A 46821-nucleotide genomic window follows, 5' to 3' on the forward strand; every position below is an offset into this window, starting at 1 on the left:
GCAGCTCACCCAAACCCAAGACACACAACAAGAAACGGGCCGCCGCTGACACGACGGCCCGCTAAGGAAACTCACCTGACGTTAAAACACCAGGTCCACCTGAGGTGAACAAATGAGCCGTTCATCGACCTCGGACGCGCACCGAGCGGGGCGACTGTCCGAGCTCGCGGCGGCAGACCTTGTTGAACGCCTGCAGGTCCGGGATCCCGACCGCGGCCGCGACCGCCGAGACCGACAACGTCGACGCGGTGAGCAGGTGGCGTGCGCGTTCCATCCGGCGGCGCCGCAGGTACGCCACCACCGTGGTGCCCAACCGGGCCTGGAACAACCGCGTCAGGTGGTTGTGCGACACCCCCGCCACCCGAGCGATCTCCGCGACCGACAACGGCGTGCCCAGGTGCGCCTCGACGTGCGCCGCGGCCACCGCGACCGGATCCGGGGTGTCGCGACCGGCGGCGGGAGCGTCGGCAAGCTGCCACAGCACGGTCCACAGGTGCGCCGAGGCCCGCGCAGGCGCCGCCGCGAGGGCGCCGCGCAGGAGGCGGGCGATGGCCGTCCTGTTCGGACCGGCGTCCTGCATCACCGGGGCCACGCGGCGTTCCGCGGTGCCGGGCAGGCGCAGGTGCGCGTAGAGGTGCTCGGACCTGCCGCGGTAGCGGAAGAGCACCTCGGTGCCGGGCGGGACCAGGCTGGCGTGGCCGGGAGCGATGCGGTGCGCCGTGCCACCCACCTCCAGCACGCCCTCGTAGCCGTAGAGGTGCAGCTGCCACAGGCCGGGCAACCGGAACACGTCCTGCAGCCCCGTGACGCCGTGCACGGCGACCCCGACGTCCGCCACCTCCGGTGGTTCGCCGAGAGGCAGCACGACCTGATGCACGGGTGAAAAATTACCAGTAGTGGGTGAATACAACCCACGCCCTGCAACGGTGTGTCCTTCTACGTTCGTCGCATGGGAACCAGCACTCTGCTCACTTCGGTGCAGCTGGCGCGTTTCGTGGCGCACGGCTACCTGCGCCTCGACGCGGTCGTGCCCGAGGAGATGAACCGGGAAGCACTCGACCTGCTCCCGCGCGGAATCCCGGACGTGCCCCACGGCACGCCGGTCGCCGACGCCTACCCCGGCGGTTCGTTCCCCCGGCGGCTCGTCGAGCTCCCCGCCGTGGCCGGAGCCCTGCGCAGCCTCGTCGGCCCTGACCCCGCGGTGGACCACCACGCGGTGCACGTGCGCGAACCCCACGAGGGCCACGCCCAGCCGTTGCACGGCGACGCGATCATCGACGTGCGGCCCGACGCGTTCGACGTGCAGCTGATGTACTACCCGCAGCGGGTCACCCCGGACATGGGCGGCACGCTCGTCGTGCCGGGCAGCCATCTGCGCCGCACCAACGAAAGCGACACCGGCCGCTACCAGAACCTGCGCGGCCAGACCCGCCTGGTCTGCCCGGCCGGCACCGTTCTCCTGCTGCACCACGGGATCTGGCACGGCGGGCGCCGCAACGACAGCGACGTCCGCCGGTACATGTTCAAGATCCGCTTCAACCCGGCGGTGCCGCAGGTGCGCCTGTGGGACACCGCCGACATGGCCGACCCCGCGGTCGCCGAGGAGCTGAGCCGGTACTTCCCGTGGTACGAGCACGCCACCGGCCGGCTGGAGATCTACAACCGGGTGCTGCTGTGGCGCGCGCTGACCGGCGACCCGTCGTTCGACGTCGAGCACTGGGTCACGCGTGTCACCAACCGTCCCGCACACAGGAGCCACGCATGAGCCTCCGGCAGCAGGTCCTCGTCCTCTACCTGGCCACCTCCGCGCTCGACTCCCCCGTCGTCGGCTGGTCCCGCTACGACGGCACCGGCGCCACCCGGCCCACCACGGGTGACTCCGACGAACCGCCCTACGCCGACGGCGTCGCGGCGCTGCGGGACGGCTGGCGGCTCATCCAGGCCTCCCCGCTGCTGCCGCCCCAGGCCGGGGCCGAGTACGGCACGTCGTTCCTCAAGCACGAGTTCTTCTTCGAGAAGCTCAGCTGAGCACCTGGTCGGAATTTCTGCCCGTGAGTCGCGCCCGAACGCGCCGTGCCGGTGCTCGATGAAGGGCGCCTTACTTCACCTGAGGTGGATGAAGGCGCCCTTCATCCACGGCGAACACGCTCAGCTGGACCCCCGCAGGACGGCCTCGACGTTCTTGCGTTCGGTGCCCAGCTTGGCGAGCACGCGGGCCACGTGCTTCTCGACCGTGCGGGGCGAGAGGAAGAGGGTCTGGGCGATGTCGGCGTTGGTGGCGCCGCGGCCGAGGAGCTCGGCGACCTCCAGCTCCCGGGGTGACAGCTCGTCGCCGTACCCGCGGCGGCCGGGCCGGTGCGGTTCCTCGATCCCCAGCGAGCGCAGCGCGTGCTGGCAGCGGGCGGCACCGGCGGTCGCGCCGAGTCCGGCGTAGACGGTCGCGGCCTCGGTCAGGTGGGCGGCGGCCTGCTCGGGGTCGGCGGGCGCGAGGGCGTTGCCGAGGTGCTCGGTGGCCTTCGCCGCGAAGTACGGCCTGCCGATGTCCAGCCACCGGCGGCGGGCCGCGGCGAAGTGCTCGGTGGCCGCGTCCGTTCCGCGCAGGAGCAGCCCCCTGGCGAGGTCGAGCTCGGCTGCTGCCGCCGGGGCGTCCCGGTCGCCCTCGCTGACTTCGGCGTCGGCCACGAGCCGTTCGGCAACGTCGCGGTGCCCGGCGGCCAGCGCGGCCTCGACCGCGATCGGGAGCAGATCCGTGGGTCTTGCCCAGATGGCGCGCCCGCGCAGGAACGGCATCAAAGGTTCAGCGACCGCCCAGGCCGCCTGCGGGTCGTTCTGGGCCAGCCTGACCGCGATGAGCTCGGTGGAGACCTCCATGTTCAGGTCCCCGGCGGTCAGGTCGCTCGTGTGCTGCGCGGTGCTGGTGAAGTGCTCGAGAGCAGCGGAGTAGCGCCCCTGGGCGAGGGCGAGGCGTCCCCGGCACAGCGCGAGGCCGAGGTCGACCATCCCGAAGTCGGGATAGGCACGCGCCAGGTCGGCGAACCCCGCCTCCAGACCGTCCCAGCGACCGGTCAGCCAGCCGAGGTACAGCAGCCTGATGCGGTGAAGGCATTCGTAGCGCCGGCCACCGAGGCGCCGGGCGACGTCCAGGTTCTCGAGCAACAGGGCATGGGCCCGCCGGTAGTGACCGAGATGGGTGGTCGCCATGATCACGTTGTGCAGCGCACGCCAGGTCTGCGCCAGCACCGCCATGTCCGGGCTTTGCCGCGGCAGCTGTTCCACCAGAGGCCAGACCGCTGGATCACCTTCCTTCGCCATCAGGGTGAGCCGGGTCGCCTGCACCGCGGCCCTGATCGCTTCGTCGGTGCTGTGCCGGACGGCCGACTCCGCCCGGTCGAGCCATCTCCACGCACGCTCGGCGTCACTGTTGTGGGCGACGTTGGCCAGGGCGATCATCGCCCGCGCCGCCTTGTCCGGGAGGGTGGCCAGCTCGTCGACCGCGCGTTCGAGCTCGGGGTAGCCGGCGTCCCAGTCGGCCGCGACGTTGACCGTGATCAGGCCGAGCCCCAGCCGGACCTCCCCGCGGACCGCCTCCGGCAGCAGCGGATCGGCGAGCACGGCCCGCAGCAGGCGGGCGTTCGTGGCGAAGTCGGCGCCGTAGTCGGCGATCCGCGCGAGCGCGAGCGCGACCCGGGACCGCTGCTCGACACGCACGTCCGTCTCGTTCAGGAGCTGCTGCAGGAGCGTCACGGCGGTGCCGGTGTCGCCGAGCGCCACGGCCTGGTCGGCCGCCTCCTCGGCCCGGACGAGCCAGCCCTCCCGGTCACCCGTCGCGAGCGTGTGGTGCGCGATCTGCACCAACGGCACCGGGTCGTGCGTCTCGAACACCTCGATCGCCCTCCGGTGCAGGCGGGTGCGGCGCGGCCCGGGGACGTGCCGGTACGCGACCTGCTGCGCCAGGACGTGCCGGAACCAGTACCGGCCCGTGCCGATCTCCTGCAGCACCGCCGCGCCCAGGGCGTCGAGCAGGCCCTGCGCGGCCTGCTCGGGTTCGAGCCCGGCGACCTCGGCGAGCAGCGCCTCGGTGGCGGGCACGGAGAGCACGGCCGCCGCGTCGACCACGGCCGCACCGTGCGGGGACAGGGCCACCAGCCGCTCGGTGACCGCCGCGCGCAGCCCCTCCGGCACGTCGGCGTGCTCCAGTTCGCCGGGGTCCTGGCGGTCCCTGGCGCGGAACGTCAGCAGGTCCTCCTCCGCGACCAGCGGCAGCCCCTCGCTGCGGCGGTGCAGCACCGCGCACAGCTCACGGGTCGCGCCGCCACCGAGCGCGGCGGTGGCCAGCTCCGCGACCTCGCACTCGCTCAGCGGCGCCAGCCTGATCACGGTGGGGCGGTGGGCGCCGCCGAGGACCGAGGTCCCGTTCTCGGCACGGCAGGTGAGCACCAGGGCGAGCTGTTCCGGCAGGTCACGGGCGAGCAGCAGGAGCAGCTCACGGGTGGCGTCGTCCACCCAGTGCAGGTCCTCGACGACCACGACCGTCCGGCCGGTCGCGGCGAGCACCGCCCGCACGGCCCGGATCAGCTGGTGCCGGGCGGCGCCCGGATCGTCCGGTTTGGACGGTACCGGCGGCAGCAGTGCGGCCAGATCGGGCAGCAACGGCGCCAGCGCGCCCGCCGTGGGCGGCAGATCCGCACCCTGCAGCCACGGGCCGACCTTGCCGAGCGCGTCGATCACCGGCCCGTACGGCAGGGGTTCGCGCAACGGGTGGCAGAACCCGGTCACGACACGCCACCCGTCCGACCGCAGTACCGCGGTGGCCTCGCGGACCAGCCGGGACTTGCCCATGCCGGCGTCGCCCTCGACCACGACCACGGCGGGTGGCTGCCGGATGGCGTCCAGCAACAGCTCCAGCTCGTGCCGGCGGCCGACGAAGGGCAAGGACCTGCCGAACCCCGCCACCCGCGTCACCGTCCTCCGGACACCGTTTGGCGAGCAGCCTACCGCTGAATGCATTCACTGCTGTTGCGCCACGTGAGCGAACGGCGATGATCCCGCACCGGCGCACCGGTGCGGGACCAGCCGCACGTCAGGGCGTGGAGAGCTCGAAGCGCGACACTGCGACCGAGCCACCCAGCGCCTGCGTGGCGTGGTTGAAGATGCCGAACCGGTAGCCCATGAAGAACTGCCAGTCGCTCTTCAACGTGAAGGCGGTCCCCAGCGAGGTGAAGTTCACCCCGTCCGTGCTGTAGGAGAACCGGGCCTGCCTGCCGCTGCCGGGACGGATGTCGGCGTTGGCGCGCAACCAGATCCGGTTGCCGGTGAGGTTCGCGCTCGCGACCTCGGTGCCGGTGCCGGTGGTGTTCCAGTTGCCGTCCATGGTCAGCCCGTTGACCATCACCACGCGGTTGCGGCCGTTGTCGCGTTTGACCCCGATCCACGCCGAGGAGTCGCGCAGCATCGCGAGCCCGGTGCGGTCACCGTCGCGCATCGATGTCACGTCCAGGGCGACGGTGGCGGTGGAGCTCGGACCCTGGATCCGGTGGGTGAGGGTGTTGCGGGCGTTGTACAGGTCGTTGGTCACGGTCGCGGTCGAGAGCCGCAAACCGTTGTTGACGCTGTACTTCGTGGTGTCGGGGTTGTGGTTCCACTCCCACTGCGGCCCGAGCGCGGTGCCCTCGAAGGTGTCCGCGCCGGTCATGGGTTTGACCTGGCGCGGTGGCGGCGGCAGGTTCGGTTTCGGGTAGCTCGCGCCCCAGCCGCCGTTGACCGTGGTGATGCGCGGCCAGCCGTCGGCGGTCCAGGTGACCGGCGCGAGCACCGGCATGCGGCCGCCGGGATAGGCGTCGATGAACGCCATGTAGTACCAGTCGCCGTTCTGCGTCTGCACGAGACCGCCCTGGTGCGGCACACCCGCGCCCTGGACCGGCGTCGGCATGTTCAGCAGCACCTGCTGGACGGTGTAGGGCCCGAACGGGCTCGTCGCCCTCAGCACGTACTGGCCGTTCGCGGGCCGGGTGACCCAGATGTAGTAGTAGCCGCCGCGCTTGTAGAACCGCGAGCCCTCCAGCGTGCCGATGTTCGACGGCGTCTGGAACACCTGCTGCGAGCGCACCTCGGACTTCCCGTCCGGCGAGAGTTGCGCGACGCTGATCTGGGTGTTGCCGTAGGCGACGTACATCGTGTCGTTGTCGTCGACCAGCATGCCGGCGTCGTAGTAGCACTTGTTGATGGTCGACAGCTTCGACCACTGCCCGTCCACGGCGGCGGCGGTGTAGATGTGCGTCTGCGCGAAGTCGACGCAACCGCCCCAGTAGTAGGTCTTGTTGCTCTTGCGGTAGTTCAGGAACGACGCCCAGATGCCGCGGACGTAGCCCCGGCCGCCGTTGAGGTCGTACTTGGCGCCGAAGTCCAGCCGTGGCACGGAATGCCCGGCGTGCTCCCAGTTCACCAGGTCGTACGAGCGCAGCACCGGTGCGCCCGGCGAGTAGTGCATGGTGGACGCGGAGTAGTAGTACGTGTCGTCCACGCGGATGATGTCGCCGTCCGCGAAGTCCTGCCACATCACGGGGTTGTTGAACGACGTCGGCTGCGGCCCGGCGCTCGTGGTCGTCGTGGTCGTGGTCGTAGTGGTCGTGGTGGTGGTCGTGGGTGTGCCGGGGTCGTTGCAGGTGACGCCGTTGAGGCGGAACGACACAGGGTCGGGGTTGGCCGAGGTGTAGGTGGCGTTGAACCCGAAGTCGACCTTGCCGCCGGCCGGCACGGAACCGTTGTAGCCCGCGTTGCGCGCGCTGACCTGGTCGCCGTTCTGCGTGATCACGGCGTTCCAGTGCTGGCCGACCTGCTGACCGGCCGCGTAGGTCCACTCCAGGTTCCAGCCGTCGAGCGCGTCACCGGTGTTGGTGATCGACACCGAGGCGCCGAACCCGCCCTGCCACTCGGAGGTCTTGCTGTAGGTGACCGAACAGCCGGGGGCCGCGTGCGCGGCCGTGCTCGCGGCGAGTCCCGCGGCCACCAGGGTGAGTGCGGCGACGGTCGCCGCGACGGGTGCGCGCCTCATGATCGTGTCCACTTCTGGCTCGACTGGCCGTTGCAGGTCCACAGCACCAACCGGGTGCCGTTGCCGGTGCCGGACCGGTCGGCGTCGAGGCACAGTCCGGCGGTGCGGATCGTGCCGTCGGCCTCGACCGTCCAGCGCTGGTTGGCCTGGCCGTTGCACGACCAGGTGATGACGCGCGTGCCGGCGGTGGTGCCCTGGTTGTAGGCGTCGAGGCACTTGTCGCCGAAGACGCGGATCTCACCGCCCGGCCACGAGGTCCACTGCTGGCTCGCCGCGGTGTGGCAGTCCTGCAGCACCGTGTTGGCACCGGCGGCGGTGGAACCGTTCTCCACGTCCGCACACCGGTTCGACGCGGTGCCGCGCAACCGGGCGGTGGTGCCGGTCACCTGGCTGCCACCGCTCACCCGGTACGCGGCCACGCCGTGCGCCGGGACGGAGGCGGAGATCGCGCCGGAACTGGTGGAGGTGCCGCCGGTCCACAGGTCGGTCAGCGTGAAGCTGCTGCCGGACAGGCCGATCTGGGCGGCCGTCGTCGACACGGTCGCGGTGCCGCTGCCCCGGTTGAACAACCCGACGGCGACCGAACCGTCCGAGAGCGGCTTGGCGAAGATCTCGGTGTTGCCGTCGTCGCGCACGCGCCTGCCACCCGCGCCGAGGCGGTCCTGGTTGACCGCGATCAGCCGCGGGTTGCGCAGGATCGCGCTCACGTCAGCCGACATCGTGCGGATGTCGTTGCCCGCCATCAGCGGTGCGGCCATCAACGACCACAGCGCGAAGTGCGCGCGGGACTCGGTGAGGGACAGACCGGGGCGGCCGACGACCAGCATGTCCGGGTCGTTCCAGTGGCCGGGACCGGACTGCGCGGCGAGCGGGGCGGTGATGTCGACGACGTTGCCCACGCCCATCGGGTAGCTGTTGACGTTGTTGTTCTGCCAGATGTCCAGCAGGTCCTCGGTGGTGCGCCACAGGTCGGCGACCTCGCCCCAGTTGTACCGGTCGCCGGTGATGGCGTGGAAGCTGTTGGGGTTGATGCTGTAGACGATCGGACGGCCGGTGGCGCGCAACGCGTCCCGCATGATCGAGAACCGGGCGACCTGCTCGTCCCGCGTCCCCGCGCCCGAGCACCAGTCGTACTTCAGGTAGTCCACGCCCCACGACGCGAACGTCCTGGCGTCCTGCGCCTCGTGGCCCTTGCTGCCGGTCGCGCCGGGGAACGCGCCGGTGCCCTGCGCGCACGTCTTCTCGTTGGGCACCTGGTAGATGCCGAACTTCAGGCCGCGCGCGTGGATGTAGTCGCCCAGCGCCTTCATGCCGCTCGCGAACTTCGTCGGGTGGCCCCTCAGGTTCCCGGCCGAGTCGCGCTGCGGGTCGAACCAGCAGTCGTCCACCACCACGTACTGGTAACCGGCGTCGCGCATGCCCGACGACACCATCGCGTCGGCGGCCTGGCGCACCTGGGCCTCGGTGATGCCGCACCCGAAGCTGTTCCAGCTGTTCCAGCCCAGCGGCGGGGTCAGCGCCGGGCTGCCGGGCGCGGCGTGCGCGACCGGCGCGGCGATGGTGGCGAGCACCAGCGCCGCGGCGGCAGCGAGTCTTCTGGGCATCGTCGCCCCTTTCTCGCAGGGGAAGACGCCGCCGGCGCGGAAGTCCGGCGGCGTCGGGTCACTGGGTCAGCAGGTCGAGTTGGTCTGGGTCAGCAGGCCGAGCTTCCACGGCAGCTGGTTGTAGTCACCGCCGGCATTGGGATCCATGCCCTGGTAGAGGAAGCGCAGCCGGCAGAGGTCGATCTCCATCGTCTGGTCCACGCCCGCGCGGATCATCTCGCCGTGGCTGATGTCGCGCGTCCACTGTCCATTGGGGAACGTCACGTTGTTCGCGCGAGCGAACGGGTTGGACTCCTCCGCGGCCAACGGGCTCCACGGACCGGTGATCGCGGACGAGGTCCAGGTGCGGAACCAGCGCCTGCCGTCCGACCCGATGGCCTCGACGATCAGCAGCCACTGGTTCTTCCCGGCGACCTTGTAGACGTTGGACGCCTCGAACAACCGGTTGGGGTTCGAGTCCTGCAGCGCGATCACCGTGTTGGTGAACCCGTTGGGGAACTGCGCCAAGGTGGTCTCTGACCGGTAGAGGTGACCGTTGTCGTCGGAGGAGAACAGGTAGCACTTCGCGTCGTCGCAGACCATCCAGAAGTCGACCCAGTAACCCTTGCCGATGTTGTCGCGGATGATCTGCGGCATGCCGTTCGCGTAGAAGTTCTTCGGCGCCGACCAGGACGACGGGTTGGAGATGTCCGCGGTCGTGGAGTACGAGGCGTTCGAACCCGTTTGGTACACCAGGTACCAGAGGCGTTGCGGCGCGAAGTAGAACACGTGCGGCGCCGCCTTGTAGCCGCCGCCGACGGGCGTGCGGTCGAGGTAGTACTGCGGTGCGGAGGCGGCCTGCGACCAGTCGGTGAAGCTCGTGTACATCAGGTTGTAGCCCGTGGTGTACACCGACGCGAACACGTGGTACTTGCCGTTGTGGTACACGACGCTCGGGTCCTTGACCGAGTAGACGTTCGGATGCGCCGCGTCCGGTTTCGGGCTGATCAGCGCGCCGCTGGAGGACCAGCGGAAGCTCGACGGCAGGGTGCCTCCGGGCGGAACGCCCGTGGTGGTGGTAGTGGTGGTGGTCGTAGTCGTGGTGGTGGGGCCGACGTCACCGGTGCACAGGGTGCCGTTGAGCGTGAACGCCGTGGGGCTCGGGTTGTCCGTGCCGCTGGAGGACCCGTTGAACCCGAACTCGACCTTGCCACCGGTGGGGATCGCCGCGTTGTAGGACACGTTGCGGGCGGTCACCTGGGAACCCGACTGCGACACCTGGGCGTTCCACGCCTGCGTCACCTGCTGGCCGGCACCGAAGCTCCACGTCAGCGTCCAGCCGTCGACCGCGTCGCCGATGTTGGTGACGCTGACGTTCGCGGTGAACCCACCGTCCCATTGCGACGGTGCCGAGTAGGTGACCGAGCAGCCCGGCGCGGCCGCCGCGGGAGGCACGGTCACCGCCGCGAGCGCGGACATCGCGAGGAGCGGGACCGCGGCCGCGGCGGTGAGCCGGACGCGGCGGGAGCGGAACAGGCGCGCGAGGAACATGGTCACCCTTCGTCGTCGGAGGGATCAGTCAGCCGAAGGGTCAGGCCGCGAGCTGATGCGTGGCGGTGCTGCCGGGCACCGCCTTCAGCGCGTTGAACCAGACCGTGGCCATCTTGCTGTAGCCCGCCGCGTTGGGGTGGATGCCGTCGGGCAGGTCGGAGATCTGCACCGCCGGGTACATGTCCACCACGTGCACCTTCTTACCCGCCGCCGCCTTCGCCCGCAGCATCGGGACGATCGCGGAGTTGTAGTTGCGCACCGTGCCGTCGGCGAACCGGATCGGGATGATCGTCGCGACGAACACCTCGGCGGACGGCGCCTGCGCGGTGATCTTGTCCACCAGGGCGGACAGCCGCCGGGGCGCGCCGGCCGGGTCGCTGCCGTACATGTCGTTGGTGCCGATGTGCAGCAGGATCGTGTGCGGGGTGTAGGTGCGCAGCCAGTTCACGACGTTGGCGTCGATCTGCGCGATGGTCCAGCCGGGGTGACCCTCGTGGTCGCGGTCGGGCATCGAGGCGGGGCCGTCCTTCAGCGAGCCGACGAAGTCGATGCTGCGGCCGGCGGCGCGCAGCTTCGTACCGAGGTCGAGGCGGTAGCCGCCGATCGAGCCGCCCTGGGTGATCGAGTCACCGAGCGGCATCACCCGCACCGGAGCGGCGGCGGCGTCCACAGTGGACGCGGAGGCCGCGGGAGGTACTGCCAGCAGTGCGGCAAGCAGCGCACCGCAGAACACCTTGAGCATGCTGGACATTGGTGAGCCTTCCGGGGGAATCAGGCCTTCTACCAGCAATGTAACGAGGCCGTCACACACGGTCAAAGCTAAAGTTGTTAGCGTTAACTTTTAGCCTGACCCGTTCGATGACGTCGAATTTTCATTCGACTGGGCGCTCGACTGTTAGCGCCCACAAAGCGTCGTCAGTCGCGCGGCGGAGCCACCGATCCGCCCTCGCGCACCGGCATCGGCACCCGGTGGATCATCGGTTGCCGCGGCCGTCGTTCGAGCATCTCCACCAGGACCTCGACCGCCCGCGCGCCGAGCTCCTCGTGCGGCAGCGCGATGGTGGTCAGCCGCGGCCGCAGCCACGACGCTACGGGGTGGTCCTCGAAGCCGACCACCGAGACGTCGCCGGGCACCGAGAGCCCCGCCTCCCCGAGCGCCTGGTAGGCCCCGAACGCCAGGCGGTCGTTGAAGCAGACCAGCGCCTTGGGCCGGTGTTCGCGCAGCAGCTCGGCGGTCGCCTCGAAGCCGTGCTCCGGTGTCCACTTCGGACACCGGAGGGAGCTCACGACCTCGACCCCGGCCGCGGTGAACACCTCCCGCAGCCCGAGCAGCCGTTGCGCGGCCGCGATGCTGTTCGGCGGCACGTCGTGCACCCCCGGCCCGGCGCCGATCAGGTGCACGCCGCGCCGGTGACCCGCCTCCACCAGCACGCGCGCCGCCGACCGGCCCGCCTGCACCTCGTCGGGCAGCACGGCGGGGACGGTCGCCCGCGTCACGGGGGTGGCGTTGAGCAGCACGGCGGGCCCGTCGTAGAGGCCCTCGGGCACCGCGACGGTCCTGGTGTACATGGCGGCGAACACCACGCCGTCCGCGCGCCGGTCGTGCATCGCCTCGACCAGCGCCCGTTCGACCTCCGGATCACCGCCGGACTCCCCCACGAACAGCATGTACCCGTGCCGGTACGCGGTCTCCACGGCACCCTTGACCATGTCGCCCGCCAGCCCGGACGACGCGACGGTGTCGGAGACGAACCCGATCGTCTGCGCACGTCCGCCACGTGGACCCGCCATCAGCGTGTTGCGCCGATAGCCGAGCTCCCGCGCCGTCGAGCGCACCCGGCGCTCGGCCGCCTCGGAGATGCGCAGCTCCCGCGCCCGCCCGGTCAGGACGAGCGACGCCGTGGTGATCGACACTCCGCTCGCCGCCGCGACGTCGGCCAGTGTCACGCGCGTTCGTCCCACCGCTGATCCGCCTCCCGCTGCCGTACGAGCCCGACCGCGTTCCCGCGGTCGGAGGTTCCACGAAACACCTGCGCTCACACGTCTTCCGGACGGGTCCTGGCGGAGGGGACACGTCCGGCGTATCGCCTATCTGGTCAACCGGCCCGGATCGCCGGCGTCACCGCGGCGCACGAGCCACGCCTCGGTGATGTGGGTGAACATGGCCTCCGCGGCACCCTCCGCGTCGTGCGCGGCGAGTCGCTCGTAGATGCGGCGGTGACCCCGGTTGGACGCCTGACAGAGCTCGCGCCCACTCCTGCCCAGGTATCCGGGCGTGGTGATGGCCTGCCCCTGCAACGACTGCACGACACCGCGGGCGATGCGGTTGCCCGACGCCCGCATGATCGTGTCGTGGAAGAGCCGGTCGTGCTCCTCGTAGGCCGGCGTGTCGTCGACCAGCTCGTCCATCCGGTCCACCATCGCGCGCAGCCCGTCCAGCACGTCCTGACCGGCGGCACGGGCGGCGACCTGCGCCATGTCCGACTCCAGCAACCGCCGCGTCACGACGAGGTCGTCCAGCAGCGCGAGGCTCTCGTCCTCGGCGATCGCGGCCCGGAGCACCAGCTCGTCCAGCAGGTTCCACTGCGCGTGCGGGTTCACCGTCGTGCCGGAGCCCTGGCGCACCTGGACCAGGCCCTTCTCCTGCAGGACCTTCACCGCCTCGCGGATCACCGTCCTGCTCACCCCGAACGTCTCGCACAGCACCGGCTCAGGCGGCAACACGGCGCCGACGGGGTAACCACCGCGCACCACTCGCTGCACGAGCTCCGCTGTCACCGCCGCGGCGAGGCTGGCCGGTCGCCGTGTCCAACCCGTCGGAGTGGCCTGCTCGGACTGCGAACCTGTCGCTTTCATGGTGCCCTCCGTTGCGCCGCACGTTCTCCGACGAGCTGGATCCGACAGTATACGTAACACCATTGACGTCACACGTCATACGAGTTACGTTCCGATCAGATATGTGAAGCGGGTGTCATACCGCTTCCCGCGGGTTCCGGCGCGCACGCGTGGAGCACCCGTTCAACGTCCACAGAGGACATAATCACGTCCCGTCCGCCGCAACGGGGCACACACCTCACGCCAGGAGGTCCCTTGTCCACGTCCTCGATCGCCGCGGCAGCGGTGTTGCTCGCCGCGCTGGCCACGGCTCCCCCTGCCGCCGCGGCCACCACCACCCTCTACGCCTCCCCCTCCGGTACCGGCACCACCTGCACGGCCGCCGAGCCGTGTTCGCTGCCCGCGGCCCAGGCCGCCGTGCGGTCCCGCAACGGCTCCATGTCCGGTGACATCGTCGTGGAGCTGGCCGACGGCGTGTACCGGCTCTCCCAGCCGTTGCGGTTCACCGCGGCCGACTCCGGCAGCAACGGCTACCGCGTGCTGTGGCAGGCCGCCGCGTCCGCGAAACCCGTCATCAGCGGCGCCAAGGCCGTCACGGGGTGGTCGGTCGCCGACTCCGGGAAGAACATCTGGCGCGCCAACGTCGGCACCGGCCTCGACAGCCGTCAGCTCTACGTCGACGGCGCGATCGCCACCAGAGCGCGAACCCAGGTCAACCGCGGCGACTTCACGTTCACCGACACTGGCCTGCGCTTCTCCAACGGCGCGCTGAACTACCTGAACAACCTGGCGAACCAGAACCGGGTCGAGGTGGAGAGCGTCAACTCGTTCACCGACCGCTACTCACCGGTGCAGAGCATCAGCGGCAACTTCCTCACGATGCAGCAACCCGCCTGGAACAACAACACATTCGGTTACGACACGCTGAACAACCCGTTCCGCGCCGGGCCGCTCTACCTGACCAACGCCTACGAGTTCCTCGACTCCCCCGGCGAGTGGTACCTCAACCCCGGCACCGGGGTGCTCTACTACATCCCGCGTCCCGGGCAGAACATGAGCAGCGTCAGCGTCGAGCTGCCGGCACTGCAGTCGCTGGTCGACATCGGCGGCACCTACGACGCGCCCGCGCGCGACATGTCGTTCAGCGGCATCACCTTCACCGGCACGTCGTGGCTCGGCCCCAGCAGCAACCAGGGCTTCGCCGACCAGCAGACCGGTGCCTACATCGCGGGCAACCAGAACTGGCCCGCGGACCGGCTGAACTCGTGCAAGAGCGGCTGCCAGCTGTTCGAGGCGGTCCGGCCGCACTGGCTGCAGATGCCCGCCGCCGTGCAGATCTCCGCGGCCAGCGGCATCACGTTCACCGGCTCCAGGTTCGTCAACCTCGGTCAGACCGCGATCGGCATCGGCAACGACGCCAACGCCCACGCCAGCGGTGTCGGCCTGGGCGCGTCCGGCATCACGATCACCCGTTCGGAGATCGCGCAGAACTCGGCGGGCGGCGTCGTGGTCGGCGGCGTGCAGGCCGACGCGCACCACCCGAGCGACCAGCGGATGGTCAACCGCGACATCACCGTCAGCTACAACCGCATCCACGACCTCGGCCTCGAGTACCGCGGCATCGTGTCGGTGCTCAACACCTACGTCACCAACGCCACCGTGGCGAACAACGAGGTCTACAACCTGCCGTACACCGGCATTTCCGTCGGCTACGGCTGGGGTTCCAACGACGCGGGCGGCAGCAACCACTACGCCCAGCGCGGCCTCTACAACTACCAGCCGCGTTACTCGACGCCCACCACCGCGTCGAACAACAAGCTGCTCAACAACTACGTGCACGACGTGATGCAGCAAATGAACGACGGTGGCTGCATCTACACCCTCGGCTGGAACCCGAACGCGGAAATCAGCGGCAACTACTGCCTGCGCCTCAACGGTTACTACGGCCTCTACTTCGACGAGGGCTCGAAGTACTACCGCGCCACCGGAAACGTCTTCAACGCCACCGGCACGTGGGCCACCGCCAACTACGGCGGCGGCGAGAACATGGGCAACTGGACGCTGACCGGCAACTGGTCCAGCAACAGCGTCAGCAACATCTCCAACGGCGACCGCGGCAACGTCGTGAACAACAACACCATCGTCACCAACGGGAACTGGCCGGCCGGTGCCCAGGCGGTGATGGCGAACGCCGGACCGGGCGGCGGCGGTGGCGGCGGCAAGGACAACGTCACGGTCGTCGGAACCCAATCCGGCCGTTGTGTCGACGTCGCCAACACCAACAACAACACCCAGGCACGGCTCTGGGACTGCAGCGGCGGCACCACCCAGCGCTGGAACTACACCGCCGCCAAGCAGTTCACGATCGGCGGCAAGTGCCTGGACGCCAGCGGCAACGGCACGTCCAACGGCACCGCGGCGATCCTCTGGGACTGCCACGGCGGCCTGAACCAGCAGTGGAACCTCAACGCCGACGGCAGCATCTCCGGCGCGCAGTCCGGGCTGTGCCTCGACGCCAGCGGCAACGGCACGGCGAACGGCACGCTGATCCAGCTCTGGACGTGCCACGGCGGCACCAACCAGCAGTGGACCCTGCGCAGCTGACCGCCGAGTGCTCGATGAAGGGCTCCTTCATCCACCTCAAGCGCAGGAAGGAGCCCATCATCCACCTCAGGTGCGATGCCAGGAACTCAAGGGGCGACGCGTTGCGCCTCCCCTCGCGGGCAGGCTCGGGATGAACGGCGCATTTGTTCACCTGGGGTGGACAAATGCGCCGTTCATCCCGGCCGGGTGCGCCGCTCTCGCCGGGCGTACCGGATCTGCCGCACTGCCGCGCACCGTGCGATCAGGCCTCGCCAGGCGCGTGGCGACGTGGATGAAGGCGCCCTTCATCCACCTCAAGCGCAGGAAGGAGCCCTTCATCGACGGCGAACGCGCGCGGGACGCGAAGGTGCCCCCGTCCCGGCCGGGACGGGGGCACCTGGGCCGGAAGTGCTCACCTCACGGTGATGTTCGAGTTGCCACTGCTCTGGTAGCCCTCGGTCGCGAGGATCATGTAGTAGCTGAAGTTGCCGAGCCGCATGCCGACGCGGTTCCACGCGTCGAAGTGGTTGCCGGTGGTGATGTTTCCGCCGGTCCGCTTCTGCTGCCGGACGCTCCAGAACTGCGGGAAGGTCTTGTTGCCTTCGACGGAGGGCGCGTTGTAACGCATCGTCTGATAGATGTCGTACGTGCCGCCGTCAGTGGTGACCGTGCCCTTGTACGTGCCAGTGGGCCGATAGGTGCCCCAGTTGTCGACGACGTAGTACTCGACGAGCGGGTTCGACGTCCACCCGTACAGCGCGAGATACGCGTTGCCGGACGGGTTGAAGCTGCCGGAATAGTTCACGGTCCGCCGGGAACCGTTGCTCCAGCCCTTGCCGCCGACGAAATTGCCGACATTGCTCCACGAGGTGCTGTAGTTGCCGCCGGACCCCAGGTCCATGCAGACCCTGCCACCACCGTCGGTCCAGAATGAGTAGTAGTAACCGTTGTTGTTGCCCGTCTGGCTCGAACAGAGGGCGGTGATGCCGACATCGGCGCCGGCGACGCTCGGAGTCAGCGTCATTGCCAGCGCCGTGGCGAACAGCAGTGCGAGACCGCGCTTGCGGCGCGGCGTTCGGACGTTGAGCGAAAACATGTGCAGTACTCCTCGTCATTGAGGTTGACGCGGCGGCGGATGCCCGCTCAGGAGCAGACGGTGCCGTTCAGCGCAGGCGACGCGAACGGTGGCGTCGAGCCGTTGTAGTTGGCGTTGAAACCGATGGAGGTGGTGCCGCCGGCGGGGATGGAACCGTTCCACGACGCGTTGGTCACCCGGACCACGTCGCCGGTGCTGCTCCACGTGCCGTTCCAGCCCTGCGTGACCGTCACGCCGGGAGCGGAGAACGTGAAGGTCCAGCCGTTGATCGCCGAGCCGCGGTTCTCGATCACGATCTCGGCGCTGTAGCCGCCCTGCCACTGGCTGAGCAGCCGGTAGCTCGCCCGGCAGCCACCACCGGGGTTGTTGCTGGTCGTCGTGGTGGTGGTCGTCGTGGTCGTGGTCGTGGTGGTCGTGGTCGTGGTGGTCGGGCCTGGACCCGCCGCCAGCGCGAGCTCGTAGGCGCGCTGCGGCACGAACTGGCCGGCCGGGCCGATGCACCCGTCCGACTCGCCGGGCAGCTTGACCCACAGGAACGCGGCGATCTTGGAGTCGCCGGTGTTCTCCGTGCTGGGCGTGCCGATCGCACGACCGGGCGGGTCGCACCACTCGCTGCCCGCCGGACCGTTGCCGTTGCGGCTGGTGTCGACGACCGCCTGGAGGCGGCCGTCGCCGACGTTGTTCAGCACGGCCTTGGCGAAGTTCACCTCGTCGGAGGTCGCGCGGTAGTTCGACACGTTCGTCGAGATGCCGTCGGCGCTGTTGGAGATGTCCGCGCCGCGCAGGCGGTTCGCGGCCTCCGCCGGGGCGAGCCACGCCGAGTGCCCGATGTCGAAGTACACCTTGGCCTGCCCGGAACCGGACTTGAGCTTCTTGCCCGCGTAGGCGATGGAGGCCTTGGTCTGGTTCTGCTGGTCGGCGTTCTGGCAGTTGGTCATCAGCGCCAGCACGTCGGGTTCGAGCACGATCGTCGCCCGGCGGCCGCCCAGTCCCGCGGCCACCTCGTCGATCCACGCCCGGTAGGCGGCGTGCGACGGTGCTCCGCCGCCGCTGGCGCCACCGCAGTCGCGGTTGGGGATGTTGTAGACGACCAGGATCGGGATCTTGCCGGCCGACGCGGCCGCGCCGACGAAGGAGCTGATCTCCGACCGGATCGTCGAGGTGTTGGTGGTCGTGAACCAGCGCGCCTGCGGCACCGAGGCGATCCGGTCGCGGATGACCGGCGTCCGCGAGTCGCCGGGGTTGGCGGCCACCCATCTCGCGCTGGAGCTGGCCGGGTCCACGTAGAACGACGACTCGGCGGCGCGGACCGTCGTGCCGCCGCTCAGCGTCAGTGCGACGGTGCCGGCCACGACCACGCCCGCGGCCGCGCAGGCGCCCGCCGCACGCCTCCGTCTTGCCGTCACGTCAACCGTCGAAGTGCCGGGCGTACCGGCGCGTGCAGGATCGATTGCTGTCATTCAGGTCCTCACAGCGTCGTTGCTGGGTGCGGTGCGAGAGGGCGCTATGAGAGCGCTCCCATAGATAGCGCGCCGCGCGCGGGGAAAACGCGTCCGGGCTCGGGCCAATGTAGTCAGGGCGCCATGTAGCGTCAATGCTAAAACTGTTAGCAAGAACTTTAGCAATATCATTCCACAGACCTCGCGGCAGAACGCATTCGACGCCATTCGACAACAGACTGGGAGCGCTCCCGGTCTTTTGTAGCCCGTTCAGCTCAATATCGGCACAAAACCGTCTGCACCTTCTTGTGAGCGCGAACACGAAGGTGTCACACTCCACCACGGCGCACTCCCCAGTGATGTGGGTGAAGGAGACGGTAGTGAAGATTCCCGGACCGCGCCGAAGACATCGCGCCCGCCGGCCACGACGCCGCGGTTGACCGCGCGAAGCACCTTCAACGCACACATCGGGAACCGGTATCGCCGCACCGGTCACCGCGACGTGCGCCCAGATCGTCATACCCGCCACGCCCGGCATTTCCGGGCGGAGTTTCGAAAGTGTGGAAGATGAAACTGACAGCGAGGTCAGTGTCACTTGTTCCGATCGTGTCGGCATTTGCGGCGGCGGCACTCTGCACGACGCTGGTCGTGACCGCCACGGGATCCGTCGCGAACGCCGCGACCACGCTCGGCGCCGCCGCGGCGCAGTCCGGCCGCTACTTCGGCACCGCCGTCGCGGCGGGCAAGCTCGGCGACCAGACCTACGTGAACCTCCTCAACACGGAGTTCAACATGGTCACCGCCGAGAACGAGATGAAGTGGGACGCGACCGAACCCAACCGCGGTCAGTTCAACTACTCCGGCGGCGACCGCATCCTCAACCAGGCCGTGAGCACCGGCAAGCGGATGCGCGGCCACGCCCTGCTGTGGTACCAGCAGGAACCCGGCTGGGCGCAGCGCATGGAGGGTTCCGACCTGCGCCAGGCCATGATGAACCACGTCACCCAGGTCGCCACCCACTACAAGGGCAAGATCTACGCCTGGGACGTCGTCAACGAGGCGTTCGCCGACGGGGGCAGCGGTGGTCGCCGCGACTCCAACCTCCAGCGCACCGGCAACGACTGGATCGAGGCCGCGTTCCGCGCCGCCCGTGCCGCCGACCCCGGCGCGAAGCTCTGCTACAACGACTACAACACCGACGGCGTGAACCCGAAGTCCACCGGCGTCTACAACATGGTGCGCGACTTCAAGTCCCGCGGTGTCCCGATCGACTGCGTGGGCTTCCAGTCCCACCTCTCGGGCAACCCGCCCGGCGACTACCAGGCGAACCTCCAGCGCTTCGCCGACCTCGGCGTCGAGGTGCAGATCACCGAGCTCGACATCTCCGGCAGCAACCAGGCAGCCGCCTACGGTGCCGTGACGAAGGCGTGCGTGGCCGTCCGCGCCTGCGCAGGCATCACCACGTGGGGCATTCGTGACACGGACTCGTGGCGTGGCGGGGACAACCCGTTGCTGTTCACGGGATCCGGCGCCAAGAAGCCCGCCTACAACGCGGTTCTGGACGCGCTGAACGCGGCTGGTCCCGGCCCGACGACCACCACGACCACAACGACGACGACCACAACGACGACCACGACCACCACCACGACCACGAGCAACAACCCGGGTCCTGGTGACTGCACGGCGTCGGTGTCGCTGAACCAGTGGGACGGCGGCTTCGTCGCCACGGTCAAGGTCACGGCCGGATCGTCCGCGCTGAGCGGCTGGCGGGTCTCGACGACCCTGTCCAACGGCACGGTCACCAACTCGTGGAGTGCCAACCGCAGCGGCAACAACGGCGCGATCACGTGGTCCAACGTGGACTACAACGCCAACGTGCCCGCCGGCGGGTCCACCGAGTTCGGCTTCCAGGGCACCGGAAGCGGCACGGGCCTCAACCCGTCCTGCAGCGCGAGCTGACGCCACGCACCACCGAACCGCGGGGCGGGGTCCGACGGACCGGACGGGCGGACACGCGGACCCCGCCCCGCACCTTGGGGAGACGAGAGATGGCCACGAGACGTGGATTCTGGGCGCGCATCGCGCTGACGGTCGGCGTCGTGCTGACGCTGTCCGTTCCGGCACGGGCGGACAACCCGATCGTGCAACACATCTACACCGCCGACCCGGCGCCGTTGGTCCACAACGGACGGGTCTACCTCTACACCGGGCACGACGAGGACAACTCGACCTGGTTCACCATGAAGGAGTGGCGGGTCTGGTCGTCGGCCGACATGGTGAACTGGACCGACCACGGCTCGCCGATGAGTCTCGCCACCTTCAGCTGGGCCAAGCAGGACGCGTGGGCCGGGCAGGCGATCGAGCGCAACGGCAAGTTCTACTACTACGTCCCGATCGTCAACAAGGCCTCCGGACGCATGGCCATCGGTGTCGGCGTCTCCGACAGCCCCACCGGCCCGTTCCGCGACGCCCTCGGTCACCCGCTGGTGGAGAACGGCGAGATCGACCCGACGGTGTTCATCGACGACGACGGGCAGGCGTACCTGTACTGGGGCAACCCCAACCTGTCGTACATCCGCCTGAACACCGACATGATCTCCTACTCCGGTGGCATCAACCGGATCCCGCTGACCACGGCGGGCTTCGGCACCCGCACCGGTGACGCCAACCGGCCCACCCTCTACGAGGAGGGGCCGTGGGTCTACAAGCGCAACGGCCTGTACTACAACGTCTTCGCGGCCAAGTGCTGTTCTGAGTTCATCGCCTACTCGACGGCTCCCACCCCGACCGGACCGTGGACCTACCGCGGCACCGTGATGCCCACCCAGGGCAGCAGCTTCACCAACCACCCCGGCCTGATCGACTTCAAGGGCAGCTCGTACTTCTTCTACCACAACGGCGCACTGCCCGGCGGTGGCGGCTTCACCAGGTCCGTCGCGGTGGAGAAGTTCAGCTACAACGCCGACGGCACGATCCCGACGATCAACATGACGACCACCGGACCCCCGCCGGCGGACACGCTCAACCCCTATGTGCGCCAGGAAGCCGAGACCATCGCGTGGGGCAGCGGCATCGAGACCGAGCCGTCCAGCGAGGGCGGGATGGACGTCGGGTTCATCAACAACGGCGACTACATCAAGGTGAAGAACGTCGCCTTCGGTTCCGGCGCGAAGACCTTCAGCGCGCGGGTGGCGTCCACCGTCGCCGGCAGCTCCGTCGAGGTGCACACCGACAGCCCGACCGGGCCTCTCGCCGGCCGGTGCTCGGTGCCCAACACCGGCGGGTGGCAGACGTGGACCACCGTCTCGTGCCCGGTGAGCGGGCTGACCGGCACCCGCGACCTCTACCTGAGGTTCAGCGGTGGCAGCGGTTACCTGTTCAACTTCAACTGGTGGCAGTTCGGCGGTGGCGCATGAGCACCGTGCGTTGTCACCGCGACGGCCTCACCCTCGCCGCCCTCGTCGCGGCCGTGACGCTGCTGGTCGCCGCCATCGCGCTCTCCCTGGTGCCGCAACAGGCGCAGGCCGCGTCGCTGGTGCGGGTCACGAACTTCGGCACGAACCCCACCAACCTCAACATGTACGTCTACGTGCCGGACCGGGTCGCGGCCCGCCCGGCGATGCTGGTGATGGTGCACTACTGCAGCGGCTCGGCGAGCGCCGTGCACAACGGCAACGGGCGCGACTACGTCACCGGCGCGGACCGCTACGGGTACGTGATCGTCTACCCGGAGGCGACCAGGGACGGGCACTGCTTCGACGTGTCGACGCCCAACGCGTTGCGGCGCAACGGAGGCAGCGACTCGACCGGGATCATGTCGATGGTGTCGTACGCGCGCCAGCGCTACAACGCCGACCCGGCCCGGATCGTGGTCGCGGGCTTCTCGTCCGGGGCGATGATGACCAACGTGCTGGCCGCGGAGTACCCGGACGTGTTCAGCGCGGGGTCGGCGTTCTCCGGCGTGCCGGCCGGCTGCTTCGCGACGACGAACGGCTCGCTGTGGAACAGCCAGTGCTCCGGCGGGAACGTGCAGAAGACCCCGCAGCAGTGGGGTGACGTGGCCAGGGCGATGTATCCGGGTTACACCGGGCGTTACCCGCGGATGCAGCTGTGGCACGGCACCACCGACACGACGCTCGCGTACCCGAACTTCGGCGAAGAACTCGACCAGTGGACCAACCTGAACGGGCTGAGCAGGACGCCGTCGTTCACCGACCAGCCGAAGTCGAACTGGACCCGCACCCGCTACGGCGCCACCGGTACCACGGCGACCGTCGAGGGCGTCAGCATCTCCGGTGTCGGGCACGAGCTGCCGATGGCGGGCATGCTCGCGTACTCGATCGCGTTCCTCGGCCTGGACAACAACCCGCCGGTCACCACGACGACCACCACCACAACCACAACGACAACGACGACCACCACGACAACGCCGGTGCCTCCGCCCGGTGACTGTGCGGTCACCGCGTCGGTCAGCGCGTGGAACACCGGCCTGACCGAGACGATCACCATCAAGAACACGTCCACCACGGCCGTGAACGGCTGGCAGCTGCGGTTCACACTGCCCGGCGGACAGGTGATCACGAGCGGCTGGAGTGCCGGCTACTCCCCTGCCAGCGGCGAGGTCACCGCGCGCAACGTGGACTACAACGCGCAGATCCCGCCGGGCGGGTCGGTGCAGATCGGCTTCCAGGCCTCGCACACCGGCAACAGCGCCGTCGCCGACGGGTTCACGCTCAACGACGCGCGGTGCGCCGTGAGCTGACCGTCCCGGCAAGTCCCGACTCCTCGTGGCCACCACCAGGGGTGCTTCAGCGACCGCGAAACCCATTGGAGGACCGGCATGTCCGACCTGAACCGGCGGCAGCTCATGAAGCTCGGCGCGGGTGTCGTGCTGACGCGGGCGGGCTGGACAGCGACGGCGAACGCCGCCTCCTCGGCGCCGCCGGAAGTGCGCGCCGCCAACGATCTCGCCCTGTGGTACGACCGCCCGGCGGGATCGGACTGGCTGCGCGCGCTTCCGGTCGGCAACGGCCGCCTGGGCGCGATGGTGTTCGGCAACACCGACACCGAACGCCTGCAGCTCAACGAGGACACGGTCTGGGCGGGTGGCCCGCACGACTACAGCAACCCGCGCGGCGCGGGCTCGCTCGCCCAGATCCGGCAGCTCGTGTTCTCGAACCAGTGGACGCAGGCGCAGTCGCTGATCGACCAGACGATGCTCGGCAACCCCGCCGGGCAGCTCGCCTACCAGCCGGTCGGCGATCTGCGGCTGGCGTTGCCGAACGCGACCGCGTCGGCGTACCAGCGCTCGCTCGACCTCACCACCGCGACGACCACCGTGACCTACACGGCGAACAACGTGCGTTACCGGCGCGAGGTGTTCGCGAGCGCGCCCGACCAGGTGATCGTCGTGCGGCTGACCGCGGAGACGCCCGGTTCGGTCTCGTTCAACGCGTCGTTCAGCTCGCCGCAGCGCACGACGGCGTCCAGCCCGGACGCCACGACGATCGCGCTCGACGGCATTTCCGGCGACCAGCGCGGAATCGCGGGCACGGTCCGGTTCCTCGCACTGGCCAGGGCGGTGGCCGAAGGCGGCACCGTCAGCAGCTCCGGCGGGACGTTGCGGGTGAGCAACGCCAACGCCGTCACGGTCCTGATCTCCATCGCTACCAGCTACATCGACTTCCGCACGGTCAACGGCGACTACCAGGGCAGCGCCCGCAGCCGCCTGAACGCCGCGCAGGGCCGGTCGTTCGACACCCTGCGCGCCCGGCACGTCGCCGACTACCAGGCGTTGTTCGGGCGGGTCAGCCTCGACCTCGGCCGCACCGCGGCGGCCGACCAGCCGACGGACGTCCGGATCAGCCGGCACGCGAGCACCACCGACCCGCAGTTCTCGGTGCTGTTGTTCCAGTACGGCCGCTACCTGCTGATCTCGTCGTCGCGTCCCGGCACGCAACCGGCGAACCTGCAGGGCATCTGGAACGACCAGATGGCGCCGTCGTGGGACTCGAAGTACACGCTCAACGCCAACCTGCCGATGAACTACTGGCCCGCGGACACCACGAACCTCGGCGAGTGCTTCCAGCCGGTGTTCAGGATGATCAACGACCTCACCGTCACCGGCGCCCGCACCGCCCAGGTGCAGTACAACGCCCGCGGCTGGGTCACCCACCACAACACCGACGCCTGGCGCGGCTCCTCGGTCGTCGACTTCGCGACGTCGGGCATGTGGCAGACGGGCGGGGCCTGGCTCTCGACGATGATCTGGGACCACTACCGGTTCACCGGCGACGTCGACTTCCTGCGCACGTACTACCCGGCGCTCAAGGGGTCCGCGCAGTTCTTCCTCGACACGCTCGTCACCGAGCCGAGTCTGGGCTACCTCGTCACCAACCCGTCGAACTCGCCGGAGCTCACCCACCACGCGAACGCCAGCGTGTGCGCCGGGCCGACGATGGACATGCAGATCCTGCGCGACCTGTTCGACGGCTGCGCGGGCGCGTCCGAGGTGCTGGGTGTCGACGCCGACTTCCGCACGCAGGTGCGGGCGGCGCGCCAGCGGCTGGCGCCGATGAAGGTCGGCTCGCGCGGCAACGTCATGGAATGGCTCTACGACTGGGTCGAGACCGAGCAGAACCACCGGCACGTCTCGCACCTCTACGGCCTGCACCCGAGCAACCAGATCACCAAGCGCGGCACCCCGCAGCTGCACACCGCCGCCCGCAGGACGCTGGAGCTGCGCGGTGACGCGGGCACCGGGTGGTCACTCGCCTGGAAGATCAACTACTGGGCGCGGCTGGAGGAGGGCGCCAGGGCGCACGACCTGATCCGGTCCCTCGTGACCACGGACCGCCTCGCGCCCAACATGTTCGACCTGCACCCGCCGTTCCAGATCGACGGCAACTTCGGCGCGACCTCCGGCGTCGCGGAAATGCTGCTGCACAGCCACAACGGCGAGCTGAACGTGCTGCCCGCGCTGCCACCGGCGTGGCCGGCCGGCAGTTTCTCCGGCCTGCGCGGGCGCGGCGGGTACACCGTCGGCGCGACGTGGGCGGCCGACGGCACGATCACGCTGTCCGTCACGGCGGACCGCGACGGCACCGTCCGCGTCCGCAACCGGGTCTTCGGCGGTACCTTCGAGCTGCGCGACACGACGACCGGCACCGCGCTCCAGCCCACCAGGCCGGAGGCCGACCTCGCCGAGTTCGCCGTCCAGGCAGGACACACCTACCGCGCCACCGGCCAGGGCACGGGTTCCGGACCGGTGGTGCGCCCCGGCGTGAACTACCGGCTGGTCGCCCGCCACAGCGGGAAGCCGATCGAGATCGCGGGTTCCTCCACCGCGGCGGGCGCGCTGCTGCAGCAGTGGTCCCAGACCACCGGGCTCAACCAGCAGTTCGACTTCGTCGACTCCGGTGGCGGCTACTACCGGGTCAGGGCGCGGCACAGCGGCCTGGTGCTCCAGGTCGCGAGCTCCAGCACCGGCGCCGACATCAGCCAGCAGGCCGACACGAACGCGACGAACCAGCAGTGGCGGGTGGTCGACCAGGGCGGCGGGGTGATCAGCCTGGTCAACCGGCAGAGCAACCTCGCGATGGACGTCTGGAACGTGTCGACCGCCGACGGCGCCCGCGTCTCCCAGTGGAACCCCAGCGGCGCGGACAACCAGCGATTCCAGGTCCAAGCAGTGTGACGAGAACCGAAGGGAACGACGATGTTCCACGAGCACAAGGGACCGTGCCATGTTCAGGCATAGGACCGTCATCGCCATGGCCGCCGCCAGCGCCGTGGTCTTCCTCGGCGCCGCGGGCATCGCGCTCGGCGGCACGACTCCCGCCGACCACGTCGGCATCACCGCGGGCACCGCGGGATGCGGCAAGGCACCGACGCTGACGAGCGGCCAGCACACGATCAACACGGGCGGCCAGAACCGCTCGTACATCCTGCGGGTGCCGGCCAACTACGACAACAACCGGCAGTACCGCCTGTACGTCGGCCTGCACTGGCTCGGCGGCACGGCCAACGACGTCGACTCGGGCGGTACGGACGGCTACAACTGGTCGTACTACGGGCTGCGCAAGCTCGCCGACGCGGAGAACAACGGCACGATCTTCGTCGCCCCGCAGGGCAACAACAACGGCTGGGCCAACCCGAACAACCAGGACCTGACGTTCATCGACGACCTGGTCAAGCTGATCGACAACGGGCTGTGCGTCGACCCGACGCGGCGGTTCGCCAGCGGCTTCAGCTACGGCGGCGGCATGTCGTACGCGATCGCCTGCGCCCGTGCGAACGTGTTCCGCGCGGTGGTCGTCTACTCCGGCGGCGTGCTCAGCGGGTGCACCGGCGGCAACGACCCCATCGCGTACATGGGCGTCCACGGTGTCAGCGACAACGTGCTCGACATCTCGCAAGGCCGGAGCATGCGCGACCGGTTCGTGCGCAACAACGGTTGCACACCGCAGAACGCGCCCGAACCCCGTGCGGGCAGCCACACGCACATCGTCACCAACTTCAGCGGCTGCCGGCCCGGCTTCCCCGTGGTGTGGGCCGCGTTCGACGGCGGGCACACGCCCGGTCCGATCGACTCCGGTGGTGACGGCTGGCGCACGTGGACCTCCGGCGAAGCGTGGAAGTTCATCAGCCAGTTCGAAGGTGGTGGCGGTGGCACGACCACCACGACCACGACCACGACCACCACGACGACTACGACCACCACGACGACCACGACGCCGCCTCCCACCGGGGGCTGCCAGGTCAAGGACGCGGTCAACGCCTGGAACACCGGCCTGACGTCGAGCATCACCATCACCAACACCGGCACGACGCCGATCAGCGGTTGGTCGCTGGTCTTCACCCTGCCCGGCGGTCAGACCATCACGTCCGGCTGGAGCGCCAGCTACTCGCCCGCCTCGGGCCAGGTGACGGCGAAGAACGTCAACTACAACGGCGACATCGCGCCGAACGCGTCGATCACCATCGGCTTCCAGGCCAACCACACCGGCAACACGTCCGCACCGGACTCGTTCGCCCTCAACGGAAAGAGCTGCACCATCTCCTCCTGACCGACCACCGCCGGACCGCCGCCCGGAGAAGCCCACCGACAGAGAGCGCGAACATCCATGGGACACAAGAAAATTCTCCGTGCGGCGGGGTGGCTGGTCGCTGCCGTCGCCCTGGTCCTGTCCAGCCCCGGCGCCGCCGGAGCACAGGTGTCCGCCGCTTCCGGCGATCCCACCGCCCTCGCGGGGACCGCCGGTTGCGGCAAGGCACCGACCCTGCGCAACGGCAACCAGACGATCCAGACCAGCGGCAAGACGCGGTCGTTCATCCTGAGCATCCCGGACAACTACGACAACACCAAGCAGTACCGGCTGGTCTTCGGCTTCCACTGGCTGGGCGGCACCATGGACCAGGTGGCGGGCGGCGGCAGCGATGGCGCCGTCTACGCCTACTACGGGCTGAAGCCGCTGTCGAACAACTCGACGATCTTCGTCGCGCCGCAGGGGTTCAACAACGGCTGGGGCAACTCCGGCGGCGAGGACGTCCGCTTCGTCGACGACATGATCAGCCGGATCGAAGGCGACCTCTGCGTCGACACCACGCAGTTGTTCTCCATCGGCTTCAGCTACGGCGGCTCGATGAGCATCTCGCTCGCGTGCTCCCGCCCGACCGTCTTCCGGGCGATCGCCGACATCGCGAGCCCCGGTGAGATCAGCGGCTGCGCGGGCGGCACCGCACCCGTCGCGTACATGGGCATCCACGGCATCAACGACAACATCGGTGGCGGACGGGCGCAGCGGGACCGCTGGGTCCGCAACAACGGCTGCACGCCCCAGAACGCCCCCGAGCCGGGACCCAACAGCCGCACGCACATCACCACCTACTACTCCGGTTGCAAGACCGGCTACCCGGTGGTGTGGGCACCGTTCGACGGCGGACACCAGCAGGGACCGGTCGACGGGTGCGCCGGTTGCGAGAGCGGTGCGCGGAGCTGGGTGAAGACCGAGGTGTGGAAGTTCTTCACCGGTGAGGCGCCCACTCCCCCGACGACGTTCCGGCTGCGCGGCGAGGCTTCCGGCCGCTGCCTGGACGTCAACGGCGCCGGCACCGCGAACGGCACTGCCATGATCAGCTGGGACTGCCACGGCAACGCCAACCAGCAGTTCACCGTGACCGGCCAGACCCTCCAGGTGACCGGCAAGTGCGTCGAGGCGCCCAACAACGCGGGCTCCGGCACCCAGGCCCGCATCTGGGACTGCAACGGCGGCGCCAACCAGAACTGGAACATCGGCACCAACGGCACCATCACCAACGTCCAAAGCGGACTGTGCCTCAACGCCACCAGCAACAACAACGGCGCCGCGGTCACCGTCGCGACCTGCAACGGCAGCGCCGCCCAGCGCTGGGCCAAGGCCTGAGCAGACTGCCGGAAGTCGTGTTCGCGACTCGCCGGCGGGTGAGGTGGATGAAGGGCGCCTTGCTCCACCTGGTGTGGATGAAAGAGCCCTTCATCCACGTAGGTGCCCGGCAGACGGGGTTGCGGACAAGACCTCTCGACACGGCCTGGCTGGGGGTCGGTGAAGGCGGGCACCGGCGCGGCGACCGCCTTCACCGGTTCTTCCGGCCTCCAGTGACGAAAACCGAAGGGACAACGATGTTCCACCAGCACAAAGGGGCGCGTCATGCTCGGTCGTAGAAGCATCATCGCCATGGCCGCCGCGAGCGCCGTGGCCTTCCTCGGCGCCGCCGGCATCGCGCTCGGCGGCACCACTCCCACCGGTCAGGCCGCGGGCACCGCGGGCTGCGGCAAGCCGCCGTCGTTGAGCAGCGGCCAGCACACCATCAACACCGGCGGCCAGAACCGCTCGTACATCCTGCGGCTGCCGCCGAGCTACGACAGCAGCCGGCAGTACCGCCTGTTCGTCGGCCTGCACTGGCGGGGCGGGACCGCGAACGACGTCGACTCGGGTGGCACCGACGGTTACAACTGGTCGTACTACGGCCTGCGGCGCCTGTCCGACCAGGCCGGCAACGGCACGATCTTCGTGGCACCGCAGGGCAACGGCAACGGCTGGGCCAACCCCGGCGGTCAGGACCTGACGTTCATCGACGACATGCTCAAGCAGCTGGAGGGCGGGCTCTGCATCGACACGACGCAGCGCTTCGCCGGTGGCTTCAGCTACGGCGGCGGCATGTCGTACGCGATCGCCTGCGCCCGCGCGAACGTCTTCCGCGCGGTCGTCGCCTACTCGGGCGCGGAGCTCAGCGGCTGCGACGGCGGCAACCAGCCGATCGCGTACATGGGCGTGCACGGCGTCACCGACAACGTGCTCAACATCAGTCTGGGCCGCGGTCTGCGGGACAGGTTCGTCCGCAACAACGGCTGCACCGCCCAGAACGCCCCGGAACCGGCGGCGGGCAGCCACACGCACATCATCACGAACTACAGCGGCTGCCGGCCCGGGTATCCGGTGGTGTGGGCGGCGTTCGACGGTGGCCACACGCCGGGCCCGATCGACTCCGGCGGTGACGGCTGGCGCACCTGGACCTCCGGCGAGGTGTGGAAGTTCATCACCCAGTTCTCCGGCGGCACCGGCCCGACGACGACCACCACCCCGCCGCCGGCCTCGTTCCGGTTGCGCGGCGAGGCGTCCGGCCGCTGCCTGGACGTCAACGGCGCCGGCACCGCGAACGGCACTGCCATGATCAGCTGGGACTGCCACACCAACGCCAACCAGCAGTTCAGCACCGTCGGGCAGACCCTCCAGGTCACGGGCAAGTGCGTGGAGGCGCCCAACAACGCGGGCTCCGGGACACAGGCCCGCATCTGGGACTGCAACGGCGGCGCCAACCAGAACTGGAACATCGGCACCAACGGCACCATCACCAACGTCCAAAGCGGACTGTGCCTCAACGCCACCAGCAACAACAACGGCGCCGCGGTCACCGTCGCGACCTGCAACGGCAGCGCCGCCCAGCGTTGGGCGAAGGCATGAGGCGCACACTTCGCGGAGCAGGATGGCTGGTCGCCGTCCTCGCGCTGGTTCTCTCCGGCGTCGGCGTGGCCGACGCGAGCACGACTCCCGGCTGCGGCAAGGCTCCGACGCTGCGCAACGGCAAGCTGACGATCCAGAGCGGCGGCAAGAGCCGGCAGTTCATCATCAGCATCCCGGACAACTACGACAACACCCGCCAGTACCGCCTTATCTTCGGGTTCCACTGGTACGGCGGTACGGCCGAGCAGGTGGCGGGCGGTGGCAGCGACGGTGACGTCTACGCCCACTACGGCCTGCGGCGACTGGCCAACAACTCGGCCATCTTCGTGGCACCGCAGGGACTCAACAACGGCTGGGCCAACTCCGGCGGCGAGGACGTCCGCTTCGTCGACGACATGATCAGCCGGATCGAAGGCGATCTCTGCGTCGACACCGGCCAGGTCTTCTCGCTCGGTTTCAGCTACGGCGCCGGGATGAGCGTCGCGCTGGCGTGCGCCCGCCCGACGGTGTTCCGCGCGATCGTCTCCATCGCCGGCGGCGAGATCAGCGGCTGCGAGGGCGGCAACACACCGGTGGCGTTCATGGGCATCCACGGCATCAGCGACAACATCGCCGGCGGCCGCGCCCTGCGCGACCGGTGGGTCCGCAACAACGGCTGCACCCCGCAGAACGCGCCGGAACCCGCGCGGGGCAGCAACACGCACATCACCACCTACTACTCCGGTTGCAAGACCGGCTACCCGGTGGTGTGGGCACCGTTCGACGGCGGCCACCAGCAGGGACCGGTCGACGGATGTGCGGGCTGCGAGAGCGGGGCCCGCAGCTGGGTCAAGTACGAGGTGTGGAAGTTCTTCACCGGTGAGGCGCCCACTCCTCCGACCACGTTCCGGTTGCGCGGTGAGGCTTCCGGCCGCTGCCTGGACGTCAACGGCGCGGGCACGGCCAACGGCACGGCCATGATCAGCTGGGACTGCCACACCAACGCCAACCAGCAGTTCAGCGTTGTCGGGCAGACCCTCCAGGTCACGGGCAAGTGCGTGGAGGTGCCGGCCAACGCCGGTGCCGGCACCCAGGCCCGGATCTGGGACTGCAACGGCGGCGCCAACCAGAACTGGAACATCGGCACCAACGGCACCATCACCAACGTCCAAAGCGGACTGTGCCTCAACGCCACCAGCAACAACAACGGCGCCGCAGTCACCGTCGCGACCTGCAACGGCAGCGCCGCCCAACGCTGGGCCAAGGCCTAGCCAGGTCCTGCCCGGTGCTCGATGAAGGGCTCCTTCTTCCACCCCAGGTGGAGGAAGGAGCCCTTCATCGACGGCGAGCACCGCCCGGAGTCGCGGACACCGCGACCACCGACAGCAGCACGAGCGCACCGGCCGGCCCGAGCACGGTCCACGGTGCCAGCTCCAGGTACGGCTGGTTCTCCGAGAGCAGGCGGCCCCACTCCGGGGCGGGCGGTTGCTCGCCCAGGCCGAGGAAGCCCAGCGACGCCAGCACGAGCACCGTGGTGGGCAACCGCAGCACCGCGTTGCTCAGCACCGAAGGCAGCACCGCGGGCAGCAGGCCGCGCCGCATCAGGTGCAGCCGTCCCGCCCCCATCGACCGCGCCACCCGCACGTGTCCGGTGGCCCGTTCCTGCTCGAACAGCGCGGCGGCCTGAGCGGCGTGCGGGGTCCACGCGACCAGGCTGACCGCGCAGGCCGCACCCCACACCGACGGTCCGGCCACGGCGGTCGTCAGCAGGCCGACGAGCACGGCGGGCAGGGTCGACACCACCTCGGTCAGACCCTCGCCGGCACGGCCCGCCGTGCCGACCAGCAGTCCGATGAGGACACTCACGGCGGTCACCGCGAGCGCGAGCGCCGTCGTGCGCAGCGCCCCGTGGCCCAGCCGGGCCAGCAGGTCGCGGCCGAGTGCGTCGGTGCCCAGCGGATGCGTGATGGACGGCGACGCCAGCCGCGCGGCCATGTTCACGTGCGACGGGTCGCGCAGCAATCCCGCCACCACCAACGTGAGCAATACGAGCGCACAAGAACACGCAACCCACCGGGTGAAGCGGTGCGGCCGCACCGCGCACGGCTCAAGCGCGGGCAGTGCGCCGTCGCGCAGCGCCGGGCCGAGCAGGGCGCGGCGGGCGGCACGCACGAGCACGCCCGCGACGACGCCGAGCAGCACGAGCACCAGCGTGGCGGTCTGCAGCAGCGGAAGGTCCCTGGCCAGGGCCGCGTCCAGGGCCAGCCGGCCGAGGCCGGGCACGGTGAAGATCTTCTCCACCGCGACCGCGCCGCCGACCAGGGCCACGACGGTCGGCAGCAGCTGCGGCAGCACCCCGGCCACCGCACCGCGCAGGCCGTGCCGGGCGATGTGGCCGGGCGGCAGCCCGCAGGCGTGCCACGTCCGCACCCACGGCTGGGCGAGCACGGCCGGCAGTGAGCGCTCGAGCAGGCCGCCGATCACCGCGCCGGACGGCACGCCGAGGGCGAGCGACGGCAGCACCATCGACGCCGGACCTTCCCAGCCGCCGGACGGGAACCAGCGCAGCCACACCGCGAACACCGTGGCGAGCAGCGCGGCCAGCAGGAACTTGGGCAGCGCGGCCAGAAACGCGACCGCGGTGTCCGCGCGCGGCCGCGCTCCGTGCCGCAGGGTGCGGGCGCAGAGCAGCGCCGCCACCACGACCGTGACGACCAGGGCGCCGAGCATCAGCGTCACCGAGACCGCGAACGCGTTCATCACCTCGGGCAGCACCGGGTGACCCGACACCCAGGACACGCCCGCGTCACCGCGCGGCAACCCGCCCAGCCAGCGCAGCAGGTGCGGCAGCGGACCCCGGTCCAGACCGAGCTGCTCCCGCACGGCCGCCAGCTGCCCGGGACTGGGGTCCTGGTCGGCCGACCGCGCGCGCAGCACCGCCAGGGCCGGGTCGGTGCCGGACAGCCACGGCAGCAGCGCGACGGCCGCCAGCACACCGGTTCCCGCGACGACCCGACCGGCGACGACCGCTGTGGTTCCCACTACTTCAGGCGGGTGCCGACGGTGATCAGCGACCGCTCGCGTGGATCGAGCACCACGCCCTCGACGCGTGTGCTGATGCCCTGCACGACCTTCTCGTGCACCAGCGGCACGACGGCGTCCGTGCGCAGGATCTCCGCCTCGGCCCGCATGATCTTCTGCTGCCGCCGCGCGGTGTCGCTCTCCTGGGCGGCGGCCGCGATGGCCTGGTCGACCTGACCGTCGTGCAGCCGCGCGATGTTGTAGACGCCCGTGCCGGCGAAGTCGCTCGCGAGGAACGCGACCGCGTCACCGGTGTCGAGCAGCGTCACGCGCGAGAAGACCAACGCGTCGTACTTGCCCGCGAGCAGATCGGGTTCCATCTGCGTGTACTCGCGCACGTCCTGCTGCACCGTGAACCCGGCCTTCTCCAGCTGCTGCTGCAGAACCGTCGCGGCCTCCGGCAGTTCGGCGCGGTTGGTGTAGGCCGCGAGGCGCAGCGTCCTGCCCTGGGTCCTGGCCTGGACGTCCGCGACCGGCAGGGCCTGCGCCCGTCCGGTCACCGCGACCCGGTTGGCCGCCGCCCACCCGACCGCGGGTCCGAACAGCCCCCGGGCGGGATCGGCGAAGCCGCCGAAGACCGGGCCGACGACCGCGGAGCCGTCCACGGCGGCACGGGCGGACGCGCGCAGCGAGGGGTCGGCGAAGATGCCGTCCGCGGTGTTGAGCACCAGGCTGTCGGTCCGCACGGACGGCACGTCGTGCCGGGTGCCGTCGGCCAGCAGCTTCGCCTGGGAGGTCGGGATCCACTCGGCGACGTCGGCCTCACCGGAGCGCAGGGCGTTGGCCCTGGACGTGCCGTCGGCGATCCAGGTCACGTCGATGCCGGCCAGCGCGGCCCGGCCGCCCCAGTAGCCGTCGAACCGGTCGAGGGTGGCCGTGCTCTTGCCGTTGAGCTTGGTGATCTTGAACGGGCCGGTGCCCGTGCCGACCGGGCTGACCGTGCCGTCCGGTGCGTACGCCTTCGCCGCGAGCACGCCCAGCGCGGGGCTGGCCAGCCGCAGCGGGAGCACCGGGTCCGGCGTGCTCGTGGTGATCGTGACGGTGTCCGCGTCCTCGGCCCGCGCGGTCAGCGTCACGTCGCTCAGCACGCGGGGCTTGACCTTGGCCGCGGCGGCGTGACCGAGCGCGGCGACCACGGCGTCGGCGGTGACCTCGGTGCCGTCGTGGAAGGTGGCCTTGCGCAGCTCGAAAGCCCAGGTCGTGTCGTCCTTGCGGGTCCACGAGCTCGCCAGCGCGGGTACGGCGGCACCGGTGGCGTCCAGAGCCGTAAGACCCTCCGCCACGGAAAGCTTGCCCAATACGGTGGCGTCGTTGCCCAACGGCGACAGCGCCTGCGCCGGTGGCACCGCGAGCGCGACCCGCAGCCGGCCGGACGATCCGGCCTCGGCGCCACCGGACACGAAGCATCCGGTCAGCAACGGGGTGAGGGCGAGCAGGGCGCAGAGGCTCGTGAGGGGGCGGCGGAAGCGGTGCATGGCCGCCACCTTATGAGGCAAGCCTAACCAACGCGGAACCACAGTGGTTGAAATCTCAATGATCGTCGAGCCGATCGTCTCGGTTTCCGGCCGTACGTCTCGACCGCTCACGGGCCGTGAACACCCTCGCCCGAGAACCTCGTAGTCACGGGCAGTTGCCCAAGCAGGAGAAGGGAAGAACGACGATGAAGCGCATGCCGTCGGCGCCACGGAACACCAGCGTCCTGCGGTTCACCCTGGTGTTGCTGGCGATCGGGGCGTGCGTGTTCGGGGTCTACCGGTACGCCGCTCCGCAGTCGAGCGCCAAGGCGGGCGACTGCGTGGCGATGACGTTCACCGGCGACGGCACCGGTCAGGCCACGACCACCCCCTGTGACGACGAGAAGTCGATGTTCCGGGTGGGCAAGGTGCTCACCCGCCGCGGCGAGAACTGCCCCGACGGCCACGACGAGTACACGGTGCTGGTCGACCCGAAGGCGGGCACGCTGTGCCTGCTGCCGCACCTGGTCAAGGGTTCCTGCTACCGGCCGGGCGTCCCCGAGCACAGCTGGTACCGGGCCCGGTGCACCGGTGAGGGCGGCATCAAGGTCACCGAGGTGCTGGCCGGCACCACCGACCAAAGCCGCTGCCCAGCCCGCTCGGAAGCCCTGTCCTACGACGAACCGCGCATCACCTACTGCTACACCAACGCCGACTTCTGACCGCTCAGGACCTCAGCGCGTGCGCGAGCTCCTCGATCGCGTCCGGCCCGGTGCGGCAGCAGCCACCCACCAGCCGCGCGCCGCCGTCGGCCCACTCCCCCGCCAGCGCGGCGAACCCGGTGCCGCCACCGCTCCACGACCGGCCCCTCGCGTCCCACTGCTCACCGCTGTTCGGGTAGACCACGACCGGCAGGCCGGTCACCCGGCGCGCCACCTCGACCGCGTTCGCGACGTCCTCCGGCGCACAGCAGTTGACGCCGACGGCGATCACCTCGCCGACCCCCGCCGCGACCGCGAACGCCTCGTCGAGCGGCTGGCCCGCGCAGGTCCGGTCGCCGCGGATGCTGTAGGACAGCCAGGCCGGCACCCCGCTGCCGCGCACCACCTCCAGCACCGCCGCGGCCTCGTCGGCGTCGGGGATCGTCTCGACCGCGAGCACGTCCGGCTCCGCCGCGCACAGGGCCTCGATCCGGGGCCGGTGGAACTCCACGAGCTCCTGACCGGAGAGCCCGTAGCGGCCGCGGTACTCCGAGCCGTCGGCGAGCATCGCCCCGTACGGCCCGACCGACGCCGCGACCCAGCGTTCACCGTCCACTTCGGACGCTGCCGAACGGGCCAGTGCCACGCTGGCCCGCAACAGGCGCGTGGTCTCGGCGGCGTCGAGGCCGCGGCGGGCGAAGCCCTCGTAGGTCGCCTGGTAGCTCGCGGTGATGGCGACGTCGGCGCCCGCCTCGTAGTAGGCGAGGTGGGCGGCGCGCACCGCGTCCGGTTCGGCGAGCAGCAACCGGGCCGACCACAGCTCGTCGGACAGGTCGTGCCCGGCGAGCTCCAGCGCCGTCGACATCCCGCCGTCCAGCACGACCACGTTGCGAGCCAAAGAATCCGCCAGCGTCACCGGGAGATCCTACAAAAGCGCGGTGGAGGAGTGCGTGACAGTCTCTCCGCCGAAATCCTCACGCACTCCTCCGGAACGGCCGCGGGACGACGCCTTTCGTGCGGGCCGCATTTCCGCACGCCCCGAGCGCCGTCCGCGACCGCCCAGCCGGTCAGCCGGATGCGCGGTGCACCGGGTCCGGGGTGCTCGCCCGCCGGGACAGGCGGGGTGGCAGCAGCATCAGCGGCGGTGGTTGCTTGCCGTCGAGCTTGGCCACCAGCAGGTCCACCGCGTGCCTGCCCAGCTCCTCCGCCGGCAGCCGCACCGAGGTGAGCGGTGGCGACATCTGCTCGGCCAGCTCGTCGGGACAGATCGCCACCACGGCGACGTCGCCCGGCACCTGGCGGCCGGCCGCGCGCAGGCACGCGGTGATCCAGCCGAGCGCCGCCTCGTTGTGCACGACCAGCGCGGTCATCGACGGGTGCGCGCGGATCAGGCCCTTGACCGCGCGCAGCACCGAGTCGTGGTCGTCCTCGACGGACAGTGCCGTCGCGGCCACGCCCCTGCGCATCGCGGCGGCGCTGAAGCCGTTCATCGTGCGGTGGGCGAAACCACTGCTGCGCCGGTAGACCGCGCTCGGCGCGCCGAGGAAGCCGATCGAGCGGTGGCCGAGGTCGGCGAGGTGGTCGACGCACTTCGCGCCCGCCGCCTCGAAGTCCAGATCGACGCAGGTGAGACCTCTGGCCGCGGCGGGGTGTCCGATCAGGACGGACGGTTTGGACAGCTGCCGCAGCAGCGGCACCCGGTCGTCGTCCATCTCCACGTCCATCACCAGGAAGCCGTCGACCTGGGCGCTGTTCGCGGCCCTGCGCAGGCCGGCGGCACCGTCGTCCGCGGTCATCAGCAGCAGGTCCATGTCGTAGCGGCGCGCGGTCGTGACCGCGGCGGTGACGAACCGCATCACCGCGGGCAGGTGGGTGCCCGCGCGCAACGGCAGGACAAGGCCGATCACGTTGGTCCGGCTGGTGGTGAGCACGCGGTCGGCCACGTGCGGCTGGTAGCCCAGCGCCCTGATGCTCTCCCGGACCCTCGACTTCGTGTCCGCGGAGATCGACCGCTTGCCCGTGAGCACGTAGGAGACGGTGCTCGGAGCGACTCCCGCGTGCCTCGCGACATCCGCGATCGTGACCACACCGACCTCCTTTCACATTCACTCGCGCTGAGCGTTCCGCAACCATAGGGAGCGCCCGCAGATGACATCAAGAGTCATGTTCGCGTTAACATTGCGCCGAGTCAGTGGTCCAGACGAATATCTTCCGTCTGGAAAGTTGCCTGTGTGGGCACGCTCACAACGTCACCGTTGGCCCAATGGCGATCGATGCGCGCGTAAGTCCCCGGCGTGACCAGCCTCGACGCCACACCGTTCACCCGCAGCCCGGCGCCCACCACGTGGGACGGGACGCGCACCCGCAGGTCGATCCGGCCGGACCCGCCGATCGTCAGCTTGATCGACTCAGTCGCCGACGGCTCCTGCCGCACCGAGATCCCCCGTCCGGCCCAGGTCAGCACGGAAGGGACGAACAGGTTGACGTACAGCGTGGGCCCGGCGTGGAAGTAGATGCTGTCGCCGTGCCGGGTGCCCGCCTCCAGACCGGTGCCGTGGCAGCACGTGAAGTCGTCGGTGTCCTGGACGGCCAGCAGGTGCAGCGCCTTCTCGTAGTGGTCGAAGTACCGCGCCTGACCGGGATCGGCGCGGAAGAGCTCGCGGGCCAGCCTGAGCACGTTGTAGGTCTCGCACAGGTGGTCGGAGTGCTGCGCGGTCCGCCAGAAGTCCAGGGCGGCGTCGCGGTAACGGGCCGTGCCCGTGGCGTGGTACGCCCGGATCGCGCCCAGCGCCGTGAAGCTGCTGACGTGCTCGACCTCGAAGTACCGCGCCGTGATCAGGTGCGCCGGGTCGCCGGTGAGCTGGTAGAGGTTCGCGAGCACCTCGTGCATCCCGCCGGGCTCGGTGGCGAGCACCTCCCGCCGCAGCGCGGCCGGCAGTCTGCCGATGCGCCACGCCGCCCACGCCGCCATCCTGGTGGCCACGGTCAACGCCTGCGCGTTGCCGAGCAGCCGGTGCACGTCGAGCAGGCCCGCCATGATCCGGTGCAGGGTGTGGTACGGCGCGCGGACGGGCTGGCGCGCTTCCGCCGCGCCGAGGAAGCCCTCCGGGAACGCCGACAGGTAGCCGGTGCTGTAGCCGGCGATCCTGGCCCGGTCCTGGCACAGCGCGAGCTGCTCGACCAGGTAGTTCGCCCGCACCGAGAACATGCGGTCGCCGGTGGTCGCGAACGCCTGCGCCAGCGCGGACAGCACGTGCCCGGCCGACTGGCCGCGCAGGTGCGAGGCGGGCGCCTCCGACCCGCCGCACGGGACCACCCCGGACGGCAGGCCGACGTTGCGGCGGAACGTGTGCAGCAACCGGTCGGGGTCGAGCAGCCGCAGCCGGGCGTGCACGCGGGAAGCGTTGTCCCGCAACGGTCCCGGCAACAGCATCACCGCGCCGAGCGGGAACGGCTCGGCCGACACGCCGAAGTCCGCACGGGCCGCGGCGACGCGGGGAAGAACGACCTCTGGCATGGTGCACGACCTTTTCTGGGACCGCAGGGGCTCCCGCGCGAGCGGGATTTCGCGCGGGAGCCGATTCAGGGCAGCCTCGTCGTCACAGCGCCGGGTAGGCGTTGCGCATGAGCTCCTGGAACTGCGCGGAGAACCACTTGCCCGACAGCGGGGCGTCCGGCAGCGCACCCGACATGCTGTTGCCGTTGCGGATGTTGCCGGTGTAGGTCGGGTCGCACATCTTGTCCGCGCCCTTGCCCTCGTTGTTCGGGATCTCCTTGCTCGCGCCGTCGGACTCGCCCGGCGGCTTCATCCACACGTAGGCGTCGATGCCCGGCGCGGGCGCCGCCTTCGGCCGTTCGCCGAGCCCGGCACCGGCCTGGTTGCACCAGTTGCCGGTGTGGATGCGCCGGTCGATCCTGCCGCCGTTGACGTACGCGTCCACGCTCGTCTTCGGGCCGGGGCCCGCCGGACGCGCCGCACCGCCCCAGCCGTTGCGGCTGGTGTCGATCAGCATGCCGATGTTCTGGTCGAAGCCCGCCTGGATCGCGCGCTGCCGGAACGCCTGCGCGTACGACAGCTCGTCGACGTAACGGTTCCAGTCCACCCACTTCGACTGGCGCACGGACGTGCCGTTCACCGAGTCGTCGATGGTGAAGTACGGCTCGTGCAACGCGCCGTAGTTCGCGGTGTTGGCGATGAAGCCCACCACGTTCGCCTTGGTGCTGCCGGACGCGTTGGCCGCCTGGAACAGCAGCTCGGCCGTCGGGCCGAAGTTGTCGTCCCAGCCGATCCAGCCGTGGTGGCCGATGTCGAGGTAGTTGTAGACGTTCGGGATCGCGCCCAGCTTGGCGAGCGCGTAGCCGACACCGGTGATGTAGTTGCCGTTGGCCTTCATGACGTCGCACGCCGGGACGGCGGTGTTGCGCGGCGTCACGTTGGTGACCAGGTTCGGCAGCGAGTCGATCTCCACCGTCGTGACGATCCGCAGGTTCTTGTACGCCGGCTTGGCGAAGATCGCCGCGATCGGGTCGATGTACTCCTTCTTGTAGCGGTCGATCTCGGTGGGCTTGAGCTCACCGTTGGACGCGAGCGCCGAGCAGTCGCGACCGGGCAGGTTGTAGATCACGAACTGGATCACGAGCGGTGAGCCCGCCGCCTGGCGCACCGCCTCGTCCAGATGTCCTTCGACGCCACGGCCGTCGACCGTGCCGGTGATCGCCGCGATGCGGTCGATCCACACGCCGGTCGGCTGGTTCGCGACCCTGCTGCCACCGGGCTCGGCGGCGGCCTTGGCCGACCAGTCCGGGTTGACGTACATCTTCGCGCCCGCGTACGGGTTGTCGACGCGGTTGCCGGGGTCCGGGTTCGGGTTGCCCGACGTCGTGGTCGTCGTGGTGGTGGTCGTCGTCGTGGTCGTCGTGCTCGTCGGCGGCTGGCCGTTGCACACCGTGCCGTTCAACGTGAACGTCGCCGGGCTGGCGTTGGTGCTGCCGGTGTAGCTGCCGTTGAACCCGATGTCGATGGACGCACCGCTGCCCAGGCTGCCGTTCCACGACGCGTTCGTGGCCGTGACGTCCGCGCCCGACTGCGACCAGGTCGCACTCCAGCCCTGCGTGACGCGCTGGTTGCCGGGGAAGCTGAACTTGAGCGTCCAGGACGACACCGCGTCACCCAGGTTGGTGATCTTCACCGCCGCGCCGAAGCCTCCGCCGCCCCAGTTGTTCGCCGTGTAGTCCACACGGCAGCCAGGTGCGGCGCCCGCGGGCGCGCTGAGCGCGAGCCCGGTCGTCGCGACGGCGGTGGCGACCACGGCACCCGCCGCGGCCCACCGCCTCTGTCCGTTGAGCCTCATTGCCACGGATCTCCTGTCTTTCAATGGTGTTTGATCTCGACGAACGAGCACGCGGCCGGCGTGCACTCCAGTCGCCTCAGGCCGAGGTACTCCATGCCGTCCGACCCGGTGAGCGCGAACCCGTCGCCGAACACGAGGTCCGGGTCGCCCCGGACCTCGCCTCGTGCCAGTGCCTCGTGCCAGGCCTCCGCCAGGCCCGGCCGGAGCACCAGCAGTCCCAGCCGCTCGTAAGGCGGTTTGACGCACGTGGCCCAGTCGGCGATGAACGGCCCGTAGACCTTCGACCGCACCGGACCGGCGAACGCGGCGAAGTCCTCGCCTTTGCGGACTTCGGTGCACTCGCCGGTGACCTCGTTGAGCCAGGAGGCGATCCCGTCGACCCCCTTGGCCGGGTCCGGGGCCGGTGCGGCGTGTCCGACGACGATGACGAACACGACCGCACCGGCCACGAAGAGGGCGAGGAGGACCCTCATCACGGAATGGCGCAGGACACGCCGCTGAGCGTGAAGTTCACCGGATCCGTGACCGCACCGGACGTCGTCGCGTTGAACCCGAACTCCACCGTGCCGCCGGCGGAGATGTCGGCGTTGTACGACGCCCCCTTGGCCGTGGCCTTGCCGTCCGCGACGGTGATCGTGGACGACCACGCCGAGGAAAGCTGTTGCCCGCTGGGGAAGTCCCAGACGAGCTGCCACGAACGCACCGCTTCCGCGCTGCCGTTGGCGATCTTCACGTTCGCCGTGAAGCCGCCGTTCCAGGTGCTCGGCTTGGTGTAGGTCACCGTGCAGGCACCGGGTCCGCTGCCGGTGCGGACCGTGACGCCGGCCGACGACGGTGAGACGTTGCCCGCCGCGTCGACCGCGACCACGCGGAAGGTGTACTCGGTGTTGGCGGTCAGGCTCCTGACCGTGGCCGAGTTCGTCGCCGAGGTGGCGACCACCTGGTCACCGCGGTAGACGCGGTACTCCGACACGCCGAAGTTGTCCGTCGACGCCGCCCAGTCCAGCCGCACCGAGCTGCCGGTCACCGAGGACGCGACCGGCGTGCCGGGCGCGGTGGGCGGCTGCGTGTCCGGCACGCCGCCGCCGAACACCACGTCCGAGCAGCTGTAGAACGCCTCCGGGCTGTCCGAGCGCTGCCACAGCGAGAAGATGATGTGGCGCCCGGACTTGTTGGGCAGCTTGGCCTGCCAGCTGTACTCGCCGTTGCCCAGCGGAGGGTTCGTCACCTTGTCGAACGGCGCCGGCTCCAGGTCCGACCACTTGAGCGGCTTCGTCACGTCGAAGCCGTCCTTGGTGACGTACTGCTCCCACGTGCCGGGGTGCGGCGCCCAGGCGTTGTACCGCAACGTGACCGTGGCGTTCGCGGTCAGCTGCGTGGCCGGCCAGTCGGCCCGCGCCTGGTTGTAGGCGTCGTACTTGGTGGCGGGGCCGCACAGGTGACCGTCGGCGATGATGTCCCGGCTCCGGCCGCCCGCGTTGCTGAGCAGGTTGCCGTACCAGTCCCACAGCGGTTGCTTGCCGCCGAGCGCGACCGCCTGGACGCACGCGGGGTTGGTGGGCTGCAGGTCACCGCCACCGCTGCCGGCCCGTCCGTCCAGGTAGCAGGCGTAGGTGCGGCTCGCGGGCCAGACCATCGACCCGTGGGCGAGCGCCGTTCCGCCGGTCTGCACGAGCACCGCGCCGGTGGTGGCCGCGACGAGCAAGAGCGCTGCTATGCGTTTTCTCATCTCGGTACTCCTCACCCGAAGATCTCGCCGTAGAGCGAGAACGCGGTGGCGATCTCGGTCTGCGCCCAGAAGCGGTGATAGGTGAACTCCGGCGCCGGTCCACCGTCCAGATAGGACTGGACCTTCGGCCACTGCGGGTCGTTGCGGAACATCGACCTCATCGACAGGAAGCTCGCGCCCTGCTTGATCTGGTCGCCGTTCGGCATCTTCCCGGTCCAGCCCGGCGGCACGTACGGGCCTTCACCGGTGCTGGAGTTGTAGACGTCGTCGAACCGGTTGTAGTCGGTGCGGACCTCGGGAGTCGCGATGCCGATGCTGTCCTGGTGCGCGAGCAACCCGGTCAGCAGCGCCTCACCCGTGGTCTTGGCCTGGGCGTTGCCCGACTTCGCCGCGTAGTTCAGCAGCACCTTGGCGAACGACGCGGCCACGCCGACGTCCTGGTTGCGGTTCAGCACCCGGACCTTCAGGTTGGCGTTCGCACCGGGGTTGGTGGCGTTCCACGTGTCCGGTGCGCCCGACCACTCGAGGTCGGCAGGGATCTGGAAGTTCGCGCCGGTCGTGGTGTTCGCGATCGCCCACGGCACCCACTTGTCGAGGATCTTCTTCGCACGGGCGTCACCGGTCAGCCGGTACAGCGCCGCCGTGCGCTCCAGACCCCACACCTGGAAGCCGAACCACCGGTTCGAGGGCGGGTCGTGCCACACCGGCTGCGGGTCGTAGTACATGCCGTAGAACGTCGGCGTGCCCGCGGGAGGCGAGCTGTAGGAGCCGTCCCAGCTGTTCGTGACACCACCGGCGATCGCTCCGTCGGACGACTGCAGCCACTGCAGCAGCTCCAGCTGCCGGTCGAGGCTCTTCGCCCAGTCCTGCTGCCCGGTGGCGGACAACGGCTTCAGCGCGGGCACGTTCGACAACGCGTAGGCCGCCAACGGGTTCTGGTAGCCCTGGTGCGAGGCACCGTCACCGATGCGCCAGGCCCATCCGGCCGACGTGTCGTACGCGCCACCCCAGGCGTAGTACCAGGACAGCAGGTAGTGGTCGCTGTCCTTGCCCGCGCCCGCGGGGCACGACGGGCTGGTGCAGCCGCCGATCTTCTTGAAGTACTTGTCGAACATGGCGTACCTCAGGTAGTCGCCCATCTTCGCGGCCTTGGCGACCTCGGGCGCGATCTGCGACTGCTTGCCCTGCGCGGTGGCCCAGTTCTGCGCGAGCAGTGCGACCTGCACGGCGCGGGCGTCCGCGTCCGGGGCGTCGGTGTACTTCCACTGCTTGGCGTAGGACGAGTCCTTGGTGAACAGGTCCAGGTAACCGTTGGGGCCACCGAACTTGAACGTGTCGCACGACGGCTGCGGGATGGTCTCCCACACCGACTCAGAGGAACCGCGCTGGTAGGTGTTGATGTACGCGGGTGCGGTGGTGCCGTCGCCGCAGTGGCCGAAGCCGTAGGTGTTGTCGACGTCGAGCAGCCAGTGCATGCCGTAGATGTCGGAGTTGCCGTAGGCGGCCTTCAGCTCGGACGCGATCGGGTCCTGGCCGACGGAAACGCCGGAGTCCAGCACCGCCGGGTAGCGGTCCATCCGCGGGTGCTCGGGCGCGTAGGTCGCCGGCTTCGACGCGTTGTACGAGCTGTTGGTCGGCTGGTCGGCCTGCGACGGGATGATGAACTTCTCCATCGACGCCCAGGCGGACTTGAACGGTGCCCAGTCACCGGTGACGCGGCCGTAGCTCGCCTCCAGCCACAGGTAGTAGCTGAACGCCTCGGACGTCGTCTGGTGCCCGTGGTCCGGTGCCTCCACCATCAGCGTCTCGACCGAGTGGTACGGCACGAGCAGGTCGCCGAACTTGCGGAAGTAACCGCTCGCCGGGTCCTTGATCTTGTTGTACTGGTCCAGGAACGCCTTGTTGAAGTCCGAAGTGGACGGATCGATCTCCTTGACCGTCACTGACGCCGGGCTGTAGCCGGTGGCCGACGCGGTGAACGTCGCGGTCGCGAGGTCGCCGCCGTTGTTCGCCGACGCCACCGTCACGGTCTGCTTGGCCGCACTGGTGAACGTGAGCGTCGCCGGCGTCGCGGTCAGGTCCGCGCTGCCGGTGCGGGCGATCGTGACGGTGACCGGCTGGCTCGGCGCGGTGGCCAGGGAGACGTCGAACGTCGCCGACTGACCCTGCTTGACCGAGACCGTGCTGGGGCTCGCCAGCACCGCCGGCCCGGACAGCACCTTGACCGCGGCGGGGGCCGAGGTCGTGGTGGCACCGCGGTTGTCGGTCGCCCGTGCGGTGACGCTGTGGTCACCCGCCGCCGCCGAGGTCCACGTGGCGCTGTAGGGCGCGCTGGTGTCCGTCGCGATCAGCGTGTCGCCGTCGTAGAAGTCGACCTTCGTCACCGTGCCGTCGGAGTCCGCCGCGGTCGCCGCCAGCGGGATCTGCGCGGGCAGCGTGTAGGTGCTGCCGTTCGCGGGCGCGGTCAGCGAGACCGTCGGAGGCTTGTTGGGGCCGGTGCAGGACACGCCGTTCACCGCGAAGTCCGTCGGTGGCCGGTTGGTGGCGCCCTTGCTGCCGTTGAAGCCGACCTGCGTGGTGCCGCCGGCCGGGAGCGTGCGCGCCCAGTCCGGGTTGGTCACGGTCACGACCGCGCCGTTCTGCGTGAAGGTGCCGTTCCAGCCCTGGGTGACGCGTTGCCCGTCCGGGAACGTCCAGGTCAGGTTCCAGCCGTTCAGCGCGTCACCGTCGTTGCGGATCGACACGCTGGCGCCGAATCCGTTGCTCCACTCGTTCGTGATCGAATAAGTGACGGTGCAGGCGACCGCCGCGGGGGCCGCCATCGCGGGTACCCCTCCGATCACCATCACCGCCGCAGCCATCAATGCCGTTGTTCGTCGAGTCATGCCGCCGCCCTCTCGACAACTGGGAGCGCTCCCAGAGTTCACGGCACTGTAACGCGAGCCACATCGCGTACTGGCCCCCCGGTGCAGCCGGTGCTGCACCGGAAAGCCCTTGCCACTGGACCACTCGGCACATCAGCCGTTCGTCTGCCAGATTCCCTTACTGCTCCCTTCGAGTGGAATTCTGGGAGCGGTCCCAGACCGTCGGTGTGATCAAAAGCGTCCAGTTCCCACGCCTGCCGCGACAACGCTCTTTGCGCTGCTCACGGGGTTGAGGAGGCAGGAATGGAGAAGATTCTTCACCGAACCACCCCTGGCCGTCCGTTCCTGAGTTGACGAAATGGATGTTCCGCAGAGCCCTCGGAGTGGTCACCTTCGACCAGTGGGTCCGCCTCGACGGTGGAGGCGACGCCGTACGCCGTCACACCGCCGTAATAGTCGTTGCGGACGTGCACCGGGTTGCCGACGGCACGCGCGGCGACCGCGCCGGACACCCGCACGGTGGCGAAAATCAGCGCTGCGCGTTTCGGAACCATTCCACACTCCCACGAGTGCGTGGTGGTACAACCAAGAAAACCAGCCCACAACAATCCGGTCAACCAATTCGAGAGCGTTCGAGTCGAACAATCGAAAATAGTTGACAGGAAAGACGACGGCTCTACCATCGAATTACCGCCGCGCATCCCCGCAAGCGGAGCGCACATGAAGAAACTGGCACCAGTGGTGTTGGCCGCGGCGCTGGCCGCGTTTCTCGCACCACAGGCACAGGCAGCAGGCAGCACCTTCCCGAACCCGACGGGCTCCAAGCCGGTCGGCGCGACCATCAAGGTTCCCGCGGGCACCTACGACGGTGGCATGCAACGGTTCTACGGCACCGGCAACCTGGGCTCGGGCGACCAGAACGAGAACCAGGACCCCATCTTCCAGCTGGCCGACGGCGCGACGCTGAAGAACGTCGTGCTCGGCGCACCGGCGGCGGACGGCGTCCACTGCCTCGGCACCTGCACGCTCACCAACGTGTGGTGGGAGGACGTCGGCGAGGACGCGGCCACCTTCAAGGGCACGTCGTCATCGCAGACCATGACCATCAACGGCGGCGGCGCGCGCAAGGCCGCCGACAAGGTGTTCCAGCACAACGGACCGGGCACGATGATCATCCGCAACTTCCAGGTGGACGACTTCGGCAAGCTCTACCGGTCCTGCGGCAACTGCAAGACCCAGCACAAGCGCAGCGTCGTGCTGGAGAACATCACCGCGTTCTCCCCCGGCAAGGCGCTCGTCGGCATCAACACCAACTACGGCGACACCGCGCGGTTCTCGAAGATCACGATCGTCGGCGACAGCAAGAAGAAGATCGCGATCTGCGACAAGTACCAGGGCGTCACGAGCGGTGAGCCGAAGAAAATCGGCACCGGCCCGGACGGCACGAACTGCCTCTACCAGTCCTCCGACATAACCTACCGCTAGTTTGAGCGATGAAGGGCTCCTTCATCCACCTCACGTG

The 46821-nt window shown here is 69.7% G+C and carries 33 protein-coding genes; 13 read left to right on the forward strand and 20 right to left on the reverse strand.

The features are described 5' to 3' along the window. Positions 1-121 precede the first annotated feature (121 nt). On the reverse strand, positions 122-877 hold the full coding sequence (locus ABZV40_RS39775) for a helix-turn-helix transcriptional regulator (RefSeq protein WP_355454233.1): 756 nt from the start codon (positions 875-877) through the stop codon (positions 122-124). Between the two features lie 72 nt (positions 878-949). On the opposite strand from ABZV40_RS39775, the gene ABZV40_RS39780 reads away from it, so the two are divergent. Together ABZV40_RS39780 and ABZV40_RS39785 are read left to right on the forward strand one after the other, a co-directional pair. Continuing rightward, complete coding sequence (locus tag ABZV40_RS39780) at positions 950-1765, forward strand: phytanoyl-CoA dioxygenase family protein (protein WP_355454235.1); 816 nt, start codon at positions 950-952, stop codon at positions 1763-1765. Further along, entirely contained in the window at positions 1762-2028 is a 267-nt protein-coding gene (locus ABZV40_RS39785; RefSeq protein WP_355454237.1) for a hypothetical protein, read from the forward strand. Before ABZV40_RS39780 ends, ABZV40_RS39785 begins: the two co-directional genes overlap by 4 nt. Before the next feature lie 120 nt (positions 2029-2148). On the opposite strand, the gene ABZV40_RS39790 is transcribed toward ABZV40_RS39785, so the two are convergent. The 7 genes from ABZV40_RS39790 to ABZV40_RS39820 form a co-directional block, all read right to left on the reverse strand. After that, positions 2149-4962 (reverse strand): AAA family ATPase, encoded by a 2814-nt coding sequence (locus tag ABZV40_RS39790; RefSeq protein ID WP_355454238.1) that lies wholly within the window; start codon positions 4960-4962, stop codon positions 2149-2151. Positions 4963-5080: 118 nt separating this feature from the next. Then, positions 5081-7051 carry a family 43 glycosylhydrolase gene (locus ABZV40_RS39795; protein WP_355454240.1) on the reverse strand — a complete coding sequence of 657 codons (1971 nt, stop codon included), beginning with the start codon at positions 7049-7051 and terminating at the stop codon, positions 5081-5083. Continuing rightward, a complete protein-coding gene (locus tag ABZV40_RS39800; RefSeq protein ID WP_355454242.1) occupies positions 7048-8655 on the reverse strand; it encodes a ricin-type beta-trefoil lectin domain protein in 1608 nt (535 codons plus the stop codon). Before ABZV40_RS39800 ends, ABZV40_RS39795 begins: the two co-directional genes overlap by 4 nt. Before the next feature lie 66 nt (positions 8656-8721). Next, positions 8722-10185, reverse strand: coding sequence for a non-reducing end alpha-L-arabinofuranosidase family hydrolase (locus ABZV40_RS39805; protein WP_355454244.1), 1464 nt, complete (start codon positions 10183-10185; stop codon positions 8722-8724). A gap of 40 nt (positions 10186-10225) precedes the next feature. Then, on the reverse strand, positions 10226-10936 hold the full coding sequence (locus ABZV40_RS39810) for an SGNH/GDSL hydrolase family protein (RefSeq protein ID WP_355454246.1): 711 nt from the start codon (positions 10934-10936) through the stop codon (positions 10226-10228). A gap of 164 nt (positions 10937-11100) precedes the next feature. Then, positions 11101-12132 carry a LacI family DNA-binding transcriptional regulator gene (locus tag ABZV40_RS39815; protein ID WP_355454248.1) on the reverse strand — a complete coding sequence of 344 codons (1032 nt, stop codon included), beginning with the start codon at positions 12130-12132 and terminating at the stop codon, positions 11101-11103. A 141-nt stretch (positions 12133-12273) separates the two neighbouring features. Beyond that, positions 12274-13041 carry a FadR/GntR family transcriptional regulator gene (locus tag ABZV40_RS39820; protein WP_355454250.1) on the reverse strand — a complete coding sequence of 256 codons (768 nt, stop codon included), beginning with the start codon at positions 13039-13041 and terminating at the stop codon, positions 12274-12276. A gap of 234 nt (positions 13042-13275) precedes the next feature. On the opposite strand from ABZV40_RS39820, the gene ABZV40_RS39825 reads away from it, so the two are divergent. Further along, positions 13276-15624, forward strand: a complete 2349-nt coding sequence (locus ABZV40_RS39825) for an RICIN domain-containing protein (protein WP_355454252.1) — start codon at positions 13276-13278, stop codon at positions 15622-15624. Positions 15625-16015: 391 nt separating this feature from the next. On the opposite strand, the gene ABZV40_RS39830 is transcribed toward ABZV40_RS39825, so the two are convergent. Both ABZV40_RS39830 and ABZV40_RS39835 read right to left on the reverse strand, forming a co-directional pair. After that, positions 16016-16627 (reverse strand): glycoside hydrolase family 11 protein, encoded by a 612-nt coding sequence (locus ABZV40_RS39830; protein WP_355454294.1) that lies wholly within the window; start codon positions 16625-16627, stop codon positions 16016-16018. A 119-nt stretch (positions 16628-16746) separates the two neighbouring features. Next, complete coding sequence (locus ABZV40_RS39835; RefSeq protein ID WP_355454254.1) at positions 16747-18105, reverse strand: glycoside hydrolase family 6 protein; 1359 nt, start codon at positions 18103-18105, stop codon at positions 16747-16749. Positions 18106-18705: 600 nt separating this feature from the next. On the opposite strand from ABZV40_RS39835, the gene ABZV40_RS39840 reads away from it, so the two are divergent. The 8 genes from ABZV40_RS39840 (at position 18706) to ABZV40_RS39875 (ending at position 31390) form a co-directional block, all read left to right on the forward strand. Further along, on the forward strand, positions 18706-20097 hold the full coding sequence (locus ABZV40_RS39840) for an endo-1,4-beta-xylanase (protein ID WP_355454256.1): 1392 nt from the start codon (positions 18706-18708) through the stop codon (positions 20095-20097). 89 nt (positions 20098-20186) lie between these two features. Then, a complete protein-coding gene (locus ABZV40_RS39845; protein WP_355454258.1) occupies positions 20187-21554 on the forward strand; it encodes a glycoside hydrolase family 43 protein in 1368 nt (455 codons plus the stop codon). Beyond that, positions 21551-22900 carry a PHB depolymerase family esterase gene (locus tag ABZV40_RS39850; protein ID WP_355454260.1) on the forward strand — a complete coding sequence of 450 codons (1350 nt, stop codon included), beginning with the start codon at positions 21551-21553 and terminating at the stop codon, positions 22898-22900. Before ABZV40_RS39845 ends, ABZV40_RS39850 begins: the two co-directional genes overlap by 4 nt. Positions 22901-22978: 78 nt before the next feature. Beyond that, positions 22979-25834 (forward strand): glycoside hydrolase N-terminal domain-containing protein, encoded by a 2856-nt coding sequence (locus tag ABZV40_RS39855; RefSeq protein ID WP_355454262.1) that lies wholly within the window; start codon positions 22979-22981, stop codon positions 25832-25834. Between the two features lie 76 nt (positions 25835-25910). Then, positions 25911-27206, forward strand: coding sequence for a cellulose binding domain-containing protein (locus ABZV40_RS39860; RefSeq protein WP_355454264.1), 1296 nt, complete (start codon positions 25911-25913; stop codon positions 27204-27206). Between the two features lie 57 nt (positions 27207-27263). Continuing rightward, a complete protein-coding gene (locus ABZV40_RS39865) occupies positions 27264-28562 on the forward strand; it encodes a ricin-type beta-trefoil lectin domain protein (protein WP_355454266.1) in 1299 nt (432 codons plus the stop codon). A 264-nt stretch (positions 28563-28826) separates the two neighbouring features. After that, positions 28827-30140, forward strand: coding sequence for a ricin-type beta-trefoil lectin domain protein (locus ABZV40_RS39870; RefSeq protein ID WP_355454268.1), 1314 nt, complete (start codon positions 28827-28829; stop codon positions 30138-30140). Beyond that, the gene (locus ABZV40_RS39875; RefSeq protein ID WP_355454270.1) at positions 30137-31390 is read left to right on the forward strand and encodes a ricin-type beta-trefoil lectin domain protein; all 1254 of its coding nucleotides are present in this window, start codon (positions 30137-30139) and stop codon (positions 31388-31390) included. The genes ABZV40_RS39870 and ABZV40_RS39875 overlap by 4 nt, the downstream gene beginning before the upstream one ends. A gap of 64 nt (positions 31391-31454) precedes the next feature. Here ABZV40_RS39875 and ABZV40_RS39880 read toward each other — a convergent pair whose 3' ends face one another. Then, positions 31455-33161 (reverse strand): ABC transporter permease subunit, encoded by a 1707-nt coding sequence (locus ABZV40_RS39880; RefSeq protein WP_355454271.1) that lies wholly within the window; start codon positions 33159-33161, stop codon positions 31455-31457. Further along, positions 33161-34675, reverse strand: a complete 1515-nt coding sequence (locus tag ABZV40_RS39885; protein WP_355454273.1) for an ABC transporter substrate-binding protein — start codon at positions 34673-34675, stop codon at positions 33161-33163. The genes ABZV40_RS39880 and ABZV40_RS39885 overlap by 1 nt, the downstream gene beginning before the upstream one ends. 194 nt (positions 34676-34869) lie before the next feature. On the opposite strand from ABZV40_RS39885, the gene ABZV40_RS39890 reads away from it, so the two are divergent. Continuing rightward, positions 34870-35376 (forward strand): hypothetical protein, encoded by a 507-nt coding sequence (locus ABZV40_RS39890; protein ID WP_355454275.1) that lies wholly within the window; start codon positions 34870-34872, stop codon positions 35374-35376. A gap of 4 nt (positions 35377-35380) precedes the next feature. Here the strand turns inward: ABZV40_RS39890 and mmuM are convergent, their stop codons facing one another. The 8 genes from mmuM to ABZV40_RS39930 all read right to left on the reverse strand — a co-directional run bounded on the left by mmuM (position 35381) and on the right by ABZV40_RS39930 (position 45853). Then, entirely contained in the window at positions 35381-36271 is an 891-nt protein-coding gene (mmuM, locus tag ABZV40_RS39895) for a homocysteine S-methyltransferase (RefSeq protein WP_355454277.1), read from the reverse strand. A gap of 151 nt (positions 36272-36422) precedes the next feature. Next, a complete protein-coding gene (locus ABZV40_RS39900; RefSeq protein WP_355454279.1) occupies positions 36423-37442 on the reverse strand; it encodes a LacI family DNA-binding transcriptional regulator in 1020 nt (339 codons plus the stop codon). A 101-nt stretch (positions 37443-37543) separates the two neighbouring features. After that, complete coding sequence (locus ABZV40_RS39905) at positions 37544-38872, reverse strand: beta-L-arabinofuranosidase domain-containing protein (RefSeq protein WP_355454281.1); 1329 nt, start codon at positions 38870-38872, stop codon at positions 37544-37546. 82 nt (positions 38873-38954) lie between these two features. Next, complete coding sequence (locus ABZV40_RS39910) at positions 38955-40706, reverse strand: glycoside hydrolase family 6 protein (RefSeq protein ID WP_355454283.1); 1752 nt, start codon at positions 40704-40706, stop codon at positions 38955-38957. Between the two features lie 20 nt (positions 40707-40726). After that, positions 40727-41179: a hypothetical protein gene (locus tag ABZV40_RS39915; protein ID WP_355454285.1), complete on the reverse strand. Its 453-nt coding sequence runs from the start codon at positions 41177-41179 to the stop codon at positions 40727-40729. Further along, on the reverse strand, positions 41179-42435 hold the full coding sequence (locus ABZV40_RS39920; protein ID WP_355454287.1) for a lytic polysaccharide monooxygenase: 1257 nt from the start codon (positions 42433-42435) through the stop codon (positions 41179-41181). Before ABZV40_RS39920 ends, ABZV40_RS39915 begins: the two co-directional genes overlap by 1 nt. Positions 42436-42446: 11 nt before the next feature. Beyond that, positions 42447-45320, reverse strand: coding sequence for a glycoside hydrolase family 48 protein (locus ABZV40_RS39925; protein WP_355454288.1), 2874 nt, complete (start codon positions 45318-45320; stop codon positions 42447-42449). A 296-nt stretch (positions 45321-45616) separates the two neighbouring features. Further along, complete coding sequence (locus tag ABZV40_RS39930; RefSeq protein ID WP_355454290.1) at positions 45617-45853, reverse strand: hypothetical protein; 237 nt, start codon at positions 45851-45853, stop codon at positions 45617-45619. 166 nt (positions 45854-46019) lie between these two features. Between ABZV40_RS39930 and ABZV40_RS39935 the strand changes: the two genes are divergently transcribed. Further along, positions 46020-46784 (forward strand): pectate lyase, encoded by a 765-nt coding sequence (locus ABZV40_RS39935; RefSeq protein WP_355454292.1) that lies wholly within the window; start codon positions 46020-46022, stop codon positions 46782-46784. Positions 46785-46821: the final 37 nt, after the last annotated feature.

The sequence above is a fragment of the Lentzea sp. NPDC004782 genome, assembly GCF_040609115.1.
GTDB lineage: Bacteria > Actinomycetota > Actinomycetes > Mycobacteriales > Pseudonocardiaceae > Lentzea.

Bases quoted from the DNA above. Each gene is read 5' to 3' on its own strand.
- ABZV40_RS39905 (WP_355454281.1), bottom strand. From the start codon at position 38,872: ATGCCAGAGGTCGTTCTTCCCCGCGTCGCCGCGGCCCGTGCGGACTTC.
- ABZV40_RS39920 (WP_355454287.1), bottom strand. From the start codon at position 42,435: ATGAGAAAACGCATAGCAGCGCTCTTGCTCGTCGCGGCCACCACCGGC.
- ABZV40_RS39785 (WP_355454237.1), top strand. From the start codon at position 1,762: ATGAGCCTCCGGCAGCAGGTCCTCGTCCTCTACCTGGCCACCTCCGCG.
- ABZV40_RS39885 (WP_355454273.1), bottom strand. From the start codon at position 34,675: ATGCACCGCTTCCGCCGCCCCCTCACGAGCCTCTGCGCCCTGCTCGCC.
- ABZV40_RS39820 (WP_355454250.1), bottom strand. From the start codon at position 13,041: ATGAAAGCGACAGGTTCGCAGTCCGAGCAGGCCACTCCGACGGGTTGG.
- ABZV40_RS39935 (WP_355454292.1), top strand. From the start codon at position 46,020: ATGAAGAAACTGGCACCAGTGGTGTTGGCCGCGGCGCTGGCCGCGTTT.
- ABZV40_RS39870 (WP_355454268.1), top strand. From the start codon at position 28,827: ATGCTCGGTCGTAGAAGCATCATCGCCATGGCCGCCGCGAGCGCCGTG.
- ABZV40_RS39840 (WP_355454256.1), top strand. From the start codon at position 18,706: ATGAAACTGACAGCGAGGTCAGTGTCACTTGTTCCGATCGTGTCGGCA.
- ABZV40_RS39810 (WP_355454246.1), bottom strand. From the start codon at position 10,936: ATGTCCAGCATGCTCAAGGTGTTCTGCGGTGCGCTGCTTGCCGCACTG.
- ABZV40_RS39910 (WP_355454283.1), bottom strand. From the start codon at position 40,706: ATGAGGCTCAACGGACAGAGGCGGTGGGCCGCGGCGGGTGCCGTGGTC.
- ABZV40_RS39845 (WP_355454258.1), top strand. From the start codon at position 20,187: ATGGCCACGAGACGTGGATTCTGGGCGCGCATCGCGCTGACGGTCGGC.
- ABZV40_RS39865 (WP_355454266.1), top strand. From the start codon at position 27,264: ATGGGACACAAGAAAATTCTCCGTGCGGCGGGGTGGCTGGTCGCTGCC.
- ABZV40_RS39890 (WP_355454275.1), top strand. From the start codon at position 34,870: ATGCCGTCGGCGCCACGGAACACCAGCGTCCTGCGGTTCACCCTGGTG.
- ABZV40_RS39855 (WP_355454262.1), top strand. From the start codon at position 22,979: ATGTCCGACCTGAACCGGCGGCAGCTCATGAAGCTCGGCGCGGGTGTC.
- ABZV40_RS39930 (WP_355454290.1), bottom strand. From the start codon at position 45,853: ATGGTTCCGAAACGCGCAGCGCTGATTTTCGCCACCGTGCGGGTGTCC.
- ABZV40_RS39925 (WP_355454288.1), bottom strand. From the start codon at position 45,320: ATGACTCGACGAACAACGGCATTGATGGCTGCGGCGGTGATGGTGATC.
- ABZV40_RS39830 (WP_355454294.1), bottom strand. From the start codon at position 16,627: ATGACGCTGACTCCGAGCGTCGCCGGCGCCGATGTCGGCATCACCGCC.
- ABZV40_RS39805 (WP_355454244.1), bottom strand. From the start codon at position 10,185: ATGTTCCTCGCGCGCCTGTTCCGCTCCCGCCGCGTCCGGCTCACCGCC.
- ABZV40_RS39850 (WP_355454260.1), top strand. From the start codon at position 21,551: ATGAGCACCGTGCGTTGTCACCGCGACGGCCTCACCCTCGCCGCCCTC.
- ABZV40_RS39780 (WP_355454235.1), top strand. From the start codon at position 950: ATGGGAACCAGCACTCTGCTCACTTCGGTGCAGCTGGCGCGTTTCGTG.
- ABZV40_RS39915 (WP_355454285.1), bottom strand. From the start codon at position 41,179: ATGAGGGTCCTCCTCGCCCTCTTCGTGGCCGGTGCGGTCGTGTTCGTC.
- ABZV40_RS39860 (WP_355454264.1), top strand. From the start codon at position 25,911: ATGGCCGCCGCCAGCGCCGTGGTCTTCCTCGGCGCCGCGGGCATCGCG.
- ABZV40_RS39800 (WP_355454242.1), bottom strand. From the start codon at position 8,655: ATGCCCAGAAGACTCGCTGCCGCCGCGGCGCTGGTGCTCGCCACCATC.
- ABZV40_RS39795 (WP_355454240.1), bottom strand. From the start codon at position 7,051: ATGAGGCGCGCACCCGTCGCGGCGACCGTCGCCGCACTCACCCTGGTG.
- ABZV40_RS39875 (WP_355454270.1), top strand. From the start codon at position 30,137: ATGAGGCGCACACTTCGCGGAGCAGGATGGCTGGTCGCCGTCCTCGCG.